General features: G+C 65.7%; 57 protein-coding genes and 1 tRNA gene (2 of these 58 cut by a window edge). 25 read left to right on the forward strand and 33 right to left on the reverse strand.

Translation table 11 applies throughout. The features are described from left to right. The 3 genes in view from C6P61_RS09350 to asd are tightly spaced (each overlapping or abutting the next) and all read right to left on the reverse strand, a layout consistent with a single transcriptional unit that may run on beyond the window. Window positions 1-366: the 5' portion of a GNAT family N-acetyltransferase gene (locus C6P61_RS09350; protein WP_105729662.1), read on the reverse strand. The gene continues 114 nt to the left of window position 1, outside the view; 366 of the gene's 480 nt are visible here — the first part of the coding sequence; its start codon is at window positions 364-366; its stop codon lies beyond the left edge, outside the window. After that, entirely contained in the window at window positions 363-1556 is a 1194-nt protein-coding gene (locus C6P61_RS09355) for a glycosyltransferase (RefSeq protein WP_105729663.1), read from the reverse strand. The genes C6P61_RS09350 and C6P61_RS09355 overlap by 4 nt, the downstream gene beginning before the upstream one ends. Beyond that, window positions 1543-2436: an archaetidylserine decarboxylase gene (gene asd, locus C6P61_RS09360; protein ID WP_105729664.1), complete on the reverse strand. Its 894-nt coding sequence runs from the start codon at window positions 2434-2436 to the stop codon at window positions 1543-1545. Before asd ends, C6P61_RS09355 begins: the two co-directional genes overlap by 14 nt. 57 nt (window positions 2437-2493) lie before the next feature. Here asd and C6P61_RS09365 point away from each other — a divergent pair, with 57 nt between their 5' ends. Continuing rightward, window positions 2494-4143: an aminotransferase class III-fold pyridoxal phosphate-dependent enzyme gene (locus tag C6P61_RS09365; RefSeq protein WP_105729665.1), complete on the forward strand. Its 1650-nt coding sequence runs from the start codon at window positions 2494-2496 to the stop codon at window positions 4141-4143. A 169-nt stretch (window positions 4144-4312) separates the two neighbouring features. On the opposite strand, the gene C6P61_RS09370 is transcribed toward C6P61_RS09365, so the two are convergent. Beyond that, a complete protein-coding gene (locus C6P61_RS09370; protein WP_105729788.1) occupies window positions 4313-4915 on the reverse strand; it encodes a hypothetical protein in 603 nt (200 codons plus the stop codon). Between the two features lie 176 nt (window positions 4916-5091). Here C6P61_RS09370 and C6P61_RS09375 point away from each other — a divergent pair, with 176 nt between their 5' ends. After that, window positions 5092-6333 carry a glycosyltransferase family 4 protein gene (locus C6P61_RS09375; protein WP_342352619.1) on the forward strand — a complete coding sequence of 414 codons (1242 nt, stop codon included), beginning with the start codon at window positions 5092-5094 and terminating at the stop codon, window positions 6331-6333. Here C6P61_RS09375 and lplT read toward each other — a convergent pair. After that, window positions 6314-7537 carry a lysophospholipid transporter LplT gene (gene lplT / locus C6P61_RS09380; protein ID WP_105729666.1) on the reverse strand — a complete coding sequence of 408 codons (1224 nt, stop codon included), beginning with the start codon at window positions 7535-7537 and terminating at the stop codon, window positions 6314-6316. The two genes, C6P61_RS09375 and lplT, sit on opposite strands and share 20 nt — an antisense overlap. 234 nt (window positions 7538-7771) lie before the next feature. Here lplT and C6P61_RS09385 point away from each other — a divergent pair, with 234 nt between their 5' ends. The 4 genes from C6P61_RS09385 to C6P61_RS09400 all read left to right on the forward strand — a co-directional run bounded on the left by C6P61_RS09385 (window position 7772) and on the right by C6P61_RS09400 (window position 12115). Continuing rightward, window positions 7772-8614, forward strand: coding sequence for a GNAT family N-acetyltransferase (locus tag C6P61_RS09385; protein ID WP_105729667.1), 843 nt, complete (start codon window positions 7772-7774; stop codon window positions 8612-8614). Then, on the forward strand, window positions 8614-9477 hold the full coding sequence (locus C6P61_RS09390; RefSeq protein WP_105729668.1) for a UDP-2,3-diacylglucosamine diphosphatase: 864 nt from the start codon (window positions 8614-8616) through the stop codon (window positions 9475-9477). The genes C6P61_RS09385 and C6P61_RS09390 overlap by 1 nt, the downstream gene beginning before the upstream one ends. Window positions 9478-9563: 86 nt before the next feature. Beyond that, window positions 9564-11639 (forward strand): polyphosphate kinase 1, encoded by a 2076-nt coding sequence (gene ppk1 / locus C6P61_RS09395; protein WP_105729669.1) that lies wholly within the window; start codon window positions 9564-9566, stop codon window positions 11637-11639. Then, on the forward strand, window positions 11636-12115 hold the full coding sequence (locus C6P61_RS09400; RefSeq protein WP_105729670.1) for a SixA phosphatase family protein: 480 nt from the start codon (window positions 11636-11638) through the stop codon (window positions 12113-12115). Before ppk1 ends, C6P61_RS09400 begins: the two co-directional genes overlap by 4 nt. A gap of 10 nt (window positions 12116-12125) precedes the next feature. Here the strand turns inward: C6P61_RS09400 and C6P61_RS09405 are convergent, their stop codons facing one another. Beyond that, a complete protein-coding gene (locus tag C6P61_RS09405) occupies window positions 12126-12575 on the reverse strand; it encodes a hypothetical protein (RefSeq protein ID WP_211296956.1) in 450 nt (149 codons plus the stop codon). A 140-nt stretch (window positions 12576-12715) separates the two neighbouring features. On the opposite strand from C6P61_RS09405, the gene C6P61_RS09410 reads away from it, so the two are divergent. The 7 genes from C6P61_RS09410 to C6P61_RS09440 all read left to right on the forward strand — a co-directional run bounded on the left by C6P61_RS09410 (window position 12716) and on the right by C6P61_RS09440 (window position 22135). Beyond that, window positions 12716-14140: a bifunctional enoyl-CoA hydratase/phosphate acetyltransferase gene (locus C6P61_RS09410; protein WP_105729671.1), complete on the forward strand. Its 1425-nt coding sequence runs from the start codon at window positions 12716-12718 to the stop codon at window positions 14138-14140. After that, window positions 14137-15312 carry an acetate/propionate family kinase gene (locus C6P61_RS09415; protein ID WP_105729672.1) on the forward strand — a complete coding sequence of 392 codons (1176 nt, stop codon included), beginning with the start codon at window positions 14137-14139 and terminating at the stop codon, window positions 15310-15312. Before C6P61_RS09410 ends, C6P61_RS09415 begins: the two co-directional genes overlap by 4 nt. A 36-nt stretch (window positions 15313-15348) precedes the next feature. Continuing rightward, window positions 15349-17805: a DUF3141 domain-containing protein gene (locus C6P61_RS09420; protein WP_105729673.1), complete on the forward strand. Its 2457-nt coding sequence runs from the start codon at window positions 15349-15351 to the stop codon at window positions 17803-17805. Window positions 17806-17807: 2 nt separating this feature from the next. Next, window positions 17808-19727, forward strand: coding sequence for an acyl CoA:acetate/3-ketoacid CoA transferase (locus C6P61_RS09425; protein WP_105729674.1), 1920 nt, complete (start codon window positions 17808-17810; stop codon window positions 19725-19727). Between the two features lie 100 nt (window positions 19728-19827). Next, window positions 19828-20586 (forward strand): enoyl-ACP reductase FabI, encoded by a 759-nt coding sequence (gene fabI / locus C6P61_RS09430; protein ID WP_105729790.1) that lies wholly within the window; start codon window positions 19828-19830, stop codon window positions 20584-20586. A 166-nt stretch (window positions 20587-20752) separates the two neighbouring features. Then, the gene (locus C6P61_RS09435) at window positions 20753-21796 is read left to right on the forward strand and encodes a porin (protein WP_105729675.1); all 1044 of its coding nucleotides are present in this window, start codon (window positions 20753-20755) and stop codon (window positions 21794-21796) included. A 159-nt stretch (window positions 21797-21955) separates the two neighbouring features. Further along, the gene (locus C6P61_RS09440; RefSeq protein WP_105729676.1) at window positions 21956-22135 is read left to right on the forward strand and encodes a hypothetical protein; all 180 of its coding nucleotides are present in this window, start codon (window positions 21956-21958) and stop codon (window positions 22133-22135) included. A gap of 140 nt (window positions 22136-22275) precedes the next feature. Here the strand turns inward: C6P61_RS09440 and C6P61_RS09445 are convergent, their stop codons facing one another. After that, window positions 22276-23760 carry a Ppx/GppA phosphatase family protein gene (locus C6P61_RS09445; protein ID WP_105729677.1) on the reverse strand — a complete coding sequence of 495 codons (1485 nt, stop codon included), beginning with the start codon at window positions 23758-23760 and terminating at the stop codon, window positions 22276-22278. Between the two features lie 189 nt (window positions 23761-23949). Here C6P61_RS09445 and pstS point away from each other — a divergent pair, with 189 nt between their 5' ends. The 7 genes from pstS to phoR all read left to right on the forward strand — a co-directional run bounded on the left by pstS (window position 23950) and on the right by phoR (window position 30562). After that, entirely contained in the window at window positions 23950-24981 is a 1032-nt protein-coding gene (pstS, locus tag C6P61_RS09450) for a phosphate ABC transporter substrate-binding protein PstS (protein WP_105729678.1), read from the forward strand. Window positions 24982-25067: 86 nt separating this feature from the next. Then, complete coding sequence (gene pstC, locus C6P61_RS09455) at window positions 25068-26066, forward strand: phosphate ABC transporter permease subunit PstC (RefSeq protein ID WP_105729679.1); 999 nt, start codon at window positions 25068-25070, stop codon at window positions 26064-26066. A 34-nt stretch (window positions 26067-26100) separates the two neighbouring features. Next, a complete protein-coding gene (gene pstA, locus C6P61_RS09460) occupies window positions 26101-26955 on the forward strand; it encodes a phosphate ABC transporter permease PstA (protein ID WP_105729680.1) in 855 nt (284 codons plus the stop codon). A 61-nt stretch (window positions 26956-27016) separates the two neighbouring features. Then, window positions 27017-27793 carry a phosphate ABC transporter ATP-binding protein PstB gene (gene pstB / locus C6P61_RS09465; protein WP_105729681.1) on the forward strand — a complete coding sequence of 259 codons (777 nt, stop codon included), beginning with the start codon at window positions 27017-27019 and terminating at the stop codon, window positions 27791-27793. Window positions 27794-27795: 2 nt separating this feature from the next. Then, window positions 27796-28497 (forward strand): phosphate signaling complex protein PhoU, encoded by a 702-nt coding sequence (phoU, locus tag C6P61_RS09470; protein ID WP_105729682.1) that lies wholly within the window; start codon window positions 27796-27798, stop codon window positions 28495-28497. After that, on the forward strand, window positions 28494-29222 hold the full coding sequence (gene phoB, locus C6P61_RS09475) for a phosphate regulon transcriptional regulator PhoB (RefSeq protein WP_105729683.1): 729 nt from the start codon (window positions 28494-28496) through the stop codon (window positions 29220-29222). The genes phoU and phoB overlap by 4 nt, the downstream gene beginning before the upstream one ends. Beyond that, entirely contained in the window at window positions 29219-30562 is a 1344-nt protein-coding gene (gene phoR, locus C6P61_RS09480; RefSeq protein WP_105729684.1) for a phosphate regulon sensor histidine kinase PhoR, read from the forward strand. The genes phoB and phoR overlap by 4 nt, the downstream gene beginning before the upstream one ends. On the opposite strand, the gene C6P61_RS09485 is transcribed toward phoR, so the two are convergent. The 4 genes from C6P61_RS09485 to trxA all read right to left on the reverse strand — a co-directional run bounded on the left by C6P61_RS09485 (window position 30563) and on the right by trxA (window position 34450). Next, on the reverse strand, window positions 30563-32278 hold the full coding sequence (locus C6P61_RS09485; RefSeq protein ID WP_244908854.1) for a hypothetical protein: 1716 nt from the start codon (window positions 32276-32278) through the stop codon (window positions 30563-30565). A gap of 67 nt (window positions 32279-32345) precedes the next feature. Further along, window positions 32346-32603, reverse strand: coding sequence for a type B 50S ribosomal protein L31 (locus C6P61_RS09490; RefSeq protein WP_105729685.1), 258 nt, complete (start codon window positions 32601-32603; stop codon window positions 32346-32348). Between the two features lie 88 nt (window positions 32604-32691). Continuing rightward, entirely contained in the window at window positions 32692-33954 is a 1263-nt protein-coding gene (gene rho / locus C6P61_RS09495; protein WP_105729686.1) for a transcription termination factor Rho, read from the reverse strand. Between the two features lie 163 nt (window positions 33955-34117). Then, window positions 34118-34450, reverse strand: coding sequence for a thioredoxin TrxA (gene trxA / locus C6P61_RS09500; protein WP_105729687.1), 333 nt, complete (start codon window positions 34448-34450; stop codon window positions 34118-34120). 567 nt (window positions 34451-35017) lie between these two features. Here trxA and C6P61_RS09505 point away from each other — a divergent pair. Then, entirely contained in the window at window positions 35018-35257 is a 240-nt protein-coding gene (locus C6P61_RS09505; RefSeq protein ID WP_105729688.1) for a hypothetical protein, read from the forward strand. A 68-nt stretch (window positions 35258-35325) separates the two neighbouring features. Here the strand turns inward: C6P61_RS09505 and C6P61_RS09510 are convergent, their stop codons facing one another. The 4 genes from C6P61_RS09510 to C6P61_RS09525 all read right to left on the reverse strand — a co-directional run bounded on the left by C6P61_RS09510 (window position 35326) and on the right by C6P61_RS09525 (window position 37156). Further along, entirely contained in the window at window positions 35326-35562 is a 237-nt protein-coding gene (locus C6P61_RS09510; RefSeq protein ID WP_105729689.1) for a 4Fe-4S dicluster domain-containing protein, read from the reverse strand. 21 nt (window positions 35563-35583) lie between these two features. Next, the gene (locus C6P61_RS09515) at window positions 35584-35919 is read right to left on the reverse strand and encodes a branched-chain amino acid transporter permease (protein ID WP_244908855.1); all 336 of its coding nucleotides are present in this window, start codon (window positions 35917-35919) and stop codon (window positions 35584-35586) included. Then, window positions 35906-36616, reverse strand: coding sequence for an AzlC family ABC transporter permease (locus C6P61_RS09520; RefSeq protein WP_105729690.1), 711 nt, complete (start codon window positions 36614-36616; stop codon window positions 35906-35908). Before C6P61_RS09520 ends, C6P61_RS09515 begins: the two co-directional genes overlap by 14 nt. Before the next feature lie 132 nt (window positions 36617-36748). After that, window positions 36749-37156, reverse strand: coding sequence for a RidA family protein (locus tag C6P61_RS09525; protein WP_105729691.1), 408 nt, complete (start codon window positions 37154-37156; stop codon window positions 36749-36751). A 158-nt stretch (window positions 37157-37314) separates the two neighbouring features. Between C6P61_RS09525 and C6P61_RS09530 the strand changes: the two genes are divergently transcribed. Further along, on the forward strand, window positions 37315-38613 hold the full coding sequence (locus C6P61_RS09530) for a magnesium and cobalt transport protein CorA (RefSeq protein ID WP_105729692.1): 1299 nt from the start codon (window positions 37315-37317) through the stop codon (window positions 38611-38613). A 68-nt stretch (window positions 38614-38681) separates the two neighbouring features. On the opposite strand, the gene C6P61_RS09535 is transcribed toward C6P61_RS09530, so the two are convergent. After that, complete coding sequence (locus C6P61_RS09535; protein ID WP_105729693.1) at window positions 38682-40046, reverse strand: esterase-like activity of phytase family protein; 1365 nt, start codon at window positions 40044-40046, stop codon at window positions 38682-38684. Between the two features lie 153 nt (window positions 40047-40199). Between C6P61_RS09535 and C6P61_RS09540 the strand changes: the two genes are divergently transcribed. Beyond that, window positions 40200-42467 (forward strand): FAD-dependent oxidoreductase, encoded by a 2268-nt coding sequence (locus C6P61_RS09540; protein ID WP_244908857.1) that lies wholly within the window; start codon window positions 40200-40202, stop codon window positions 42465-42467. Between the two features lie 31 nt (window positions 42468-42498). Here the strand turns inward: C6P61_RS09540 and C6P61_RS09545 are convergent, their stop codons facing one another. The 4 genes from C6P61_RS09545 to C6P61_RS09560 all read right to left on the reverse strand — a co-directional run bounded on the left by C6P61_RS09545 (window position 42499) and on the right by C6P61_RS09560 (window position 45078). Further along, window positions 42499-42912, reverse strand: a complete 414-nt coding sequence (locus tag C6P61_RS09545; RefSeq protein ID WP_146115014.1) for a hypothetical protein — start codon at window positions 42910-42912, stop codon at window positions 42499-42501. Between the two features lie 89 nt (window positions 42913-43001). Then, a complete protein-coding gene (locus tag C6P61_RS09550) occupies window positions 43002-43901 on the reverse strand; it encodes a dienelactone hydrolase family protein (protein WP_105729696.1) in 900 nt (299 codons plus the stop codon). A gap of 116 nt (window positions 43902-44017) precedes the next feature. Continuing rightward, window positions 44018-44887, reverse strand: a complete 870-nt coding sequence (locus C6P61_RS09555; protein WP_105729697.1) for a DHH family phosphoesterase — start codon at window positions 44885-44887, stop codon at window positions 44018-44020. A gap of 117 nt (window positions 44888-45004) precedes the next feature. Next, window positions 45005-45078 (reverse strand) — tRNA-Gly (locus C6P61_RS09560). 212 nt (window positions 45079-45290) lie between these two features. On the opposite strand from C6P61_RS09560, the gene C6P61_RS09565 reads away from it, so the two are divergent. Then, on the forward strand, window positions 45291-46583 hold the full coding sequence (locus C6P61_RS09565) for a tyrosine-type recombinase/integrase (RefSeq protein ID WP_105729698.1): 1293 nt from the start codon (window positions 45291-45293) through the stop codon (window positions 46581-46583). Here the strand turns inward: C6P61_RS09565 and C6P61_RS09570 are convergent. The 11 genes from C6P61_RS09570 to C6P61_RS17955 all read right to left on the reverse strand — a co-directional run bounded on the left by C6P61_RS09570 (window position 46556) and on the right by C6P61_RS17955 (window position 51105). Next, entirely contained in the window at window positions 46556-46792 is a 237-nt protein-coding gene (locus tag C6P61_RS09570) for a helix-turn-helix transcriptional regulator (protein WP_244908860.1), read from the reverse strand. The genes C6P61_RS09565 and C6P61_RS09570 overlap by 28 nt on opposite strands. Continuing rightward, window positions 46789-47028 carry a hypothetical protein gene (locus C6P61_RS09575; protein WP_105729699.1) on the reverse strand — a complete coding sequence of 80 codons (240 nt, stop codon included), beginning with the start codon at window positions 47026-47028 and terminating at the stop codon, window positions 46789-46791. Before C6P61_RS09575 ends, C6P61_RS09570 begins: the two co-directional genes overlap by 4 nt. Beyond that, entirely contained in the window at window positions 47025-47777 is a 753-nt protein-coding gene (locus C6P61_RS09580; protein WP_105729700.1) for a DUF2786 domain-containing protein, read from the reverse strand. Before C6P61_RS09580 ends, C6P61_RS09575 begins: the two co-directional genes overlap by 4 nt. Continuing rightward, window positions 47774-48364, reverse strand: coding sequence for a hypothetical protein (locus C6P61_RS09585; protein ID WP_105729701.1), 591 nt, complete (start codon window positions 48362-48364; stop codon window positions 47774-47776). Before C6P61_RS09585 ends, C6P61_RS09580 begins: the two co-directional genes overlap by 4 nt. Beyond that, a complete protein-coding gene (locus C6P61_RS09590; protein ID WP_105729702.1) occupies window positions 48361-48618 on the reverse strand; it encodes a hypothetical protein in 258 nt (85 codons plus the stop codon). Before C6P61_RS09590 ends, C6P61_RS09585 begins: the two co-directional genes overlap by 4 nt. Beyond that, a complete protein-coding gene (locus C6P61_RS09595) occupies window positions 48615-48905 on the reverse strand; it encodes a hypothetical protein (protein ID WP_105729703.1) in 291 nt (96 codons plus the stop codon). Before C6P61_RS09595 ends, C6P61_RS09590 begins: the two co-directional genes overlap by 4 nt. After that, window positions 48902-49207, reverse strand: a complete 306-nt coding sequence (locus tag C6P61_RS17670; RefSeq protein ID WP_146115015.1) for a hypothetical protein — start codon at window positions 49205-49207, stop codon at window positions 48902-48904. Before C6P61_RS17670 ends, C6P61_RS09595 begins: the two co-directional genes overlap by 4 nt. After that, window positions 49204-49869 (reverse strand): hypothetical protein, encoded by a 666-nt coding sequence (locus C6P61_RS09600; RefSeq protein WP_146115016.1) that lies wholly within the window; start codon window positions 49867-49869, stop codon window positions 49204-49206. The genes C6P61_RS17670 and C6P61_RS09600 overlap by 4 nt, the downstream gene beginning before the upstream one ends. A 76-nt stretch (window positions 49870-49945) precedes the next feature. After that, window positions 49946-50404 carry a hypothetical protein gene (locus C6P61_RS09605; RefSeq protein ID WP_105729705.1) on the reverse strand — a complete coding sequence of 153 codons (459 nt, stop codon included), beginning with the start codon at window positions 50402-50404 and terminating at the stop codon, window positions 49946-49948. Then, the gene (locus C6P61_RS09610; RefSeq protein ID WP_105729706.1) at window positions 50401-50949 is read right to left on the reverse strand and encodes a DUF4406 domain-containing protein; all 549 of its coding nucleotides are present in this window, start codon (window positions 50947-50949) and stop codon (window positions 50401-50403) included. The genes C6P61_RS09605 and C6P61_RS09610 overlap by 4 nt, the downstream gene beginning before the upstream one ends. A 3-nt stretch (window positions 50950-50952) precedes the next feature. Continuing rightward, complete coding sequence (locus C6P61_RS17955) at window positions 50953-51105, reverse strand: hypothetical protein (RefSeq protein WP_170067358.1); 153 nt, start codon at window positions 51103-51105, stop codon at window positions 50953-50955. A gap of 27 nt (window positions 51106-51132) precedes the next feature. Here C6P61_RS17955 and C6P61_RS09615 point away from each other — a divergent pair, with 27 nt between their 5' ends. Further along, entirely contained in the window at window positions 51133-51480 is a 348-nt protein-coding gene (locus C6P61_RS09615) for a hypothetical protein (RefSeq protein WP_105729707.1), read from the forward strand. A gap of 334 nt (window positions 51481-51814) precedes the next feature. Here C6P61_RS09615 and C6P61_RS09620 read toward each other — a convergent pair whose 3' ends face one another. Together C6P61_RS09620 and C6P61_RS17960 are read right to left on the reverse strand one after the other, a co-directional pair. Continuing rightward, window positions 51815-52681 carry a hypothetical protein gene (locus C6P61_RS09620; RefSeq protein WP_105729708.1) on the reverse strand — a complete coding sequence of 289 codons (867 nt, stop codon included), beginning with the start codon at window positions 52679-52681 and terminating at the stop codon, window positions 51815-51817. Then, window positions 52678-52723, reverse strand: partial view of a hypothetical protein gene (locus C6P61_RS17960; RefSeq protein ID WP_170067359.1) — the 3' portion only. It continues 119 nt past the right edge of the window; 46 of the gene's 165 nt are visible here — the last part of the coding sequence; its start codon lies off the right edge, out of view; its stop codon occupies window positions 52678-52680. The genes C6P61_RS09620 and C6P61_RS17960 overlap by 4 nt, the downstream gene beginning before the upstream one ends.

Below are 52723 nucleotides of genomic sequence, written 5' to 3' on the forward strand. Positions count from 1 at the left end.
GCGGGTCGAGACCAGCAAGGTCCCCGTCGGGTATTGGCTGCGTACCCAGTCGATGCGGGCCTGCACCAGCGCGCGGGCGATGCCGCGACCGCGCGCCTGCTCGGCGACTGCAGACAGATACAACACATGCGTGTTCGAGGCCCAGTCTGCCGCCTTGATGCCGCCTGCTCCCACCACCTCGCCCTCCAGCCGGGCGATGAAGAAACGCTGGTAGAAGGGCGCATCAATGGGCGCGAGCACCGCCTTGATGCGCTCGATGCTGTAGCGTCCCGGCTCGTTGAAGGCATTGACAAGCACGGTCGCTGCAGCGTTCATGGCCTCGCTGTCGGCTGGGTCCAGTGGTGAGATTTGCGGGGTTTCGCTCATGACTGATGTTCCAGGTTGACTGGGTGGTGGCGTTGGCTGGCGCAATGGGCTTTCAGGAGTCCCTCGACCACGCGCGAGCGCTCGAGGATCTGGCTCAGCAGGGGCGGGATCTCGAACAGGGCCTGGTTGTCGATCCGGCTGACATTGGCCCGGTAGTCATCCAGCCTGGCCGTCAGCTGCTGGACGGCGTCAGCCAGGGTGCGCAGGCTGTTGTGCACCACGCCCACACCCTGTTCGCGCACCCAGTCGGCGTTGTAGCGCTCTTGCGGCATGGTCCAGGCGTTGTCGACCACGATCACCGGCAGACCTTGCTGCACCGCCTCGCTGAGGCTGCCCGGGCCGGGCTTGCCGATGAAGTAGTCGGCCAGCTGCATGTAGTAGGGGATGTCGCGGCTGAACTCGACCACCAGCCGCGGTGCCGCGGCCTGCTCGGCGCGCAGCTGCCGGGCCAGCGCGCGGTTGTGGCCGCAGACCAGGATCAGTTGCTGCTCGGCCAGCCGGCGCGCAATGCCCAGCATGGCCTTGGAGCCATGGCCGCCAAACATCACGATGCCGGTCTCGCGCTGCGGGTCCAGGCCGTGGCGGACCCGCTCGCTGGCCCGGTCGGCCATTTTCGGGCGGTAGAAGTCAGGCCGGATGATCATGCCCGAGGTGGCGTGGATGCGGTCTTCGGCATGGCCCTGGGCGCGGGCCTGCTCGACCGCCCGGGGCGTGCCGCAGATGAAATGCTGGGCCTGGCCCGGTTCGATCCAGAAATGCGGCGGCAGGTCGGCTAAGTCGGTCAGCACGGTCACATAGGGCCGGCCCGGCAGCGCCGAGTCCAGGCTCTCATGGAGCGCGCGGTTGAAGTTGGGTATCAGCGAGACCACGATATCGGGTTCGGTGCGCAGCCAGTGCTGCTGCAGCTGGCGCGTCAGCTTCGGGTGGGCCAGCCGGATCAGGCCCTGCAGCAGCTTGAGCTCCTGCGCCATGCCCAGGGTCCAGCCGCGCGCCAGGCGCCGGTTGTACCAGTCCTCGGGCGCGCTGCCGGTCAGCTTGCGAAACCGCTGCTGCGGGTCGAGCACCTCGAACAGATTGACCAGGCGCACCTGCCAGTGCGAACCCTGTGCCTGCAGCACGCCTGAGAGCGCCTGCGCCGAGGCCAGATGCCCACCGCCGGCATTGAAGTAGACCAGGTCAATCGTGCTCATGCGGCGCTCCTGGCTCTGACCGGCGCAGCAAGGCCTGGCCCGCGCGCAGCCGGCTGCCGCTGGCGATGCCGTCGGCCAGTTCCATGCCGGGCGGTGTGATCACGATGATGGTCGAGCCATGCTCGAACCAGCCCATTTCCTGTCCCTTGGCCAGCCTGGCCTGGCAGGGGATCACATTGGGTCCGCGGTAGCGCAGGTTCAGCAGCACATCGATGAAGGTCAAGCGCATGCTGGCGACCAGGATCGCTGCCACCGGCACCAGCAGCAGCGGTGTACCGTCGGACTGCAGCCTGGCCTCGATCACCGCGCGCTCGTTGCGGCAGAACAGCCGCTCGACCCGCTTGAGCGCGATCGGGTTCACGTTCCAGGTGTCGCCCGAGATATAGGTCACGCGGTCGACCTCGATGTCGTGCGGCGCATGGAAGCGGTGGTACATGCTCGAGGTCAGGCGCAGGGTGACATAGCTGCCGCCGGCAAAGCGCGCGGGCAGCTCGCGCGAGCCCAGCAGCTCGTGCAGCGGGTAGTCCATGCCCTTGGCCTGTAGCGCCCGCGTACCATCGAGCTGGCCGCAGGCGCCGACGATGGCGTCGCTCGGGCTGGCGATGATCCCGGGGCGCGGGTCGCTTGGTCGCGCACCGGCCTTGAGCTCGCGCGTGAAGCAGTCGTGCAGGCTGTCGAACTGCTGCTGCTTGGCTTCGCTGAGGTCGAGCTCGGTGAACAGGCGCCAGACCGCGATCGAGAACCGGGTCAGCAGCGGGCTGCGCAGCTGGCTGTACCAGCCCATCAGATGGGTCAGCGCGATGCGGGGTACGCGGTTGGTCAGCAGGAAGTTCAGGTCTTCCTGCAGCAGTAGGCGGTCGCGCAGTCGGTGTTTATTCATGGTCTTGTCAAAAGCGATGCGTACAACTGTCACCGTTCACTTTGAAAGGCTCATGACATGTCCGTTGAGATCGCAATGACCGCCGGCGCCCTGGTGGCTGGTTTCCCCTGGCTGCGCCGGCGACTCCAGCTCTCGCGCGCCAAGCACCCCTCGCTGGCCGGGCATTCGCGCATGGCCAAGCGCATCGCGCGCCTGCTGCCGGGCTATTCCTATGGCGAGGATGAATTCTTCGGCGTCGATGACGCGCCGCTCGAGGTGCAGACCCGACGCCGGGCCGGTTTCGCGCGGCTCTCCAGCAGCCTGCGCCAGGGTGCGCCGCGCTCGCTGGCGCTGACGGCGCAGGCGCGCGAGGGCCTGTCCGACCTGCAGCTGACCGGGCGCTACCGCGTGCCGTTCCAGTTCAGCGCCTATGTGCGCGAGCAGTTGCCGGTGGGCGCTTTCTGGCAGTCTGCCGAGGGGGTGCAGCTGCAGGACCTCGACGGCCAGCGCTATTACGACCTGGCCGGCTCCTACGGCGTCAACATCTTCGGCGTCGATTTCTACAAGCAGTGCATGGAGGAGGGCGCCCGCCTCGGGTCTGCGCTCGGTCCCGTGCTGGGCGGCTATCACCCCTGCGTGGCCGAGAACATCGACTGGCTGCGCGAGATTTCGGGCCTGGACGAGGTGAGTTTTCACATGTCGGGCACCGAGGCCGTGATGCAGGCGGTGCGGCTGGCGCGCTATCACACTGGCAAGAAGCATCTGGTGCGCTTCACCGGCGCCTACCATGGCTGGTGGGAGGATGTGCAGCCCGGCCCCGGCAATCCGCTGCCGCCGCGCGAGACCTATACGCTCAATGACATGGACCCGCGTGCCCTGCAGGTGCTGCGCACGCGCAAGGACATCGCCTGCGTGCTGGTCAATCCGCTGCAGGCGCTGCATCCGAACCGCAACGCGCCGGGCGACTCGACCCTGGTCGACGGCAGCCGCAGCGCCGGCTTCGACCGCGCCGCCTACACCGACTGGCTGCGCCAGCTGCGCCAGGTCTGCAGCGAGCGCGGCATCGTGCTGATCCTGGACGAGGTGTTTGTCGGCTTCCGGCTCGCAGCGGGCGGCGCGCAGGAGTATTTCGGCGTCCAGGCCGATCTGGTGATCTACGGCAAGTCCTTGGGCGGCGGTTTTCCGGTCGGCGTGGTCTGCGGCAAGGCGGCGCTGATGCGCCGCTTCAAGCCCGAGCGCCCGGCCGACCTGTGCTTTGCGCGCGGCACCTTCAATGCCCATCCCTATGTGATGGGGGCCATGCATGCCTTCTTGCGCCGGCTGCGCACGCCCGAGGTGCAGGCGATCTACCAGGGCCTGGACGAGCGCTGGCGCGCGCGCGTCCAGGCCTTCAACCAGGCCTTGCAGCAGGCCGGCATGCCGCTGCAGGTCGAGGCGCTCTCCAGCATCTGGACCGTCAACTACACCCAACCTTCGCGCTACCACTGGCTGCTGCAGTATTACCTGCGCGAGCAGGGCCTGGCGCTGAGCTGGGTCGGCACCGGCCGTTTCATCTTCAGCCTCAACTACAGCGACGCCGACATGGCCGAGGTCACGCGCCGTTTCATCGAGGCAGGCCGGCGCATGCAGGCTGACGGCTGGTGGTGGACTGCGCCCGGACTGACGCACAAGGCGATCCGGCGCCGGCTGCTGCGCGAGATGCTGGCCCACAAGCTGGGTTGGCACTGAGCAGGAGAGTTGACGTGCGAGCTACCATGAGTTGTTCGTACGTCGTTGTTTGCCTGGCTCCGCAGGCAGTCCTGAAGTAGCAAAGCCGCTTCGATCTCAAGTCGAAGCGGCTTTTTTGGTGCTTGCCCGGCAGGGCGCGCGAGCGGGCCACCAGGCCCGCGGCAGAGGATCAGCTGGCCTTGTGGCCCGGGTCGAGCAGCTGGCCGCGCAGCAGGTACAGCGGTGCCTTGTGATAGAGCATGATGTCGTGGAAGGGGTCGGTCAGGATCTTGCTGGCCCAGACCAGGCCGGTGCGCAGATCCTTGAGCGCGAACAGTTGCAGCACGCGAAAGACCAGGCCGCCAACGCCGACCGCCAGCCACATCAGGCCGACGTTGTGGGCAAAGCCGCGCCAGTCGGCATGGGGTTCGATCAGGCCGAACAGGTCTTGCTGCCACAGCAGCAGCAGCGGCGACAACGCCCAGATCGCCATCAGCACCACCTTGCGCTGCAGGTTGTAGCCGACCTTGATGTCTTCCTTGTATTCGTGCGTGGCCTGGTTGATTTCGTCGTAGCCCTTGGGCTCGAAGAAGAAATGGCCGCTCTGTCGGGTCAGCATCGAGACCAGCCAGGCCACCAGTGCCGCCATGGCCGGATCGGTGAATACCAGGGCGTAGGCCAGCAGGAAGCTGATCGCGCTGATCAGGTGCAGCGTCTGGTTGATGCGGCTGTGGTGGTAGTAGCGATGGTCGTCCCAACGCTGCACTCGCAGGTCTTGCAGAAATTCTTTCACGCCGTTGTCCTTCTTTCGGTGAGTGAGGATTGCCCGCCGGTCGGGGCGGTCGCAATCGATCATGGTCAGGCTGCGTGAAATCACGGTGACAGTGCGCCGGGCTTCATGCCGTTGTCGCATCGGAGCGTGACAGCACGGCGGCGCTTGTCGCAGGCCTGTCATCAAGCGGGCTGAGCATGACTGCCATGATGCAATCCCTGAGCGACCCGCTGCTGGTCGAAAACTTCGCCCCCGAGCGCCGTTCCCTGCGCGTGGCCCTGGTCACCGAGACCTATCCGCCCGAAGTCAACGGCGTCGCGCTGACCATCGACCGGCTGGTGCGCGGGCTGCAGGCACGCCACCACGACATCCAGCTGGTGCGCCCGCGCCAGGCCGCTGTCGATGCCGGACCAGGCGAGCAGGACCCGACCGAGCAGGTGCTGATGCGCGGTCTGCCGATACCGCGCTACCCGCACCTGCGCATGGGCCTGCCGGCCAAGCGCGCGCTGCTCGGGCTCTGGACCCTGCGCCGGCCCGACCTGGTGCATATCGCGACCGAGGGGCCGCTGGGCTGGTCGGCGCTGCAGGCCGCGCGCAAGCTCAAGCTGCCGGTCAGCACGGATTTCCGCACCAATTTCCATGCCTACAGCCGCCATTACGGCATTGGCTGGCTGCAAAAGCCGATCGCCGCCTACCTCAGGCGCTTTCACAACCAGGCCCATTGCACCATGGTGCCGACTGCCTCGCTGCAGTCCGAGCTGCAGGCGATGGGCTTCGAGCGCCTGCTGGTGGTCGCGCGCGGTGTCGACACGCAGCGCTTCGACTCGGCCCGCCGCAGCGCGGCCTTGCGCGAGTCCTGGGGCGTGCGTGAGGGTGAGCAGGTGGTGCTGTCGGTCGGCCGCATCGCGCCCGAGAAGAATCTGGAGCTGCTGTTGCGCAGCTACGAGGCCATGCGTCAGGTCAACCCCGCGCTGCGCCTGGTCGTGGTCGGTGACGGCCCGGATCGGGCAGCGCTGCAGCAGCGCTGCCCCGAGGTGGTGCTGGCCGGCTCGCGCAGCGGCACCGACCTGGCCGAGCATTACGCCAGCGCCGACTGCTTCCTGTTCCCGAGCCTGACCGAGACCTATGGCAACGTGACGCCCGAGGCGCTGGCCAGCGGCCTGGCGGTGCTGGCCTACGACTATGCCGCTGCGGCCGAACTGATCCACCATGGCGAGAACGGCTTGCTGGCGCCGGTTGGCGACCCCGATGCCTTCGTGCGCCGTGCCATCGATCTGGCGGGCAACCGCCAGTTGGTCGCGCGGCTGCGCCAGGGCGCGCGCGCCTCGACGCTGGCGCTGGACTGGAGCCATATCTGCCTGCAGGTCGAGGCGATCTGGGAGCGCCTGATCGAGCAGCAGGCGCTCGGGGCTTCGGGCTTCAGGCTCGTTTCAGTCTGAGCTGCAGCATCAGGGCGGCCATGCCAGCGGCCAGCAGCAGGCCGAAGCCCACCATCAGCGGCACGATCGGCAGGCCGAGCCAGAGCAGCAGGGTGTAGAGGCCCAGCATCACCAGCACGCTGAGGTTCTCGTTGAAGCCCTGGACCGCTATCGAGCGGCCCGGGCTCAGCAGACGGTGGCCGCGGTATTGCAGCAGCGCGTTCATCGGCACCACCAGCAGGCCACCGACGGCACCGGTCACGACCAGCAGGGGCAGCGCCCATTCGAGCGCCGTCAGCAGCGAGCTGGCCGCCACCAGCAGGCCCAGCGCCACGCCCCAGGGCAACATGGTGGCGGCGCGATTCAGCGCGATGCGATGCGCCGCCAGGCCGGCCCCGACCACGACGCCGATCGCCACGCAGGCCTGCAGATAGGCGGCGCGGTCGAGCGCGAGTCCGATCACGTCCTGGGCCCAGCGCAGCACGGCGAACTGCAGTACCGCCCCCGCGCCCCAGAACAGGGTAGTGACCGCCAGCGAGAGTCCGCCCAGTGGATCGAGCCAGAGCTGGCGGTTGGATTGGCGAAAGTCCTGCAGCAGCGGGCGCAGTTGCAGCCGCGCGACTGGCAGCCGGGCCGCCCGCCTGGGCACGCCGATATTGAGCAGCGCCGCCAGCAGGTAGAGCGCCAGCACCAGCGCGAACGCTGTGGCCAGGCGGGTATCGACCCACCAGCTCGGTGGATTCGGCCAGAGCTGGCTCAGCCCTGCGACCGCGAAGTCGGACACCAGCAGGCCGCCCAGGCCGGTACCGAGCAGTACCGACAGCACCACGGTCACTTCGAGCCAGCCATTGGCCGCGACCAGGCGCGAGGGCGGCACGGTCTCGGTGATCAGGCCGTACTTGGCCGGGGCATAGGCCGAGGCGCCCATGCCGATCAGCGCGAACGCCAGTATCGGGTGCAGTCCGGCCAGCAGGGTGAGGGCGCCAGCGAGCTTGACGGCATTCATCCAGCCCATCAGCAAGCCCTTGGGCGCCATGTCGGCCAGATGCCCGACGCCGGGGGCCAGCAGCACATAGGCCCAGGTGAAGGAGAACTTGAGCAGCGGCGCCCACCAGGCCGGGTAGCCCTGCTCGTGCAGGAAAGCCATCGCGACGATCAGCAGGGAATTGTCTGCCAGGGCCGAAAAGAACTGCGCCAGGATGAGCCAGTAAAACCCCTGTGGCATGTTTGAAGTCTTGCCCGTGGCTCTTGTTGTCATAGCGCTCCATCTGATCGGTCGATGGAAGATCATCGGGCGCTGACAAGTCGGGGCCGTGGCGGATTCGTGACGCTGGTATGAAGGAAGCTGGGGGCAGTGGCATTTGGCGTGTGTTGTCACGAATCGTTCATCGATCGGCCATTTGGGCGTCATGCGCGAGGCCAAGAATGGGATGCAACTGAATGACATTAGGAGATCGAGATGAAGGAACTGCCCACCCCCACGTTGGAACTTTCGCCGCTTGCGCTGCCCAGGGGGTCACTTCATCCGGGCTTGGACGCAACCCCATCGGTTTCTGAGTCCAAGGGTGGCATCGAAGTGGCTTGGGCATGCCATCAAGACGAAGTTCGCGAAGCGCAGCGTCTGAGGTATGAGGTCTTTGCCGGCGAGATGGGCGCGCGCCTGCCCAAGACCGTGCCGGGCCACGACATCGACCTGTTCGACGATTACTGCGAACACCTGCTGGTGCGCGACAGCGCAACGCGCCAGGTCATCGGCACCTACCGCCTGCTGACTCCGGCCCAGGCCAAGCGCGTCGGCAGCTTCTACAGCGATACCGAATTCGACCTGACCCGGCTGCGCATGCTGCGCGACAAGATGGTCGAGCTCGGTCGCAGCTGCGTCCATCCCGAGCACCGCCATGGCGGCGTGATCATGGCGCTGTGGGGCGCGCTGGCCGGCTTCATGGTGCGCAACGACCTCGACACCATGATCGGCTGCGCCAGCATCCCGATGCAATACGAGGGCCCGCACGGCATCATCGGCGGCGGCCACGCAGCGGCCAGCATCTGGCGCCAGGTGCGCGAAAAGCATCTGGCCGCGATCGAATACCATGTGCGCCCGCGCCTGCCGCTGCCGGTCGACAAGCTCGACGACAGCCTGGACGTCGAACCGCCGGCGCTGATCAAGGGCTACCTGCGCCTGGGCGCCAAGGTGCTGGGCGCGCCGGCCTGGGACCCGGACTTCAACGCCGCCGATCTGCCGATGATGATGCGCCTGGCCGAGCTGCCGCAGCGCTATCGCAAGCATTTCCTGGGGGTCTGATGCGTACCGCCGATCTGTTCGAGGGTCGTGGTGAAAGCGCCGCCACCGAGCCGCACGGCGAGTCGGCTGCGCGGCTGCGCAGCATCTTCATTTCCGATGTCCACCTGGGGACCCAGGGCTGCCAGGCCAAGGCGCTGCTGTCCTTCCTGAAGTCCAATCCGAGCGATCATCTCTATCTGGTCGGCGACATCATCGATGGCTGGCAGCTGCGCCGGCGCTGGTACTGGCCGCAGGAGCACAACGACGTGGTGCAGAAGATCCTGCGCCGGGTACGCAAGGGCTGCCGCGTCATCTTCGTGCCGGGCAATCACGACGAGTTCGTGCGCCATTTCGTCGATCATCATTTTGGCGGCGTCGAGGTCGTGACCGAGGCCATCCACACCACCGCCGACGGCAAGCGCCTGTGGGTGGTGCATGGCGATCTCTATGACGGCGTGATCCAGTACGCCAAGTGGCTGGCCTATCTGGGCGACACGCTGTACGAGTTCACGCTGCGGCTGAATCGCCATCTCAACAGCCTGCGCGCGCGTCTGGGCTTGCCCTACTGGTCGCTGTCGCAATACCTCAAGCACCGGGTCAAGGGCGCGGTCAATTTCATCAGCAGCTTCGAGTCGGCCGTGGCCGCCGAGGCGCGCAAGCGCGGCCTCGATGGCGTGGTCTGCGGCCATATCCACCGCGCCGAGATGCGCGTCATCAATGGCACGCTGTATTGCAACGATGGCGACTGGGTCGAGAGCCTGACGGCGCTGGTCGAGCACCAGGACGGCCGGCTCGAGATCGTGCACTGGCCCGACGAGCGGGTCCTGGCCCAGGATGCCAAGTCCGCGGTCTTGCCGGGAAAAACAGCCACTGCCGAGCCTTGATTAGGCCTTTGTCATCATTTTTTCATCATGCTAGGCATGATATCTGGGGATAATGCGAGGTTTTTCCGGAATTCCGCCAGATTTTCATGACAGTCGCTACCCATTTGTCCCGCGTGTCCTTCCTTGATCGTGACCAGAGCATCCTGGCCTTCAACGAGCGCGTGCTGGACTGGGCGCGCCGGACCGAGGTGCCACTGCTCGAACGGCTGCGCTACCTGACCATCGTCTCCTCCAACCTCGACGAGTTCTTCGAGGTCCGCTTCGAGCCGCACCTGAGCGCGCGCCTGAGCAACGAGCAGCGCGGCCCGGTCACGGTGCAGAGCTATGCCGCGATCTCGGAACATGTGCATCGCCTGGTCGATCAGCAATATCAGATCTACAACAGCGAGCTGCTGCCACTGCTGGAAAAACGCGGCATCAAGGTCGTGCCGCATGGCGAGCGCAACCTGCGCCAGCGCCGCTGGGTGCGCGAGTTCTTCACCCAGGAAGTGCAGCCGCTGCTGCTGCCGGTCGGGCTCGATCCGGCGCACCCCTTCCCGCAGGTGGCCAACAAGTCGCTCAACTTCATCGTGCGGCTGTCGGGGCGGGATGCCTTTGGCCGCGAGAACGAGATCGCGATCGTCAAGGTGCCCCGGTCGTTGCCGCGCTTCTTGCGCATGCCGGGCGTCAAGGGTTCGCGCCAGGTGCATTTCGTCTCGATCTCGAGCGTGATCCGCGCCCATCTGGGTGACCTGTTCCCGGGCCGCCAGGTGACCGAGTTCTCGCAGTTCCGCGTCACCCGCCATTCCGACCTCGCGGTCGACGAGGAGGAGGTCAAGAACCTGCGCACCGCGCTGCGCGTGGGCTTGCAGCACCGCCATTACGGCCGCGCGCTGCGGCTCGAGGTCTCTGCCGGCTGCTCGGACTTCCTGTCGGACTTCCTGCTGCAGCAGTTCGACCTGCCGCCCGAGGCGCTCTACAAGGTGGCCGGCTCGGTCAACCTGGTCCGCATGACCCAGCTGATCGACCTGGTCGATGCGCCCGAGCTGCGCTTTGCGCGCTACCAGCCGAGCTGGCCGATCCAGCTGACACCGGGCCAGTCCTTCTTCGACCGGCTGCAGCAGGGCGATGTGCTGATCCACCAGCCCTATGAGAGCTTCGATGCGGTGCTGGACTTCTTGCGCGAGGCGGTCGAGGACCCGAACGTGCTGGCGATCAAGCAGACCCTGTACCGCTCCGGCAGCAAGGGCGAGATGACCGAGCTGCTGCGCGAGGCGGTGCGCCGCGGCAAGGAAGTCACGGCCGTGGTCGAGCTCAAGGCGCGCTTCGACGAGGAGGCCAACATCAACAACGCCGAGCTGCTCGAATCGGTCGGCGCGCAGGTGGTCTACGGCATCGTCGGGCTCAAGACCCATGCCAAGATGCTGCTGGTAACAAGGCGCGAGCAGGGCCGCCTGCGCCGCTATGCCCAGGTCTCGACCGGCAACTACAACCCCGGCACGGCCAAGCTCTACACCGACCTGAGCTACCTGACGGCCGACGAGGCGCTGACCAGCGACCTCGAGCAGATCTTCCTGCACCTGGCGAGCCAGAACCGGCTGTCGCGGCTGCAAAAAGCCCTGATCGCGCCGTTCCATCTGCACAAGGCCATGCTCGACCGGATCGAGGCCGCGACACAGGCCGCGCGCGAGGGGCAGCCCGCCCGCATCGTGCTCAAGATGAATGCCCTGACCGACGAGCCGCTGGCGCGCGCGCTGGCGCTGGCCTCGCAGGCCGGGGTCAAGGTCGACGTGATCGTGCGCGGTGCCTGCATCCTGCCCGCCGGCGTGCCGGGTCATACCGACAATGTGCGGGTGCGCTCGATCATCGGCCGGCTGCTCGAGCATTCGCGCGTGTTCTTCTTCCAGACCGGATCGCAGGAGGACCTGTGGCTCTCGAGCGCCGACTGGATGAACCGCAACATGCTGCGCCGCATCGAGCTGGCCTGGCCTGTCACGGATCCGTCGCTGCGCCGACGCATCATCGACGAATGCCTGGAAATGAGCCTGGCCGACAACACCGACGCCTGGCTGCTGCAGCCCGACGGCGTCTACCTCCGGGCCCAGGGGGTCAACAGCAAATCGCGCGCGCACGCGCATTCGGCGCAAGCCCAACTGATGGCGCGCTATGGAGGAAAGGCATGAATGCAGACCTGATCTTGTGGCGCCACGCCGAGGCCGAGGACCTGGCCGACAACGAGGAGACCGGCGGCAGCGACCTGTCGCGCCGGCTGACGGCCAAGGGCGAGAAGCAGGCCGCCCGCATGTCGAACTGGCTGGCGCGCAACCTGCCCGAGGACGCGCGGATCTGGTCGAGCCCGGCCGTGCGCACCGAGCAGACCGTGCTGGCGCTGGGGCGCAAGTACCGGCTCAGCGACGCGCTGCGCCCCGATGCCAGCCCGGATGACCTGCTGCAACTGGTGCAGTGGCCGCAGCTGCAGCATCCGACCCTGATCGTCGGCCATCAGCCGACGCTGGGCCGGGTCGTGGCGCGGCTGCTGGGATTGTCCGAGCAGGAATGCTCGATCAAGAAGGGCGCTCTCTGGTGGCTGCACCAGCGCGAGCGCAACGGGGTCAGCCAGACCGTCATCCTGACGGTCCAGAGCCCGGAATTTCTCTGAGGAACCCGCCTCAGGCCTGCTTCGACTCGGGCAGTGCCGCGGCGGCGCTGCTGGCGAGCACGGCCTTGGGCTTGCGGCTCTTGCGCGCGGCCGGCACCTTGGCGGCGGCTGGCGTTGCATCAGGCAGGGTCGATACCGCGGCGGCCTGGGGTGCCGGTTCGGCCTGAGCGGGCGCGGCCACCGCAGCGCTGTCCGGCGCGCAAGGGCGGCCGGTCTTGAGCGTCGGCACCGCCACCAGCATCGTCTTGAGCTTGGCATCGCTCAGGCCCGTCAGCGCCATCAGCCCGGCGCGCAGCAACTCGCTCTTCTTGATTGCCAGGCCCATGGTCATGGCACGGATCTTGAGACTCTCGATGGCCGCGTATTCTTCCTTCGGGATCGTGAAGCTGTCGCGCACCAGTTTGGGCTTCTTGTCCTTGTCGTTGGCGACTTCGGGCTTGGTTTTCTTGCTTGAATTCATGGGCTTGCACCTGCTATTAACTATGCTAACAGTATAAACAATATATCCGGTGTTTGTTTTTCTTATTTGTAGCTTATTAATCGTTCTGACTTATGTGGTAAATAAGCTGTTATGGGTTAACCCTGATTGATGGATTACACATGAGCCTACCCCGAAAAAATACCACCTGGCAGGAGCTTGAGCTCGGTGCCAGCGCCACGCTCGAGCGTGTCTGCAGCGAACAGGACCTGTTGCTGTTCGCGCATGCCTCGGGCAACCGAAATCCGCTCAACCTGCCTGAAGCCGAACAGTCGCAGTCGCAGCTGCCGGCGCTGGCGCCATCGATGTGGGTCGGCTCGCTGCTGTCGGCCGTGCTGGGCAATCTGCTGCCGGGTCCCGGCACGCTCTACCGCAGCCAGGACCTGCGCTTCCAGCGTCGGGTCCAGGTCGGCGACCGCTTGCAAGTCAGCGTGACCTGCATCGAGAAGGGCCCCGAGCCGCTGGCACGCTTCGCGACCCGCATCAGCACCGAGGCCGGCGAGCTGGTCTGCGAGGGTGAGGCCGAGGTCGAGGCGCCACGCGTCTCGCAGCTCGTGGTGGCGCGTGACCTGCCGCCGCTGATCCTGGGCAACAAGGACCATTTCGCCCGCCTGATCGACGCCGCACGCCAGCTGCCCGCGCTCAAGACCGCAGTCGTCTGCCCCGAGGATGCCAACTCGATGGGCGGACTGGCGCTGTCGGCGCGCGAAGGGCTGATCGAGCCGGTGCTGGTCGGCAATGCCGAGCGCATGGCGCATATTGCCGCTGAGCTCGGCATCGACCTCTCGGGCTGGCGCCAGGTGCACGAGTCCGACCCGCGCGCGGCGGCGGCAGTCGCCGTCGCGATGGCGCGCAATGGCGAGGTGGGCGCGGTCATGAAGGGCGCGATCCACTCCGACGAGCTGCTGGCCGCGGTCGTCAACAAGGAGCATGGCCTGCGCGGTCACCGCCGGCTCAGCCATGTGTTCGTGATGGACGCACCGATGCTCGACCACCTGCTGTTCATCTCGGATGCCGCGATCAACATCGCGCCCGACCTGACGACCAAGGTCGACATCACGCAGAACGCGATCGACCTGGCGCGCGCCTGCGGACTGGATTGCCCGCGCGTGGGCATCCTGTCGGCGGTCGAGACCATCAACACCAGCATTCCCTCGACGCTGGACGCTGCCGTGCTGTCCAAGATGGCCGAGCGCGGCCAGATCCGCGGCGGCACGGTCGACGGTCCGCTGGCGATGGACAACGCGATTGACCTCGACGCGGCGCGCACCAAGGGCATCCAGTCGCTGGTGGCGGGTCGCGCCGAGGTGCTGATCGTGCCCAACCTGGAGGCCGGCAACATGCTGGCCAAGGAGCTGACCTTTGTCGCGCGCGCCGAGGCTGCCGGTCTGGTGGTCGGTGCCCGCGTGCCGGTGATCCTGACCAGCCGCGCCGACAACGACCGCTCGCGCCTGGCTTCCTGTGCGCTGGCGCTGCTGCATGATCACTGGCGCCAGACCGGTGCCTGCGCCGTCCCGATCGAGCCGGACCTTGAGGTGCAGGCATGAGCTTGCTGCTGACCCTCAACGCCGGTTCGTCGTCGATCAAGTTCGCGCTGTTCGAGCAGCGCCCGCATGGCCTGGATCGCCTGGCCGTCGGCCAGGTCGAGGGGCTGGGCGAGCGCGCGCATTTCTGCGCCGTCACGACCGCGGGCGAACGCCACGAGCAGTGGCTCGACGGCTCGGTGGCCGACCACGGCCATGCCCTGCAAGGCGTGCTGGACTGGCTGCGCCTGAGCTTCCCTAACCGCGAGGTCGCGGCCGTCAGCCATCGCGTGGTGCATGGCGGGGCCGAGCATGTCGAGCCGATCGTGATCGACGACCACAGCCGGGCCCAGCTCGAAACCCTGGTGCCGCTGGCGCCGCTGCACCAGCCGCACAATCTGGCCGGCATCGACGCGGCGCGTGTCGCCTTCTCGCGGGCGCCGCAGGTGGCCTGCTTCGACACCTCGTTTCACCGCAGTCATCCCTTCGTGTCCGATACCTTCGCGCTGCCGCGCCAGTACTACGAGCAGGGCATCCGGCGCTACGGCTTTCACGGCCTGTCCTACGAGTTCATCTCGCGCCAGCTCAAGAGCCGTCACCCCGGCCTGCTGGCAGGCCGGGTCATCGTGGCGCACCTGGGCAATGGCGCGTCGATGTGCGCCATGCGCGGCGGCCGCTCGGTCGCCTCGACCATGGGCTTCACCGCGCTCGACGGCCTGCCGATGGGCACGCGCTGCGGCCAGATCGATCCGGGCGTGCTGCTCTATCTGGTCAGCGAGCACGGCATGAATGCGCAGAGCCTGACCGATCTGCTCTATCGCAATTCCGGCCTCAAGGGCATGTCGGGCCTGTCCAACGACATGCGGGTGCTGCTGGCCAGCGACCTGCCGTCGGCGCGCGAGGCGGTCGACTATTTCGTCGAGCAATGCCGGCGCGAGCTCGGCGGCCTGGCCGCCAGCCTGGGCGGCCTCGACGCGCTGGTCCTGACCGGCGGCATCGGCGAGCATGCGGCCGAGGTGCGCAGCCGTCTGCTGCGCAACATGAGCTGGCTCGGCATCGATTTCGACGAATCGGCCAACCAGGCCGGTGCCGAGGAAATCAGCCTGCCGCGCAGTTCGGTGCGGGTGCTGGTGCTGGCCACCGACGAAGAGCGCATGTTGGCCGAGCACGCTGCGGAACTGACGGCCCTGTCCTGAATCTCTATTGTTTCCCTTACAAGAGCCCCGATCGCCATGCAATCCCATTACAGCCCAGCCAACCTGCCGTCCCGTCTGGCACAGGAGCGAGCCGAACATGCCGCTCAGATCCAGCGCCTGTTGAGCTGCAGCGCGACCCACGCGCAAAAGATCTTCCAGAACCACGCCGAGCGCACGCTCGGACTCTGGCGTTCCGGTCTTGCGACCCAGCAGGGTCTGGTCCAGAGCCTGCAGGACGGCAAGCTGCTCGCCGACAGCGCGCAATACCTGATCGACGCGGCCCAGCGCAGCGCGCTGACCGTCGACGTGCTGCGCGAGCGCGCCAACAACGACAAGCTGCACGAGGAAGCTGGCACGCCGCCGGTGCTCGACTATGACTACGAGCTGGTGCTCGATGCACGCCATTTCGCGCGTCCGGCCAACTACCAGCTGCTCAAGATCCTGCATCCCGAAGGCGGCGAGATCAGCGACCGCAAGCGCCCCTTCATGATCATCGACCCGCGTGCCGGCCACGGCGCCGGCATCGGCGGCTTCAAGCCCGACAGCCAGGTCGGCGTTGCGCTGCGCGGTGGCCATCCGGTCTATTTCGTGGTGTTCCGCCAGCATCCCGAGCCGGGCCAGACCCTGGCCGACGTGATGCGCGCCGAAGCCGAGTTCCTGCGCGAGATCTCGCGCCGCCACCCCGACGCGCCGAACCCGATCGTGGTCGGCAACTGCCAGGGCGGCTGGGCCACCCTGGTGCTGGCCGCAGCCAACCCCGACATCACCGGCCCGCTGGTCATCAACGGCTCGCCGGTTTCGACCTGGTCGGGTCAGGTCGGCGCCAACCCGATGCGCTACAACGGCGGCCTGATGGGCGGCATCGCGCCGGCCCTGCTGTCGATGGATCTGGCCAACGGCGAGTTTGACGGGGCCCACCTGGTCAGCAACTTCGAGCAGCTCAACCCGAGCCGCAACTTCTTCGGCAAGTACTACGACCTCTACGCCAACGTCGACAAGGGGCGCGAGAGCTTCCTCGAGTTCGAACGCTGGTGGGGCGGTTTCCACTTCCTCAACGAATCCGAGATGCGCTGGATCGTCGAGCAGATCTTCATCGGCAACAAGCTCTCGCGCGGCGAGGCCGAACTCGAGCCCGGCCGCCACCTCGACCTCAAGTTCATCCGCTCGCCGATCGTCGTCTTCGCCAGCAAGGGCGACAACATCACGCCGCCGCAGCAGGCGCTGAACTGGATCGTCGACACCTATTCCGACGAGAACGAGATCCGCATCCGCGGCCAGCGCATCGTCTACATGGTGCACGAGAAGGTCGGCCACCTTGGCATCTTCGTCTCGTCCTCGATCGCCCGCAAGGAACACACCGAAGTCACCTCGACGCTGCAGACCCTCGAGGCGCTCGCGCCCGGCCTGTACGAGATGAAGATCGACCACAGCGAAGGCGAGGGCGCCGACGAGCGCTTCGTCGTCAGCTTCCATGACCGCAAGATGAGCGACATCCTCGAAGTGGTGCCCAACGACCGCGAGCTCGAGCGCGGCTTTGGTGCCGTCGCGCGCCTGTCGCGCCTGGGCGCCGACCTCTACGAGATGACCGCCCGTCCCCTGGTCCAGTCCATGGTCACCGAGCAATCGGCCGAGCTGCTGCGCGACATGAACTCCAGCCGCGTCAGCCGCCGCATCTTCTCGGACCAGAACCCGGTCATGGCCGCCGTCGGCGTGCTGGCCGGTCAGGCCCGCGAGCAACGCCAGCCGGTGGCTGCCGGCAACCCCTGGCTGGTCTGGCAAGAGACCCTGGCGGACGGGATCTCGCAAGGCATGGACCTGTACCGCGACCTGCGCGACAGCGCCTACGAAATGAGTTTCCTGTCGATCTATGGCGCGCCCTGGATGAACTGGTTCGGCCAGTCGCTGGCGCAGCAGCGCACGCACAAGAAGCCCGAGGAACTGCGCTGGTTGCCGACGGTGCAAGCCACCCTGGAAGCCATCGACGAGGGCGGCTATGAAGCCGCCGTGGTCCGCATGCTGGTGTTGCTGGCTGACAGCCGCGGCTCGGTGCGGCGCGATCGACTCGAGCGTTCGGCCCAGGTGCTGACCACGGAGCCGCCGTTCGCCCAGCTCAGCGCCCAGCGCCGTGCCGCGCTGATCCACGAGCAATCCGTGATCGTCGAGTTCGAGCCCGAACAGGCCCTGCGCAGCCTGGTCCGCCTGCTGCCCTTGCCCGAGCAGCGCCACCAGGCATTCGAGAGCGTGCGCTTCGTCGTCGGCGATCGCAGCGACATGGAGCCGCATTCGCTGCACATGTTCGAGGCCATGGAGCAACTGCTGGGCCAGGTGCAGACCCCTGCGCTTGCAAGCCTGTCGCCGCAGGACGAGCCCGCGCCCCAGCTGGCCAGCGACGAGGCCGACGCTGCCAGCGCGGCTGAAGTCAGCGCCGCCGACAGCCAGCCTGGCGCCAAGCCCGCGCGCAAGACCGCAGCCCGCAACAAGCCGCAGGAGTGAGCATGAAGTCCAAGATTGTCACGGCCGAGCAGGCGATCGGCCTGATCCACGACGGCGATACCCTGGTTTGCTCGGGCTTTGGCGTCGTCGGCGTGCCCGACGAACTGCTGCTGGCCTTGCAGCAGCGCTTCGAGGCTACCCAGTCGCCGCGCGACCTCACGCTGATCTTCGGCGGCGGACCGGGCGACGGCAAGGAGCAGGGCATCAACCGCATCGCCATCGACGGCCTGATCCAGCGCGCCATCGGCGGCCACTGGGGCCTGGTGCCCAAGCTCGGCGCCATGGCGATGGAGAATCGGATCGAGGCCTGGAACCTGCCGCTGGGCGTGATCTCGCACCTGTACCGCGACATCGCCGCCGGCCTGCCCGGCAATGTCTCGCGCGTCGGCCTCGGCACCTTCGTCGACCCGCGCCTCCAAGGCGGCAAGGTCAATGCCCGCACCACCGAGGATCTGGTCAGCGTGATCGAGCTGGCCGGTCAGGAGCTGCTGTTCTACCGCGTGCCCAAGCCCCAGGTCGCCTTCATCCGGGCCTCTATTTCCGATCCGGACGGCAACCTGTCGATCGAGCGCGAGGCGCTGGCGCAGGACACGCTGGCGATCGCGACCGCGGTCAAGAACTCCGGTGGCATCGTGATCGCCCAGGTCGAATACCTGTGCGAGCGCGCCAGCCTGCCGGCGCGCCAGGTCAAGGTGCCGGGCATCCTGGTCGACTGCGTGGTGCAGGCCCGCCCCGAATACCACATGCAGACCTACGGTACCGGCTACCACCCGGCCTTGTCGGGCCAGATGCGGGTGCCGCTCGATGCGCTGCCGCCGATGCCGTTCGACGAGCGCAAGATCATCGCGCGCCGCGCCGCCTTCGAGCTGATGCCCAATGCGGTGGTCAACCTCGGCATCGGCATGCCCGAGGGCGTGGCCGACATCGCCAACGAGGAGCGTCTGCTGTCCTACATGACGCTGACCGCCGAGCCCGGCGTGGTCGGCGGTGTGCCCGGCAGCGGCCTGAACTTCGGCAGCTCGACCAACGCGACCGCCCAGCTGGACATGAACCAGCAGTTCGACTTCTACGACGGCGGCGGCCTCGACCTGGCCGTGCTGGGCCTGGCCGAGTGCGATGCGCGCGGCAACATCAACGTCAGCCGCTTCGGCCCCAAGCTCGCGGGTGCCGGTGGCTTCATCAACATCACCCAGAACAGCCGCACCGTGGTCTTCATCGGCACCTTCAGCGCCGGCGGCCTCAAGGTGGCGGTGCAACAGGGCCAGCTGACCATCCTGCAAGAAGGCAAGCACCGCAAGTTCGTCGAGGCGATCGAGCAGGTCACCTTCAGCGGCGAATACGCGGCGCGCCTGGGCAAGCGGGTGCTCTACGTGACCGAGCGCTGTGTCTTTGCGCTCACGCCCGAAGGCCTGGAGCTGATCGAGATCGCGCCCGGTATCGACCTCGAGCGCGACATCCTGTCGCAGATGGCGTTCCGCCCGATCGTCAGGCAGCCGGTGCTGATGGACGCGCGCATCTTCCGCCCGGAACCGATGGGCCTGAAGGACAGCCTGCTGGCGATCTCGCTGCTCGAACGCATCAGCTGGCAGCCCGAGCGCAACCGCCTGTTCCTGAACTTCCAGGGCCTCAAGCTGGTCAGCCCGAAGGACGCGCAGGACGTGCGCGACGCGGTCGAGCGCCAATGCCAGGCCATCGGCCACCGGGTCGATGTCGTTGTCAACTACGACGGCTTCGAGATCCTGGAGCCGGCCATGGATGCCTATGCCCAGGTCGTTGCCGATCTGGTCGAGCGCTACTACGGACAGGTCACGCGCTACACCACCAGCGCCTTCCTGCGCGACAAGCTCGGCGCCGCAATCCGCGAGCGCGGGCTGGCACCGCATATCTACGAAACCCGGGTCGAGGCCGAGGCGGCGCTCTGAGCCCCGCCTTCATCTTTCAAGGAAACCGCATATGTTCAAGGACCCGAACTCCAACGATCCCCTGCCCAAGGTCTGGGATGAAAGCACCCGCATCGGCGACATGCTGCGCGGCAAGCGCGGCCTGGTGGTCGGCGTGGCCAACGGCGACAGCATCGCTTTTGGCTGTGCGGCCAAGCTGCGCGCCTTTGGCGCCGAGATCGCGCTGACCTACCTCAACGACAAGGCCAAGACCTATGTCGAGCCGCTGGCGCGCCAGATCGACGCCGACTTGCTGCTGCCGCTCGACGTCATGCAGCCCGGCCAGATGCAGGCAGTGTTCGAACGCATCGAGCGCGAGTGGGGCAAGCTCGACTTCGTGATCCACTCGATCGCCTTCGCACCGCGCGCCGACCTGCATGGCCGCATCACCGACTGCTCGCAGGCCGGTTTCCTGCAGGCGATGCAGGTCTCCTGCCACAGCTTCATCGAGATGGCGCATTACGCCGAAAAGCTGCTGAACCCGGGCGGCGCGCTGATCACGATGAGCTACCACGGCGCCGACAAGGTGGTCGACCACTACAACCTGATGGGCCCGGTCAAGGCCGCGCTCGAGTCCTCGGTGCGCTATCTGGCCAACGAGCTCGGCGAGCGCGACATCCGCGTCTTTGCGGTTTCGCCCGGCCCGCTGCGCACGCGCGCGGCTTCGGGCATCGACCATTTCGACGAGCTGATCGACAAGGCCGTGACCCGTTCGCCGGGCCGTCGCCTGGTCGACATCGCCGAAGTCGGCCGCGTGGTCGCCTTCCTGGTCAGCGGCGCGACCTCGGGCATGACGGGCGACGTGATCTACGTCGACGCCGGCCTGCACATCATGGCCTGATGGTGGGGCGGGGGTCTGGTTGTTGTTTATTGGCAACAATCAGGCCCCTTGTCTCAGAAATGTCATACGAATCTGGGGTAATTACTCTATCCACTCAAGCAGTGGATCTGATAGTGAAGGGGTTGCAACAGCAGCCCCCGGTCTTAATCAACAGGAAACCCGTTCCATGAAAAAGAGTCTGATCGCCCTGGCCGTGCTGGCCGCTTCCGGTGCCGCCATGGCCCAATCCTCCGTTCAGCTGTACGGCATCGTCGATGCCTACGTCGGCTCCACCAAGGACACCATCAAGTCGGCAACCGCTGAATCGCAGACCGTGGTCGGCTCGGGTGGCCTGAAGTCCAACCGTTGGGGCATGAAGGGTTCCGAGGACCTGGGCGGTGGCCTGAAGGCTGGCTTCAAGCTCGAGCAGCGTTTCAAGTCCGACACCGGTGAGCAGGACGGCGTTGCCTTCAAGGGCGAGTCCAGCATCAACCTGTCGGGCAACTTCGGTGCCGTGGCTCTGGGCCGCATGGGCACTCCGTACGACGATCTGCGCGGCAAGACCAACCCGATCGCTGACACCAACATCAGCCCGGTCGGCGACACCATCAAGAACGCCAAGGCCGACTACACCGACAAGACCGACAACACCGTCGCTTACGTCAGCCCGACCTTCAACGGTTTCAGCGGTGCTGTCGCTGTCTCGTTCGGCGAGAACAAGACCAACGTGGCTGACGCCACCAGCCACAGCTCGCTGAAGCTGCAGTACGCCAACGGCCCGCTGCTGGTCGGATACGGCTTCCAGAAGGAAGAGTCCCAGCTGACCGCCGGCACTCCCGCTGCTGCGACCGGCCAGACCGAAGACAAGACCTTCAACCTGCTGGCTGCTTCCTACGACTTCGGCGTTGCCAAGCTGGTCGGCGGTTACCAGACCCTGGAAATCGAGTCCAAGGGCGTCAAGCAAGGCGACAACGACAGCCTGTACTTCGGTGTCCAGGCTCCGGTTGCCAAGAACATCAACGTCTTCTTCGGCTACGCCGGCAGCGAGTACGATGCCGTCACCGGCACCGACTACAAGGCCACTGGCTTCACCCTGGCTGCCAACTATGTGCTGAGCAAGCGTACCGACGCCTACGTTGGCTACAAGCAGATCAAGAAGGAAAACGACACCACCGGTGCCGACATGGGCAAGGTCAAGACCCTGGCCGTTGGCGTCCGCCACACCTTCTGATCCTGCTCGGGCAGTCGTTCTGCCCGACTGGTTCACGCGAGAGCGCCCTTCGGGGCGCTTTTTCATGCCTGCTGGTCTGAGCTAGGGTTTCCACGGGTGTACATGATTTCTCTACGCGGTATAAACGGTATATACCGTTGTTAATATTAAAATAAAATCATGTTTCACACCATCGCCAGCTCGCCGCTGTTGCAGGCCTTGTCGCAGTGGTTTTCCAGTCTGGTCTGGCCCGAGGCGGCCACCGCCTCGCATGATGTCGGTCGCTGCCAGCTCGGTGCGGTGGCTTCATCCTACGTCGACTACGGTCGCTGGCCCGAATCCGCACGCCACCAGCCCTGAGCGCCTGGCCCTGACTCCTCCCGCAGGCACAGGCATGAAAAAACCGGCCAGCGGCCGGTCTCGGGAAGCAGTAAAGCCGGTGAACGGGCAGGGCGACAGCGCAAGATACTGCGACCCAGCCCGCGACCGGGCTCTGGCCGTCAGCCCAGGTCGGCCGAGAATCGCCAGCCCGACTTCTGCCAGGCCGCCACTTCCTCCTCGACCAGCCAGGCCGACTGCGGAAAACCGCGCGCCCAGCCGGTCGTGGCGCTCAGCTTGAACTGGCGCGACTTGTAGCTCAGCTGCAGCGGCGTGATGTCGGGGTCCTTGCGCGCATGACACAGCAGCACCGCCAGCCGCAGGCAGAGCAGCTGCTTGGCGAACAGCTCGTCGTCCAGGATGTCCTCGATCTTGCGCAGCTTGCCGCGCTGGCCCAGCACCAGCTGGCTCATGCGGTGCAGCTCCTGCAGCGTGAAGCCCGGTGCATCGACATGGTCGAGGATATAGGCGCCATGGCGGTGCATGTCGCTGTGCGAGATATGAGTGCCGATCTCGTGCAGTCGCGCCGCCCAGACCAGCTTTTGCGAATAGCGCTCATTGTTCGGATCGGGAACGGCGATCTGCGCAAACAGTTCGGTCGCGATCCGCCCGACGCGGCCAGCATGGAGCTGGTCCACGCCGTAGCGTTCGCACAACCAGTTCACGGTGCGCTCGCGCACGTCGGTCGAATCGTTCTCGCGGTCGATCAGGTCGTAGAGCGCGCCCTGGCGCAATGCACCTTCCGCTTTCACCAGACTTTCGAGCTTGAACAGATCGAACAGCGCACGCAGCACGCCGATGCCGCCGCCGATCACCGGGCGCCGGTCGTCCTTCAGGCCCTCGAGCCGCAGATGATCGGGGTGGCCGGCGCGCAGCAGCTTGTCGGTCAGCCAGTCGAGGCCGGCGCGCGTGATCTGGCCTGCCGGCCAGCCGTTGAGCGTGAGGATCTCGGCCACGGCGCCGACGGTGCCCGAGCTGCCGTAGGCGGTGTCCCAGCTGCCGACCGGATAGGCGTCGAGCGCCTCATCGAGCACGGCCTTGGCCGCGATTTCCGAGGTCTGCAGTGACTGCTGCGTGATCTGGCCGCGCGGAAAGTAGCGCGACGACCAGGCCACGCTGCCGAGGCGGTAGGACTCCATCTTGCTCGCGCTGTAACCCTGGCCCAGTATGACCTCGGTCGAGCGTCCGCCGATGTCGATCACCAGCCGCTTCTCGTCCGACTGCGGCAGCAGGTGCGACACGCCCTGGTAGATCAGCCGCGCTTCCTCGTGACCCGAGACGACCTCGATCGGAAAGCCCAGTATCTCCTGGGCGCGGCGCGTGAAGTCGTCGCGGTTTCTGGCCTCGCGCAGGGTCTGCGTGGCGACCGCGCGCACCTGGTGCTTCTGGAAGCCCTGCAGCCGCTCGGCAAAGCGAGCCAGGCATTCCCAGCCGCGCTCCATCGCCACCAGGCTCAGGTTCTTGTTCTCGTCAAGGCCGCTGCCCTGGCGCACCGTTTCCTTGAGATATTCGACTCGTTCGATGTGGCCCGAGTCGTAGCGGCCGATTTCAAGGCGAAAGCTGTTGGACCCGAGGTCCACTGCAGCCAGCAAGGTTCCGTTTTGCATATCTATTTGGAAATTTCCGCGTCAGCATACCACCTCGAACCTCCCGGCTGCCTGATGCTTGCCGCATTGCAAGCCGACTGTTGCGGCCCCGCCGATACAGAAGTTATGTGAAGATAATGTCATTGATATGTCACATATCAGGCATAAAGTGGGGGCTACCGAACCCACTCATCCGAAAGGACGTCGATCATGAAACGCCATTTCCTCAAGTCCATCGCAGCCGCTGCCGTCGCTGTCACCAGCTTCGCACTGCCGACCTTTGCTGCCGCTGCCGACATCACCGGCGCCGGTGCTACTTTCCCGTACCCGATGTACGCCAAGTGGGCCGAGGTCTACAAGAAGGAAACCGGTGTCGGCCTGAACTACCAGTCGATCGGTTCTTCCGGCGGCATCAAGCAGATCCGCGCCAAGACCGTGACCTTCGGCGCCACCGACGCTCCGGTCAAGGGTGAAGAGCTCGACCGCGACGGCATGGTCCAGTTCCCGGCCATCATCGGCGGCACCGTGCCCGTGATCAACCTCGAAGGCTTCCAGCCGGGCGAGCTGCGCGTGTCCGGCACTGTGCTGGCCGACATGTTCCTGGGCAAGATCACCAAGTGGAACGACGCCAAGCTGGTTGCCCTGAACCCGGGCAAGAACCTGCCTGACCAGTCCATCACCATCGTGCACCGCGCCGACGGTTCGGGCACCACCTTCAACTGGACCGACTACCTGAGCGCCGTCAGCAAGGAATGGGCCGACAAGGTGGGCAAGGGCGCTGCCGTCAAGTGGCCGGCTGACTCCTCCGTCGGTGGCAAGGGCAACGAAGGCGTCGCCGCCAACGTCAACCGTGTCAAGGGCGCACTGGGCTACGTCGAGTACGCCTACGTGAAGAAGAACAACATGAACTACATGCAGCTGCAGAACAAGGATGGCAAGTACGTCAAGCCTGACGACACCACCTTCTCGGCTGCCGCTGCTGGCGTGGACTGGAACAGCGCACCGGGCATGGGCGTGTCGATGGTCGATGCCAAGGGTGCCAACAGCTGGCCCGTCACGACCGCTTCCTTCATCCTGATGTACAAGAGCCCGGAAGACAAGACCGCTTCGCAAGAAGCCCTGAAGTTCTTCTCCTGGGCCTTCAAGAACGGCAAGAAGCTGGCCATCGATCTCGACTACGTGCCGATGCCTGACGCCGTGACCGCCCAGATCCAGAGCAAGGTCTGGTCGCAGATCAAGTAAGAGGCTTCTAGCTTCCCCAGACATTGCGCCCGTGATCCGTCACGCTGGCGCAATGTCTGTTTCTTCAACTCAACACATCACACACCATGAGCGTGGGAGCTACCATGAGCCTACCCGAGGCAGCCGCCGGACGTGACGAGCAGCGCATGCTCTCCATCGTCAAGCGCCAGCAAATCCAGGATTTTCTCTTTCACAAGATCACGCTGACCTTTTCGCTGATCGTGCTGGTCGCATTGCTGGGCATCATCGTCTCGCTGTTCGTCAACGCCTGGCCAGCTTTCCAGAAATTCGGTTTCGAGTTCATCTGGCGTGTCGAATGGGACATCGTCAACGAGGAATTCGGTGCCGCCATCGCCGTCGTCGGCACCCTGGTCAGCGCGACCATTGCGCTGCTGATCGCCGTGCCGCTGTCCTTCGGTGTCGCCCTGTTCCTGACCGAAACCTGCCCGGTCTGGCTGCGTCGCCCGCTGGGCACTGCAGTCGAGCTGCTGGCCGCGGTGCCGTCCATCATCTACGGCATGTTCGGCCTCTTCATCTTCGCCCCGCTGTTTGCCGAGCACGGCCAGCCCGCGCTGCAATCCACCCTGGGCCAGATGCCGCTGATCGGCACCTTCTTCGGTGGCGCGATGAACGGCATCGGCATCCTGGCCGCCGGCCTGGTGCTGGCCTTCATGGTGCTGCCCTTCGTCGCTGCGGTGATGCGCGACGTGTTCGAGATCGTGCCCCCTATCCTGCGCGAGTCGGCTTACGGCCTGGGTTGCACGACCTGGGAAGTGGTGCGCAACGTGGTGCTGCCCTACACGCAAAAGGGCGTCGTCGGTGGCGTCATGCTGGGCCTGGGCCGCGCCCTGGGCGAGACCATGGCCGTGACCTTCGTGATCGGCAACTCGAACAAGCTCAGCGCCTCGCTGTTTGCGCCCGGTACCTCGATCGCCTCGACCCTGGCCAACGAGTTCGGTGAAGCCGCCGACATGCACATGTCGGCCTTGTTCGGTCTCGGTTTCCTGCTGTTCGTGATCACCTTCTTCGTGCTGGCCATCGCCAAGGTCATGCTGATCCGCGCCGAAAAGGCCAAGGGCAACTGATCAAGGGCCACTCACCCGCGAGATAAACATGGATATGCAAAATACTTCCCTCCTGTATCGCCGTCGCAAGATGGTCAACGCGATCGGCCTGACCCTGTCCATGGCTGCCATGGTGCTGGGCCTGGTCGTGCTGCTCTGGATTCTCAGCGTGCTGTTCGCCAACGGCCTGGCCGCGCTGGACTGGAACATGTTCAGCCAGTCGACCCCGGCTCCCGGCACCGAGGGCGGCGGTCTGGCCAACGCCATCTACGGCAGCCTGCTGATCGTGGGCTTCACGATCCTGATCGCAACCCCGATCGGCGTCTTCGCCGGTGTCTATCTGGCCGAATACGGCGACCAGAGCAAGACCGCCGAGCTGACCCGCTTCGTGACCGACATCATGCTGTCGGCGCCCTCGATCGTGCTGGGCCTGTTCGTCTATGCCATCTTCGTGGCCCAGGTCGGCCACTTCTCGGGCTGGGCCGGCACCATCGCGCTGTCGCTGATCGCGATTCCCGTCATGGTCCGCACCACCGAGAACATGCTGCGCCTGGTCCCGCCCACGTTGCGTGAAGCGGCCTTCGGCCTCGGCGCACCGCGCTGGAAGGTCGCCACCTTCATCACCCTGCGCGCAGCCAAGAGCGGCGTCATCACCGGCTTGCTGCTGGCCATCGCCCGCATCAGCGGCGAGACCGCACCGCTGCTGTTCACCGCGCTGAACAACCAGTTCTTCAGCTCGGACATGTCCAAGCCGATCGCCAACCTGCCGGTCGTGATCTACCAGTTCGCCATGAGTCCCTACGACAACTGGGTCCGTCTGGCCTGGGGCGGCGCGCTGCTGATCACCATGACCGTGTTGGTGCTCAACATCCTGGCCCGCGTCTTCTTCCGCGAAAAGGTGGCCGGCTGAGCTGTCTCGCCCGCCCGAACCCGATCCTCCACCTGAACCCCTTCAGCGAGAACCCCCTCTCATGACCGCCACCACCCCCGAGCTCAAGAACGCCATCGAGGTGCGCAACCTGAACTTCTACTACGGCAAGTTCCAGGGCCTCAAGAACATCAACCTCGACATCGCCGAGCACAAGGTCACCGCCTTCATCGGTCCGTCGGGCTGCGGCAAGTCCACCTTGCTGCGCACACTCAACCGCATGTACAGCCTGTATCCGGGCCAGCGGGCCGAGGGCGAGATCAACTTCTACGGCAACAACGTGCTCGACCCCAAGCAGGACTTGAACCTGCTGCGCGCGCGCATCGGCATGGTGTTCCAGAAGCCCACGCCGTTCCCGATGTCGATCTACGACAACATCGCCTTCGGCGTCAAGCTGTACGAGAACCTCAGCAAGTCCGACATGGACGACCGCGTCGAATGGGCGCTGACCAAGTCCGCGCTCTGGAACGAAGCCAAGGACAAGCTGCAGCAAAGCGGCCTGTCGCTGTCCGGCGGCCAGCAGCAGCGCCTGTGCATCGCGCGCAGCGTGGCAGTCAAGCCCAAGGTGCTGCTGCTCGACGAGCCGACCTCGGCGCTCGACCCGATCTCGACCGGCAAGGTCGAGGAGCTGGTGCACGAGCTCAAGAAGGACTACACGATCGCGATCGTGACCCACAACATGCAGCAGGCTGCCCGTTGCTCCGACTTCACCGCCTACATGTACCTGGGCAACCTGGTCGAGTACGGCACCACTGAGCAGATCTTCTTCAAGCCCCAGCGCAGCGAAACCGAAGACTACATCACAGGAAGGTTTGGTTGATCATGGTTGAAAAGCATATCTCCAGTCAGTTCGACGCCGAGCTCAACCGCATCTCGACCCAGGTGCTCGAGATGGGCGGCGTGGTCGAGTCGCAGCTGCAGCAGGTGCTCTACGCGCTGTCGCACCTGAGCGCCGAGACCTGCACCCAGGTGCTCGAGATCGAGGACAAGGTCAACCGCATGGAAGTGCAGATCGACCATGACGTGACCTCGACCATGAGCCGGCGCCAGCCGACCGCGCGCGACCTGCGCCTGCTGGTCGGCACGGCCCGCATCATCATCAACCTCGAGCGCGCCGGCGACGAGATCTGCACCATCGCCAAGATGCTCAAGTCCACGCTGGACAACGGCATGCCGCGCGCGTTGCCGACCACCGAGCTGCGCGTGGCCGGCAGCCTGGCTTCCGACCTGCTGCACCGCTCGCTCGACGCCTTCGCCCGCATGGATGTCAAGGCGGCTCTGGCCGTGATCAAGGGCGACGAGGCGATCGACGTCGAGCACGAAGGCCTGACGCGCAAGCTGCTGACCTACATGATGGAAGATCCGCGCACCATCAGCTCGGGGCTCAACCTGCTGTTCCTGGCGCGCGCGATCGAGCGCATCGGCGACCATGCTGCCAACATCGCCGAGGCGGTGATCTACATCGCCAAGGGCGCCGACGTCCGTCACACCACGGAAGCGGAGCGGGAGGCTGCCATCAAATGAGGAAGATGCCGCGCGTGCTGGTGGTGGAGGACGAGCCGGCGATCGCTGAACTGATCGCCGTCAACCTGCGCCACAACGGCTTTGCCCCCACGGTGGTGTTCGACGGTGCCGCTGCGCAACGCGAGATCGATGCCGTCCTGCCCGATGTCGTCCTGCTTGACTGGATGCTGCCGGGCGAGAGCGGCGTTGCGCTGGCCAAGCGCTGGCGCTCGCAGGAGCGCACCAAGCCAGTTCCCATCATCATGCTGACGGCTCGGATCGAGGAGTCGGACAAGGTGCAGGGACTCGATGCCGGGGCCGACGACTATGTCACCAAGCCGTTCTCGACCCATGAGCTGCTCGCGCGCATCCGCGCCGTCCTGCGTCGCCGCGCGCCTGAAATCGTCAACGATTCGGTCCAGGTCGGCGAGCTGCACCTCGATGCCGCGACCTACCGCGTCAGCCACCAGGGGCGCGAGCTCAAGGTCGGCCCGACCGAGTTCAAGTTGCTGCATTTCCTCATGAAGCATCCCGAGCGCGTGCACACGCGCGGTTCGCTGCTGGACCGGGTCTGGGGTGATCATGTGTTCATCGAAGAGCGCACGGTCGACGTGCATGTCAAGCGCCTGCGCGAGTCGCTTGGCGAGGCTGGCAAGATGATCGAGACCGTGCGCGGTGCCGGTTATCGCCTGAGCGCCCAGGCCGTGCTCAGGCTGGCCAAGGCCGGCATCGCTGCCTCGGCATGATCAGGCGTCTGATCGAGCTGTTGGCGTTGACGGCAGCCGGCGGTTCCGCCGCGCTGGCCCTCGATGCCGAGCCGCTGCAGCTGATCGGTGGCGCCGGTACCGGGGCCATGGTCTGGTTGATGATCGACCAGCACCGGCTCGGGCGTTTTCGTGACTGGCTGCGCCAGGGTCACCCTGCCGCGGCGCCCAATTTGCCGGATGACTGGACCGAGCTGGTCGAGCGCAGCCAGAAAGGCTTCAAGCTGCTCCAGCGCGAGACACGCAAGGTTGAGGACCGGCTGCAGCAGCTGATCGCGGCCTTCGAGGCCTCGCCCAACGGCTTGCTGGTGCTCGACAGCGCCGAGCGCATCATCCTGTGCAACCAGGCGGGGGCTGATCATCTGGGCTTCGATGTCAAGCGCGACCTCGGTCAACACCTGCGCAATCTGGTGCGTGATCCGGCCTTCATCGCCTACCTCAACGGCGCTGATTACTCGCAACCGGTCGAGATCCAGATGCGTGCCCTGGCCGGTGCCCAGCCGAGCCGGATTTCGCTCCAGCTCCATGCCTACGGCTTTGGCAACAAGCTGCTGCTGACGCGCGACATCACCAGTTTCGAGCTGGCCGACACGATGCGGCGCGATTTTGTCGCCAATGTCTCGCACGAGATTCGCACGCCGCTGACCGTGCTGAGCGGTTTCATCGAGACCCTGCTGAGCTACGACCTGTCAGCCGAGGAGCGCGAACGCTATCTGCTGCTGATGAACCAGCAGTCGCAGCGCATGATGACGCTGGTCAATGACCTGCTGCTGCTGTCGCGCCTCGAAGGCACGCCGGCACCCGGCACGGCCGAGTGGATCTCGGCGCATGAACTGCTCGACCATGTGATCGAGGACGGCCGGGTGCTGTCCGATCTGATCGCTGACGGTTCGCACGACATCTGCGCTGATGCCGGCCCGGATTTCGAGCTGGCCGGTTCCCGCACCGAGCTGCTCAGCGCGATGTCGAACCTGCTCAGCAATGCCGTGCGCTACACCCCTGCTGGCGGCCGCATCCGAGCCGGCTGGCGTCGACTGGCACCGGGCGGGGCCGAATACTGGGTCAGCGACACCGGTCCCGGTATCGAGTCCGAGCATATCCCGCGCCTGACCGAGCGCTTCTACCGCGTCGATCGCAGCCGTTCGCGCGATACCGGCGGCACCGGCCTGGGTCTGGCCATCGTCAAGCATGTGGTGCAACGCCATGGCGGCCAGCTGCGCATCGACAGCGTGGTCGGACAAGGCTCGACCTTCCGCATCCTGCTGCCCGCGAGCCGGATTCGCTCGCTCGACGCGCCGGTCGCAGCCGCCCTCAGCGCCTGATCAGCGCCTGAGGTAGACCAGCAACCCGTCGCGGTTCTCGCGCAAGCGCGGTACCTTGCGCAAGGCGCGCCACTGCGACAGGTCGACCGTCTGCGCCAGCGTATTGAGGGCCTTGGGCTCGACCACCAGCAGTTGGCAGCTGCTGCGTCGCTGCCGGCGGGCGCGCTCGAGCTCGAGGCCGCCGTGGTACTGCAGACCCGTGATCTGCGAGGCACTGAGCCCGTGCACCAGCACGCAGCTGGACCCGGGCGTCAAGGCCGCGATGCGCCGCGAGATCGGCTCCTGTCCCATGCCGTAGTTCAATGCCGGCAGCCAGAGCGTCATCAGCAGCAGCCAGCACAGCGTGCTGCCGCCAGCCGACAGCACCAGTCCCTTCCAGAGTGCCGGCCGGTAGCGGCCGAGCCGCCAGGCCAGTGCGCCAATCCAGGCCAGTGTGCCGAGCAGGGCCGCCAGCAGCAGCGTCCAGTCCAGTTCCGGCTTGAAGCCGGGCAGCAGTCGCAGCACGTTGGCCGCCGGCTTGGCCGGCAGGCCGGTCTGCAGTGCCAGCCAGTAGAACCAGATCAGCAGCGCGCAGCCGCTGAAGAACAGCAGCGCGAACCAGTCGACCAGCGCGGTCACGCTGCGCGACAAGGTCGGCAGCGCGAAGGCGGCCAGACAGGCCAGCGCCGGCAACGCCAGCAGCAGCGCGCGATCGCTGGCATCGAGCAGCCAGCAGGAAACCATGCCGACGGTGGCGAACCAGAGCGGCAGCAGCAGGTGGGTGTTGCCCAGGCGTCGGCGCCAGCGCCAGACGGTCAGCAGTGCCAGCAGGCCGGCCGGCCAGCTGAACCAGAGCAGCAGGCGGCCAAAGCGGCGCCAGTGCGCCAGGTCGGTCCAGGCCGCCCAGTCGCTGAGCTGCTCGAAGCGGCGCGGCAATTCAAGTTGCCATGCCAGCAGTGCCGCCAGCAAGGTACCGGACGCACAGAAAACCAGCAGCCAGACATCGCCCCTTACCCTGGGCCCCGATCGGACCATGGCCAGTGACCACAGCAGCCAGCCCATGCCCAGCACCAGGCCGATCCAGGGTGCGCCGCTGAGCGCCAGGCCGACCGCGCCCAGCCACCAGGCCGCCGCGCTGAGTCCGCGCCATTGGGCGTTCGGACTCGCCAGGCGGGCGCAGGCGTAGAGCAGCAGCGAAGCAAAGGCCAGTTGCGCGGCGTCGGGCGTGGATTCATGCGCCAGCTGAGCCAGCCCCAGGCTGGCGATCAGCGCCAGCAGCGCCGCATCGGCCAGCGCGCGCGCATAGTCCTGCGGGCTGGCTTCGCCGCCAAAGGCGAACGCCACCGGTTGTGCATTGGGCCGGCGGGCCAGGTGATAGGTCGCCTTCCAGGTCCAATGCAGTGCCAGCGCCAGCAGCAACCCGTAGGGCAGGCGGGCGGCCAGGTCGGCCGGCAGAAAGGGCAGCAGCTGGATGCTGGCGGCACCGAGCCAGTAGGGCAGCCAGGCCTGGACCGCCGCGCGCTCGCCGAGCACCTGCGGCTGCAGCCAGTCGCCCGAACCCTGCGCCATGTCGAGCATGACGCCGAAGGAGGCCAGATCCGGCCCGCTCCAGGGCTGGCGGCCCAGCAAGCCGGGCAGCACGTAGATCAGTCCGAGCAGCAGCAGGATCCAGCGCGGGAACCGGCGCGCCGCCAGCTGGGAGACGATCGCGGGGGTAGGGGAATGCAGGTCAGGCACCGTGGCTCCAGTATAAAAAAAAGCAGCCCTGAGGCTGCTTTTTTCCGTGCTCGCAAGCGACCAAGAATTACTTGGCGGTGGTGCGGCCGAAGCGGTTGCGGAACTTCTCCACGCGACCACCCATGCTGTCGACCGACTTCTGGGTACCGGTGTAGAAGGGGTGCGATTCGCTCGAGGTATCCAGCTTGAACAGCGGCAGCTTGCGGCCGTCTTCCATGTCGATCATCTCCTTCGTGTTGGCGCAGGAGCGGGTCACGAACTTGAAGCCGTTGGACAGGTCCACGAAGCAGACGTCGCGGTAGTTGGGGTGAATGCCTTCTTTCATCGCATTTCCTAGTAAATATGTTCAGCGGCGGCAGCCGCATCCGGCCTATTCCAGATGAACTTTCCGCCAAAAGCCTTGGATTATAGCCTTAACCGCCGCGGCGCATGAGGTCGAAGAACTCATGGTTGTTCTTGGTCTGCTTCATGCTCTTGAGCACCATCTCCATCGACTCGATCTCGTCCATGTTGTACATGAACTGGCGCAGGATGCGGGTCTTTTGCAGGATCTCGGGCTGCAGCAGCAGTTCCTCGCGGCGGGTGCCGCTGCGGTTGAGCTGGATCGAGGGGAAGACGCGCTTCTCGTACAGGCGACGGTCGAGGTGGATCTCGCAGTTGCCGGTGCCCTTGAATTCCTCGAAGATCACTTCGTCCATGCGGCTGCCGGTATCGACCAGCGCGGTGGCGATGATGGTCAGCGAGCCGCCTTCCTCGACATTGCGCGCGGCGCCGAAGAAGCGCTTGGGGCGCTGCAGCGCGTTGGCGTCGACACCGCCGGTCAGCACCTTGCCCGAGGACGGCAGCACGTTGTTGTAGGCGCGGGCCAGGCGCGTGATCGAGTCGAGCAGGATCACCACGTCTTTTTTCAGTTCGACCAGGCGCTTGGCGCGCTCGATCACCATCTCGGCCACGTGCACATGGCGCGCGGCCGGCTCGTCGAAGGTCGAGGCGATCACGTCACCCTTGACGGTGCGCTGCATCTCGGTGACTTCCTCCGGGCGTTCGTCGACCAGCAGCACCATCAGCTCGACTTCCGGGTGGTTGGCGGCAATCGCGTGGCAGATATGCTGCATCATCACGGTCTTGCCGCTCTTGGGCGGCGCGACGATCAGCGCGCGCTGGCCCTTGCCGATCGGCGCGATGATGTCGATCACGCGGCCGGTCACGTTCTCCTCGCCCTTCATCTCGCGCTCGAGCTTCATCTGTTCCTTCGGGAACAGCGGCGTGAGGTTCTCGAACATGATCTTGTGCTTGTTCTGCTCGGGCGGCAGGCCGTTGATCTTGTCGAGCTTGTTGAGCGCGAAATAGCGCTCGCCGTCCTTCGGAATCCGGACCTCACCCTCGATCATGTCGCCGGTGTGCAGGTTGAAGCGGCGGATCTGGCTCGGCGAGATGTAGATGTCGTCGGTTGACGCAGTGAAGCTGGTGTCCATCGCGCGCAGGAAACCAAAGCCGTCCGGCAGCACTTCGAGCACGCCGTCAGCGAAGACGAGTTCGCCGGTCTTGGCGCGCTTCTTGATGATCGCAAACATCAGCTCCTGCTTGCGCATGCGCCCGGTGTTCTCGATTTCCAGGGCTTCGGCTTGCTTGAGCACTTCAGACACGTGCAGTGCCTTGAGTTCGTTCAGATGCATGGACGTTACTCCGCAGCGGGAGTCGTGTAAGTGATGGGGGGTGGATGTCGACGCGGCTGAGCTGGCGCGTCACATCGAAAGGAGGAGGGCCTGTCCGGCGCTGTGATGGGCCATTATGACAGGAAACCGCCCCGGCCTTGCACCGGAGCGGCTGGATCTTGTGTCAGACCAGTTGCTGGTCGATGAAGGCCGTCAGCTGGGCCTTGCTCAGCGCGCCGACCTTGGTGGCAGCGAGCTGGCCGTCCTTGAACAGCATCAGCGTCGGGATGCCGCGGATGCCGAACTTGGCCGGGACTTCGCGGTTGTCGTCGACGTTCATCTTCGCGACTTGCAGCTTGCCGTTGTAGTTGGTGGCGACCTCGTCGAGGATCGGAGCAATCATCTTGCAGGGACCGCACCACTCGGCCCAGAAATCGACCAGCACCGGCGAGCCGGCATTGAGGACTTCGGTTTCGAAGGTTGCGTCGGTAACTTGTTTGATCAGCTCGTTGGCCATGGCTAGTCTGGATCGGTTCGCGGTTGCTTGATGAGCACCTGTGGATCAGGCGCCAGATTCAAAACATTATAGACCCCGATGTTGGGGTCATCAGTGTAGCTGGGCTTTGCTGCGGTGGCTGATCGATCCGGCTTTTCGACTCTGCCGGATTTGCTGCTGCGCGCAGCGTTCGGCCAGGGTTGGCGTGCCGACTTGGAAGACTTTGCCAAGTCATTGATTTTTCACGAATTTCGGGAGTTGCCCAGAATTTCTGTGGATAACATTGTGGGCAAGTCGTGGACCATTTGCTTCACCCCTCTGGGAAAAGGCGCTGGAAGTGGTTTGCCCATAAAATAGGCACTATAAAAAACCCAACTAAATCAACGTCTTGAAAGTTGTGCATTCGATTGTGACGGATCGGTGTCGCAAGGGACCGGAATGCTGTTTTTGCTTGCAGGCATGTGCATAAGATGCCCCTCTACATTTGATTGAAATGATCAGCTCCAGCGCAGGAGACGCCCTTGACGCCGGTTCCTGCTTGTCCGACCATCAGCACAGCTACGCAAAATCAACCGCGGGGAGGGCTCCATGGACGACATCGTGATCACCAAGAGTGGCATCAATTTCACGCTCCAGCACCAGGGCTACGCTGGCGACGAGAGCGTGATCGGCGAGCTCTACAAGCTCGTGGCCGAATACGACGGCCCACCCGAGGATCTCGACTGGCCGGATGACGATGAAGTCTCGGCCGCTGCCGGCCTGACCTTGACCACGCTCGATCCCGCAGGCGGTGATGTGCTCGAAACCACGCTGGTGGTCGAGGGCTGAGCCTGGCGGGCCTGACCGGTCGACCGGCTGCCGGGCCCGCAACTCCAGCCGGCCAGTTGGCCAGTTGACTAGTCGGTGCCAGCTTCCTGCATCGTGATGACGCCAAACGGGCAGCGGATCGCGCAGTAGGCGCAACCGGTGCAGCGCTCGGCCTCGTTCAGCGTCGAATGCTTCTTCCAGCCGGTGCGTTCAAGCGACAGCAGGTCGAGCGGGCAGGCGGCCACGCACCAGCCGCAACCAGTGCAGCGCTTCAGATCAATGACCGGCAGCCGTTGGCCGCGTGTCCTGGGGGGCTCGCCGGGCATCGTGAGGGTCGTGGCCGCTGCTCAGCCCGCGCCGAGGTTGCGCAGCAGCACGTAGAGGCCAGTGCCGGCCAGGATGCTCAGCAGCGGGTTGCGGCTGCGCCATTGCAGCGCCGCCGCCAGGCCCGCGCAGAGCAGTTCGGGCCAGGGTCCGGCTGCATGTTCGCGTGCCGAGCCCACCAGCGTGTGCAGCAGCAGCAGGGTCATGATGGCCAGCGGCAGGAAGCGACCGAGCCGGCGCACTGCCGGGTGGCTTTGCAGCCAGCGCGAGGCGACGAAGGGCAGCGCGCGCAGCGCAAAGGTGATCAGCGCCATCAGGGCGATGACGGCGATGGCGTAATAGGTGTCAATCATCGGCATGGGACTTTTCTGCCAGCCAGAAACCGGCGGCCAGGCTCAGGGCGATCGCCAGCACCAGCGCATGCTGGGGCGCGACCGGATAGGCCAGCGCATAGGCCGCCAGCGCGACCCAGACCGGCGTGGCCTGGCGCCGGCTGCGCCATTGCTCGACCGTCAGCACCGCGAACAGTGCGGCGAGCACGAAGTCCAGCCCGGCCAGCGTGAGGCGGGCCTGGCTGCCGATCAGCGCCCCGAGCGCCGTGCCGAGCATCCACCAGCCATGGTTGAGCAGCGCCAGCAGCGCCATCTGGCGCGTCGGGGTGCTGGCCGGCAGCGTGGTCAGGATCGAATAGGTTTCGTCGGTCAGCGTGAAGGCCAGGTAGGCGCGCAGCAGCCGCCCGCGCGGCAGTCGCTCGAGCAGCGACAGGCCGTAGAAGACGTGGCGCAGGTTGACCACCAGCGTGGCCAGCGCGATCGCGGCCAGCGGCATGCCGGCGGCCAGCATGGGGATCATCATGTATTGTGCCGCCCCGGCATAGATCAGCAGGCTCGAGAGCCAGGCCAGCGCCCAGTGCCCGCCAGCCTGCACGAACAGGAAGCCGAACACGGCGCCCAGCGGGATATAGCCCATGGCGACCGGAGCGGTCAATGCCAGCACCGAGCTGGGCGGGGCCGGGTGGGACGGATTGTTGGCAGTGTGGCTGGAACGGTCTGGCATGCGCAAGGGGGGCTGGTTGGGCCCCGCTATTGTCAACGATGGCGCACAGGCGCTTGGCGCTTGGCGCTTGGCGCCTGGGGCCGATCGGCAAGTCCGGCTCAGCCTGGCGGGCCTGGCCTGGCCTGGCCTCGTTCAGCTCGCGTGCCGATCCGGCAGCACCGCAATCGCCTTGACTTCTAGGAAGTAGCCCGGCTGGCCGCAGAGCTGGGCCGCGCCGATGGCGGTCCAGGCCGGGAAGTTGGCCGTGAAATAGCGGTCGCGCACCTTCATGTAGAGCGGCAGGTCGCGCATGTCGGTGTGAAAGCTCGTCACGTCGACAATGTCGTCGAAGCTCGCGCCGGCCGTCTGCAGCACCTTCTTCAAGTTCTCGAAGGTTTGCACGAACTGCGCTTCCTTGTCCTCGACCAGCTGCATCTGCTCGTCGCGACCGATCTGGCCCGAGATGTAGAGCGTGTTGCCGGCGCGCACCGCTGGCGCGTAGCGGATGTTCTGGTAGACGGCTTCCATGCCGGGGGGAATGATGGCTTCGCGTTCACTCATGGGGGGTCTCCTGGTTTGTTGGTTGTCACAAGCGCCTGCTACTCTAGCGCGGGCGCGAAGTCCCCGGCTGGGCACCGATAATCCGGGCATGGACTAACGAGTGGTCCTGCTTCATTCCGCGCCGCTGCTTCCATGCGCCCTCCCATGAGTCACCAGCCATGTCGATAGAAAAATTCAAGGAAATGCTGGAAAGGCAAAGACTGGTCGACCAGGTCGTCCGCAGCCAGAAGATGTCGCGGCACGAGGTGGCCGAGGTGCTGGTGCACAAGCAGCATGAGGCCGAGCTGGCCAACGCGATCAAGAGCCAGACGGCAGCCGAGCTTGGGGAAACGCTCGACGGGTTGTCGCTCGAGCAGGCTTGCGAGCTCTGGCAGCGCATCCCCGAGGCGCGCATCAACGACATCCTGTGGGAGATGTCGGATGAGCGCCGGCTCGAGCTGGCCGGTGGCCGCGAGCCCGACATCGAGGGCAGCAAGATCAGCATCTTCGAGCTGGTCGACGGCAAGCTGCGCCAGATGCCCTACACCGGCAAGCGCGACCTCGAGGGCGTGCGCCCGGTCTGGGTCGACCTGATCCATGCCAGCAAGGCGCAGCGCGCCTACATCGGGGCCCATTTCGGCGTCGAGCTGCCCGATCCGCTCGATGTGACCGATCTCGAGGTCAGCGCGCGCTTTCACATCGAGGACAACGACGCGATCCACCTGCACTCGAACTTCCTGCTCGACCGCGCCGGCGACTCGCGCAGCGTGCCGGTGGCCTTCGTGCTGCACCGGGGCATCTTGTTCTCGCTGCGCGAGGAGGACCTGCCGGTGTTCCGGCTGCAGCGCCGGCTGGCCAGAACCCAGCCGGGCTATGTGACCGATGCGGTCGACGTGTTGCTCGACCTCTACGGCGCCGATGTCGAATGCTCGTCCGATTCGCTCGAGAACAGCTACGCCATCCTGGCCAAGGTCGGCAAGCTGGTGCTCAACGAGTCGGTCAGCGACGAGCAGGCGGCCTCGATCCTGTCCGACATCGCCGAGGAGGAGGACCAGAACGGCCGCATCCGCTCCAACATCCTCGACACGCAGCGCGCGCTCAATTTCCTGATGCGCGGCCGGCTGCTGACGGCACCGCAGATGGAGGATGCCAAGCAGATCCTGCGCAACATCGACTCGCTCAACAGCCACACCGCCTTCCTGTTCGACAAGATCAACTTCCTGATGGATGCGACGATCGGCTTCATCAACATCAACCAGAACAAGCGAGTCAACCAGCTGACCATCTTCAGCGTGGTCTTCATGCCGATCAACGTGCTGGCCGGCATGGGCGGCATGTCGGAGTTCTCGATGATGACCTCGGGCCTGCCCTGGCCGCTGGCCTATGGCCTGTTCGCGCTCGGGTCGGTGCTGATCGGGCTGGCCACCTATGTCGGGCTCAAGCATTTCGAGCGCCGGCGGCTGCGCAATCCCAGGTAATCAGCCCCTGCGGCTGGCGGCTGCCTGGGCGACCTGGATCGGCCGCGCCAGGCGCCGGGCAGCCGGGTTTACTGAGCCTCGATCAGTGCCTTGACGTTGAGCAGCGTGATCTCGTTGTGGTCGGGCTGGCCCAGGGTACGGCCCGAGGAGTAGGGGAAGTTGTTGTCGTTGACGACCGCAATATGTTCGCCATCGACCAGGGTCAGGCCCTCGGGGCCGAGGTGGGGCAGGGCGAAGCTGGTGCCGTTGTCACCCAGGCGCGCCAGACCCTTGGGGTTGGCGATGCGGGTCAGGTCGATGTAGGCGATCTTCTTGACGAAGCCGTCGGCGTCGGTCTGCGCCAGGTCGATCTTGTAGATGCGCTTGAACTGGGCCGGGTGGGTGAAGCAGTCGGTGCGCGGCTGGCCGGGGCAGGCCGGGCTCACGCCTTCGGAGGCATCGTCGCGCTCGATCACCAGGCCGGTGCTCGCACCGATCAGCTGGAAGTCGGCCGCCACGTTGCCGGCCTGCTCGAAGCGGTATTTCCACTGCTTGTCGCTGTAGCGCTGGCTGGCCACGTCGAGCTCGAGGATGCGGGTATAGGGCTTGCCCTGGTGGCTTTCGTAGCCATTGGTCTGGGTGTCCCACAGCGGCCACTCGAACATCGGGTAGACCTTGCTGCCGTCCTGCGAGCGTGCCATCGGCTCGAAGCCGCCCGAGCGGCGCACGTTGAAGGGCAGCGGTGCCGGCGTGGCCGGGCGCGCATGCAGGTAATGGTCGGGGCCCTGGAAGGTCTTGCCGCCGACGGCGGTCTCGATCACGCCCAGCACCTTGCCCTGCTCGTCGGTGCGCAGCACATAGGGACCGAACTCCTCGCCGATCCACCATTCCTTGCCGACGCGCTGGATCGACTCGATGTCGAAGTCGGAGCCGGTCAGGTAGCGCTGGCGGCTGTTCTCGTTCTGGATGAAGAACGGCACCTTGTGCTCGGGGTCGTGCAGGAAGGTGGTCTTGAGTCGCTTGACCTTGCCGCTGGCCCAGTCGGCCTTGACATGGTGCACCATCAGCAGCGCATCCATCGAGTTGATCTTGTTGCCGAAGCCGTTGTCGGTCAGGGTCAGGAATTCGTCCTGACCGAGCGAGACGATGCCCGAGAAGCCCTGCACCGACTGGCCCTTGACCGGCAGCAAGCCACCCGAGGCGCGCGGTTGCTTGGGGTCGCCGACGAAGGTGTTGGCCGGCACGCTGCCGAGCTCGGTCACGCGCTGGCGCTTGCCGTTGGCGAACTTGCCGCTGGTGGCGAACAGCGGGCCGGCATCGCGCGGCGCGGCCACCGTGGTGTCGGCCGCCAGATAGGCATGGCCGGCCAGGGTGGCGCCGACTTCGGTCTGGGCCAGGGCGGCACTGGTGGCCAGGCTCAGGGTGATCGCAAGGGTCAGGGGGCGGAGATTCATGGTCTGCAGCTGATGAGAAAAGTACCTGTCCAGCTTAGCGAGCGTTCATGTAGCCCGGATGACGCTGCGGGCGGGTAGGTCTGTCATGCTCCGAGCGCCCAGATGCAGCGGGTCGGCTATCCTGGCCCGGTATCCCAGATGAGGCATTCGAAGATGAAGCGCTATGACTATGTGATCGTCGGCGGCGGGGTCGCTGCCGCCAGTGCGGCCCAGACCTTGCGCGCCGAAGGGGGCCAGGGCAGCGTGCTGCTGCTGGCCGCCGAGCCGCAGCTGCCCTATCACCGGGCTTCGCTCTCCAAGACCTTCCTGTCGAGCGAGTCGGCCGAGTCGGCGCACTGGGTATTGGACGCGGCCGGCTACGACAAGCTCGGCATCGAAGTCAGGACCGGCGCTGCGGTGACCTCGGTCCAGCCGTCGCGCCAGCGGCTGTGCGTCAATGGGAAGGATGAGATCGCCTATGGCCAGTTGCTGCTCGCCACCGGTGCGTCGGCGCAGCGGCTCGAGATCCCTGGCGCCGGGCTGGCCGGCATCCACCTGCTGCACAACCTGGCCGAGGCCCAGGCCTTGCGTGCCAGCGCGCTGCAGGCCAGGCGTGCGGTCGTGATCGGTGGCAGCTTCGTCGGGCTCGAAGTGGCTGCGGCCTTGCGCCAGCGCGGGCTGGCCGTCACCCTGATCGAGCACGGCCAGCTGCTCGAGAGCCTGGCGCTGCCGGAGTTCTCGTCCCATCTGCTGGCCACGCTGCAAAGGCAAGGTGTCGAGGTGCTGCTGGGCGATGCGCCGCTCCAGTTTCACGGCCAGGCGGCGGTCGAGGGCGTGACGACCCGCGGCGGTCTGCGCCTGGACTGCGACCTGGTGGTGCTGGGGGTGGGGGTCAGGCCCAATACCGAGTTCCTGCACGGCAGCGGCATCGAGCTCGATGCGGGCGGCATCCGGGTCGACCGCTTCCTGCAGACCAGTCAGCTTGGCATTTATGCGGTGGGCGATGTCTGCAGCTTCTTCGACACCGTGTTCAACTGCCAGCGCCATATCGAGCATTGGGACAATGCCTTCAAGCAAGGCCGCCATGCTGCACGCAACATGCTGGGGCGGCGTGCGCCTTACTGCGAGGTCAGCTATTTCTACAGCCATGTGTTCGACCTGAGCTTCAACCTGCTCGGGCGCATCGAGTCCGGGCATGAGCGCATCGACCGCGGCTCGCTCGAGTCCGGCTCCTACGCGGCGATCTTTCTGCAGGATGATGTGCCGCGCGGGCTGTTTTCGCTCGGGCGTCCGGCTGACGAGACCCGGATGATGGAGGGCCTGATCAAGCACCGCGTCAATCTGCGCGCGAGCAAGCCGCGGCTGTCCGAGCCCGAATTCGCGCTCGACCAGATCCCGAACCAGACCGTCTACATCCTGCAGGGCGGCGGGGCCTTCGGCGCCTTCGAATGCGGCGCGATCCAGGCCTTGCAGCAGCGCGGCATCCGGCCCGACATCGTGGCCGGCGTGTCGATCGGCGCCATCAACAGCGCGATCATCGCGGGCAATCCGGACGACGCGGCGCAGCAGCTGCAAGCCTTCTGGCGCGAGCTCGGCACCGAGTCACCGGAGCTGGCCGACGAGGGCCTGCGGCGCCTGCTTGCCGGCGGGCAGGTGGCCTTGCTCGGGGTGCCGCAGTTCTTCCAGCCCGGCTGGCTCAAGCCGTTCTGGAGTGACGATCCATCGTCTTCGCGCTGGACCAGTCTTTACGACATGTCGCCGGCGCGGCGGCTGCTGGAGCAATATGTCGATTTCGAGCGCCTGAAGTCCAGCCCGGTCCGGCTGATCGTCAGCGCGGTGGATGTCGAGACCAGCGAGCTGGTGGTGTTCGACAGCTATGTCGATGACCTCAGCGCCGACCATATCCTGGCCAGCGGCAGCCTGCCGCCGGCGTTTCCGTGGACCACGATCGGGGGCCGGCATTTCTGGGACGGCGGCATCGTCAGCAACTCGCCGCTTGAGCAGGTGATCGAACGCTGCGGCGCGGCCGGCAAGCGGGTCTACATCGTCGACCTCTATCCGGGCAAGGCCCGGGCCCTGCCGAGCAACCTGACCGAAGTCATGGCCAGGCGCGAGGAAATCCTGTTTGCCGAGCGCATCCGCAACGACCTCAGGACGGAGACCCTGGTCCATGATTTCCAGCAGCTGGTGCAGGAGATGCTGGCCGAGCTGCCGCCGGCGCAAGCCCACCGCCTCCGGCATCAGCCGAACTTCATCCAGCTGATGGGCCAGCAGGCGCCGCTGCAGATCACCCGCATCGTGCGCGAAAGCGTGCCGGGCGAGCCCGCTTCGACGGGCTACGACTTCTCGGACAAGACCCTGACCCGGCTGATCGAGGCCGGCTACCGGATGGCGATCCGGGCGCTCGACGGTCCGCCGGCAGTGGCCGGGTCGGAGCGCTGAATCCTCCCCCGGCCGGCAGGACTTGGCCGGCCTAGGGTTCGGTACGCGGTAGCAGGCGAAAGCCATCCGCACCCGGCTTGAAGCCCAGCCGGTCCAGATGGTCCTCGGCCTGGTTGGCGATCTGCCCGGTCAGCTCCAGTCCCAGGTTGGAGAGCAGGTTGGCCATCACCTTGCAGCGCAGCACCAGCAGGCCGCGCAATTCCTCCAGCGCCTGCCGCTGCCGTTGCTGGCCCCCTGCCGCGGCGCCCGCTGGCTGCCCGTCATGCAGCCGAAACAGCGGATGCGTCCGCTCGACGATCTGTTGCAGCTGGGCTTCGGTGTCGAGCGGCAGCTGCAGAAAAATCGACAGCCGGGCGATGCGGGCGTTCAGGTCGGCCAGCGAGTTCTTGATGCGGCGGGCCCGTTGGGCCAGCGCATCGTCAGCCGGGCGCGGCGGGTTTGACATGGCCATCTTCTTTCGAGCGGAAACGACAAGGATTCGATCCGCCCAGCTTAGCAGGCCGCGCCGACTACGCGAGCCCGGGGCTTCAGCCTTCAGCTCTTGAGCTGCCGCGCCAGGAAGTCGAGCGTGCGCGACCAGGCCAGGCGTGCTGCCCCAGCGTCGTAGCGCGGCGTCGTGTCGTTGTGAAAGCCGTGCTGGGTGCCGGGGTAGCGCTGCGCCTCGAAGCGCGCGCCAGCGGCTTTCAGCGCCGCCTCGTAGGCTGGCCAGGCCGCGTTGATGCGCTCGTCCTGGTCGGCGAAGTGGATCAGCAGCGGCGCCTTGACCTTGATGGCCTCGCTGGCCGGCGGGTGGTTGCCATAGAAGGGTACGGCGGCCGCCAGTTCGGGCAGGCGCGTGGCCAGCGTGTGCGCGATGCCACCGCCCCAGCAAAAGCCCACCACGCCGAGCCGGCCGTTCGAGTCGGGGTGGCGCAGCAGCGCCTGCGCCGCTGCCAGCATGTCCTGCTGGGTCTTGTTCTGGTCGAGCTGACCGAACAGGGCGCGCGCCTTGTCCTCGTCGCCGGGATAGCCGCCCAGCGGCCCCAGCGCGTCGGGCGCCAGCGCCAGATAGCCTTCGAGCGCCAGCCGGCGCGTCACATCCTTGATATGCGGATTGAGCCCGCGGTTCTCGTGCACCACCAGCACGGCCGGCAGCGGCCCGCTGGCTTTTGCCGGTCGGCACAGATAGCCCGGCAGGCTGCCGTAGCCTTGCGGCGAATCGATGGCAATCCGCTCGATGCGCAGGCCGGGCGCGTCGGGCGCGACCTGGGCGCGGGCGAAGTCCGGACTCAGCGCCGCGAGCAGGCCGGCCGCCGTCAGGCCGCCGACCGCGAAACGGCGCGCGCGCTCGAGGAAGCCACGGCGGTCGATGTCGCCATGCACATAGGCATCGAACAGGATCAGCAGTTCCTGATCGAAATCGGCGGCGGTCGGACGAGGGACGGTATGCGGCATGCGGGCTCCTGGCTGAAGGGTCAAGGTTCCGCCAGCATGCCTGCTGGCGCGTGCCCTGTCACGACTGGGGATTTGTTGTCGCGTGGCTTGGAGCTGATGCCGCTGCCGGCGTGCGCTTACGCGAGCGTTCCGGCCAGGAAGTCGGCAAACCGGCTCATCGGCAGCCGGAAGGCGCTGGCCTGGGGATGACCGCCACCGCCAAAGCGCAGCGCGATCGGCGACACATCGAAGCTGCGCAGCGAGCGCAGGCTGACCTTGACGAACTCGGGGCTGTCGATCTTGAACACCACGGCAAAGCTGCCGGTGCGCAGGGCCAGGATGTTGCCGAGTTCGCTGGTGAATTCGCTGACCGCGTTGACCGCCAGCGTCTGGTGCCCGAGCAGCGTGAGCTCGAACGCCCCCTTGGCCACGCTGGCAACCAGGCCTTCGTACTGGCGGCGCAGCGCGCTGCCCTGTTCGATCAGGGCCTGGCGCGCCGCCGGATCATCGGCCTGCAGCCGCAGCGCATGCCAGGCCTGGAAGTCGAAGCCGCGCGTGTCGAGCACCGCCAGCAGCTCGCGGCTGTCGTCGAACTTCCAGTTCCAGAGGTCGCGGTCCTCGATGCGCGCGATCAGATACGGCACGGCCTGGCCTGGGTGGAAATGCTCCCAGGCCAGCCGCGCGCCCGACTTCTGCAGGTCGAACAGCAGCGAGAACTTCGGCCCGCAGCTCAGGCAGCTCAGCTGGTCCTGCGCCGTCTTGTGGTGGTCCAGCAGCGTGATCGAGTCGGCCTGCGTGCGCATCTGTTCGAGCACCGCGGGGGCAAACGAGAAGTCGAGGATGTAGACCTGGCGTCCGCTGACATCGGGTGCCGGGTCGCCATGCTTGCAGGACAGGTAGTCGGCCTGGTCGCCGAGCGCGAGCCAGGCGGCATAGGCGGCGCCGAAGCCGTCCGGGCAGTCGCCGTGGTAAATGACCAGGATGGGGCGCGAGGGGGTGGTGCTCATGGGGGGTATTCAGTGGGTCGGGTGCCGCGATGCGGTGACGCAAGATAACAAAAAACCCGCTTTCCGAGTGGAATCAGCGGGTTATGCGATGTCTTGCGACAGTGTGAGAGGCTAGATTGGAGCGGGTGAAGGGAATCGAACCCTCGTATGAAGCTTGGGAAGCTGCCGTTCTGCCATTGAACTACACCCGCATTCTGTAACCTGCTGATTTTTCAGTAGATTAGGCTGTAAGCCCTTGAAATCCTGACGATTTCTCAAGTGCTTGATTGAAATTGTACCCCAAGGAAGCCCAACCAAAACCAAATACACTTGCTGTCCCGGTGTAGCTTTGGTGTAGCTTTTCTACACCGCCTTCCACCGGCCCTGCGCTTGCGCCGCGCAGGGATTGATGGGAGTGTAGATCATGTTCTTCGACGCACGAAAAGCCAAGCTGCTCAAGCCCGGCGAGCACATGCTCGTTGAAGGCTGTAGCGGCCTGCGACTGGTCGTGTCCGCGTCTCGAAAAAGCTGGACCTACCGCTACAAGACGATCGACGGCAAGATTAAGCAAGTGGCCATCGGCCAGTGGCCGGCGATGTCGGTGCAAAGCGCAGCGGCTGCCTGGCAGGAGCTGCGCACCTTGCGCGACGGCGGGGCAGATCCTGCCGCGCAACGGCGGGCGGCCAAGAAACCTACACCGGCGCCGAAAACCTACACCGTGCGCGAGCTGCTGCAGGACTATGTCGACGGGCATCTGATGACCTCCCGCAAGCCGGAGGGTGCCGAGGCCGCGCGCCGGGCGCTGCAGCGGCTGCTGGACGAGTCGCCAGACTTCGCGGGCATGAGCGCCGCTCTGGTGACTCGGTCCGAGGCTTTCGACATCCTAGATGCCCGCAAGGATCGGCCCACGGCGGCCCAGAAGCTGCGCGCGCTGCTCGGTGCGGCCTGGGACTACGCGCTCGATGCCGGGCGCTTGAACGGCGACGTGCCAAACTGGTGGCGTGCCGTGATGAAGGGCCGGCTCAAGTCGAAAGGGAAGATCGTCGGCGGCCAGCATGTGGGCCAGCAGCGGCGCGTGCTGCGCCAGGACGAAGTGGGTGAGCTGCTAGCGTGGCTGCCGCACATGCACGACATTGGCCGGGATGCGGTGGTCATGTACCTGTGGACATGCACGCGGGGAGTTGAGATTTTTGGAATGAGACCAGAGCACATCAGGCAGGAAGCTGACGGCTGGTGGTGGACGGTCCCGAAAGCGCAGACGAAGAACGCCCGGTTCGAGAAGTCCGAGGACCTACGAGTGCCCCTGATCGGCAGGTCATTGGAAGTGGTGCAGCGCCGCCTGGGCGCCGTGGGAGAGTCGGGCTGGTTGTTCGAGACGGTGCAGAAGGGCGAGGTGAAGCAGTACACCCAGCACTTCTTCAGCACCTACATCTACTCGCTGCAGCCCTACAGCGAGAAGGTCGCGCGTCGCGATGGCGAGGGGCTGGTGATCCCGGTGACGAACTGGACGCCGCACAGCCTGCGCCGGACAGGCCGGACCCTGCTGGCGTCCCTGGGCTGCCCGGATGAAATCGCCGAGGCGATCATGGGGCATATGCCCCAGCACATCGTCGGGGTCTACAACCTGCACTCCTACGATGCCGAACGCAGGCTCTGGCTGGGCAAGCTGGATGAGCTGCTGTCGAGCCTTCATTTCGACTTGCCGGCGCGGCCATAGCCGCAGTCTGGCGCTGGCAGCAGATCTGACACAGGTCTGGATTCGGCCCACTCCTCCAGCTCGCGCACCAGATAGCCAACGCTGCCGTTGGAAATCTTGCGACGCCTCGGGAATTCACCGGCCTTTTCCAGGTTGTCGATCGTGGACTCGGACAGCGCAACGATCATGGCGGCCACGTCTTTCTTGACGACGATGGGTCTGATGTTCACGGCTCCTCCTGTGTGCCATGGCGGCTGAGCTGGCCAACCTGGTCGGAAAAACGTGGCAGGCCCGCCCAGTGCGTCCACTGGTGCTTGGCCTGGTAGACGTTGAGGCAGGCCACGCCGTTGGCCCGGTTGATCAACAGCAGCTTGACGCCGGTTGGCGGCGGCTGGTCGTCGATGTCGATCCAGCAGTGCCCCTGGTCGACCGCGGCAGTGCGGGTCGAGTCGAGCGTGATGGTCATGCCGCGGCTCCTTCCATACCTATTGCCATTTGCGGCGCGCTGGTGTGCATGGGCCGGTACAGCGATTCACCCTTAGCGGCTTGCGCGCCCATGCGGGCCGCCATCACTTCGCTGCGCCCAATGTCGTCAGTCTTGATCTTCCGGGTAGGAGCATCAGCGCCCACGTTCTTCTCGGCGATGTGCCGCTCGATGGCCTGCTCGATTTCAGGTGTGTTGGCGAAGTCGGCCACCAGCTTGCCGATGGAGTGGACCCAGCCCTCGGCGAAAGCATCGCCCATGCGCGTGACTGTCGACTTGCCACCGCGTTCACCGGACACGCCGGCCAGGTGCTCGGCGATCCACTTCTGGCGCGCAGTCTTGCACTTCCGGGCCAGCACGGAAACCGTGTACGCCGCTACCTCTGCCTGACCCTTCTGGCCGATGAAGATGAACTGGCCTTCATTGACGTGCTTGCGAAACACCTTTGGGTAAATCATCCGGCTGATCAGCATCTGGCAGCCAAACGCCTTTCCGACCATTGCCGCCAACGCAGCTTCCCAGTGGGCAGGCTTGTCGCGTGACATCGTGCGGATGCCTGCCGACGACTCGCCGATTTCGACCATGGCCACCTGATGAGCGTCCACGCCGTGCATGCGCATGAGGGCATGGGCTTGGCGCATGGCTGCAGCCGCCTCGTGCGGATTTGGCGAACCGCTGAGTGCCAGGCACTTCTTGATCTTGGCGAGGATCTTTGGGTCGATTTTGCTCATGATGCAACTCCTTCCACGCGCTTGAACTCGAGAACCCAGACCCAGGGATTTGCATTCCAAGAATCGGAACCGTTGATTGACTCCCACAGGTCGTGATACCAGAGCTTGGCCAGCAGGTCGATGCTTGCTTGCTCTGCTCCTTCGATCGGTTTGTCTGGGCAGCCTTCGGACCGCACATCGTCGGCACTGATGTCCTGCAGCCGCTCCACGCGTACGCCGGTGATCTCGAGCGTGATGCGGCTGGCCCAGCGGGGCATGTGGATGCTCGGTCGCCACATCAGGCCGCCGCGCTCTTCCGTCGCCGCATAGTGGATTTGCGTCCAGTCGCAATGGATGGAGCGCGGCGGGCGCGCATCATCGCTGTGCGGTGCAGCCCAAGTCTCGCGCACCCACAGCCGGTCGCCGGGCTGGCCGTAGGGGCAGGCCAAGCGAGCGTCAGGATCTCCGGGATGCCAGCGGCGATGGCCACCGGGCTCTTTCACATGCGCGTTAGCCGTGAGCGTTGCCGCCCGCCGCGTCTGAGTCTTCGTGCCGGCCAGCAGAGCGCGCACCATCTGCGCATCAAACAAGATTGGACGCTCTTTCATCCTGCACCGCCCTTCAGTATTACGACGGTGCGCCCGGATGCGCTGCCGTCCTTGTTCCACTTCGTCCCGCCGTCGTCGTCGGCCATTTCTATCCAGCGCGGGCCGTCGACTATCTCGAGGTCAAACACGCTGACGCCATCGTTTTCCAGCGGGCTCGAGAACGATTCTTTGTCGACACACACGGGCTTCCTGCCGTGTCCCTGTTCTGCCAGTTGGCCCAGCAGCTTGTGCAGCCGTTGAACTGTGATACTCATGCTGTACCTCTTTCAGCGTCATGCTTCCAATGCAGCCACCCCATGTATTCAGTCATGTTGCCGATCAGAACTCGCCTCCCATCGCCAGCACCCATCTTGCTGTCGTCGCTGCCATCCTGGCATTCACGGCAGGCCCGCAGGTAGTCGTTGAGAGCTTCGGCCGCTTTTTCCAAGGCCTTTGCTGCCTTCAGGCCGGCGTCTCGGCGTGCCGCAATCGCCTTCTTCTGCCTGGTTCGATCGCGGTCGCTGATCCAGTCGTCTCCGGTCATCGTGAGCTGTGTGGTCATGCGAACAGATCTCCTTGGCCAGTAGGGCCGATGATGGAGCGGTAGTAAATCGGGCAGCACGTCCATCTCTGGTGGCCTCCAAAATCAAATGGATCACGCCAGACGCTTGGTATCGATGTTTGCACCAGATCGCCTACACAGCCCTGCGTGATTCGGCCATCGTCAATCACGCGGCCATCCTTCAGTCCCCAGCGTTCGTAGCCGATCCGGTCATCGTCCCAGTGATGGGTGACGCGTATCGACCAGTGGAACTTCGACGCGCCCACCGGCTTCAGAAATGAACCGATTGGCGGCAGCATCATGATTTCCCCTTCCGCTTGCTCTCCGTGATCCAGATCGCGCCAAAGTGACAGCCCGTCAGCCGGCCGCAGCTCCTGACCTGGTGCTTGGGTGCGTGTCGCCTGGCCCAGCTGCGCGCGGCATTGGCCACGGTCTTGACGTAGACCGGCGGCATGGTGATGGCGCGCCCGCTCTCAAGCGCCTCGCGGAAATGCCCGTCGTAGCGGCTGACCGCGCCGGCCCGGCCAGTCGGCACCGGGATGTCGCTCAGCTGCAGGTCGTCGAGGTCGATCCGGCTGCCTTGCAGACCGTAGTTGATGATCGCCGCCAGCTCGGTGTCGACTTGGTCGGCATCAGCAGCTGCCCGGCTTGGGGGCGGAGCTTCTGCAGTTTGTTGGGCGGTGGCTTCTTGGGTGCCTTGGACCTGCTCTTGCGCGGTCGGCTGCAGGTGCGCCATCTCGCCCAGGCTTCGCCCGGCGGCATAGTCCTGCTCGCCCGTCAGGTCGTCGAGCTCCTTGCGCAGGATGTGGCGGCCCACTGCCGGCGCAAGCGTCTGTCGGACCTGGGTCGGGCTGGTGTTGAACATGTTGGCCAGCCGATCCGCACCGATGATTAGGTCCCGGTTGACCAGGAACAGGCGCAGGATCTTGATGGCGAGGCTGTTGGGTTTGTAGTCAGATGCCATGGTCATGCTGGGATGAAAATGCCCGCGCTGGCGGGCCTGGTATTGAAGGGGCGATCGATTCGGTTGGGCCTACCGTCTAGATCCGGATCTGGTTCCATCGCGGCGAACTGGGCCCGCCTTGCAGCAGCCGGTTGTTCACGGTCAGGACGGTGGCCTTAATGGCTCCCAGGCTGGCTGTGCGGAAAATCTCGCGGGCCCGGCTGGCCGCCGAAGCGAATGCTTGCGCGGCCTCGCGAGTGATGACGCTGCCGCCGTGACCACATTGCTCGCCTGCGCTGATCGCGCTGCGGATCACCCGCATGGCGGGCGCGTCTTGGTCGTGGCCATCGTGCAGGTGACAGAAGCCAGCCAAGGCCAGCAGGCCCAGCACGCCGCGCAGGGCCCCACGGTCGACCTGGCCCAGGTTCATCCAGGCACGGGTTTCGTCGGCCAGCAGGGCGCTCATCCAGTCCCTTCGCAGCCGTTCGGCCACGCGGTCAGATTCGGATTGCTTGATGCGGTCGATGCCGCTGTCGAGGAAGCGCATCAGGTTCATGCGACCGCCTGCTCGAGTGGGGTCGCGGGTCGCTTGAAATGGAATCCGCTCTTGACCAGGTCAACCCACAGGACGATGCTGCCCACCGTCATCCCGAGCTTGGTGGCCAGCTCGATCTCGATCCGAGCGCCGGCGCTGTGCTCGTGGCCGGGCAGCACCGCCAGCCCGTCGCAGTCGAGCAAGCCTTTGATGTCGGCGCGCATGTGCTGTGCCCAGGGCGCGCTGCGGGGCAAGCCGTTCTCTGCCGGATTCGTCACCCGGTAGCCCAGCTCGCGCAGCTTGGCCGCTGCCATGTGGAACGCCGGGTAATTGCAGTCGGGCAGGCCTGACATCGGACCGGCCAGGTAGAGGTGAGGAAACCCAGTCTGAGGCTGTGGCCCGTAGGGCAGTTCAGGCAGGCCCAAGTCCTGACGCGTTCGTGCCAGGATCTCGAGCGCATAGGACTGCGCCGGGCTGCACGGATGGCTGATGGCCGGGCGAAAGCTGGTCGCAACCGACACGCCGCCGGCGGGGGTATCGGTGAGGGTCAGGGTGATCGATGGCATGGCTCAGGCCTCGAGATCCAAGATGTTGGTCAAGTGCAGTGCTCCCGGCGTCAGCAGCATGCGGTGGTCCCAGTCGTCGACCACGGAGGTGCATCCCAGCCGGTCGGCCAATGCGTCGGCCAGGATGGTCTTGCCAGCCCCCTGCGGTAGACTCAAAATTGATGTCTTTTTGGAAAGTCCATCATGAGCAACCCGCGCGAATCCAACTTCTCCCAGGTCTTCCTGATCTACTGCCTCGACCGGATGCCCGACGGCAGCTATGTCGCCCTCAACCGGTTCTACAAACCCGTAGGCCTGACGAGCACCGACTGGGTCGAATACGAACAGTTTCCCGTTCGCTTCAAGTTCAAACGAGCCCTCTCTGCAAAGCAGATTGCTGCCCTGTCGTGCCATGGAGACACCGCTGCCGAGCGCATATACCTGTACGCTGATGGTTCCGTGCCCACGGCTTCCGCCGCCAACTGGGCGGTTTACGCAAGTCGCCTCGAGCGGCTGGCCGGCTACAAGATCCTGCACGGCGGCGACAACTGATTCATTCTTGTGGTGGGTCATTTGCTGCTGCTCGTGGATTGAAGGGTGGTCGCATGGCCGCGATGGAACAAGCGCGCGTTGCCACGGCGGCTGGGGTGCAGCAGGTGGTCCTGGCAACCTGGCCGCGACATGCTGCTAGCCCAGTCTGGACCGGTGTAGAGCCCGGTCGGACTCGCTGCTACCACTGGCGCGGCGCGCATTATGGGTTGGATCTTCATGGTTTCGGTCCCTGTGAGATGGCGCAAAAAAACCTGCACTGGGGCAAGCAAGTGAGACGTTGTAGGGAGCTAGATGCAGGCCGCAGCCCAGTCGCTGAGCGTGTTGATATGGGGTGTCATGGCGTTTCGTGCTCCGGCCTGTCACGCGCCTTGGCGCGCAGTGCCGGGGGCCGCTTCGGCGGAATCTGGCTGCTTGCCTGGTCGACGCCAGGGCGCTTTGCGGGCCGTTCCGCCGTCTGCGGCGTGGGTGTTGACGGGCTGCTGCCTGGGTGCTGGCTGATCGCCTCTGCCGGTGTCGGGCCAGTGCGACCTGCTGCCCACAGCTGCCCCGCCGCGCTCATCAGCACCAGGCCCATGACGCCGATCAGCAGCGCGCGCGCAGCGGCTAGCGCCGTTGCGCCAGACGCGCCCAGCACGCCGGTGAGCGTCGGGCGGATGCCGCCCTGCAGCGTGGCCAGCTCGGCCTCGAGGGCCTGCAGCCGCTGCTGGCCCGCCAGCGAATCGCGCAGCGCGGCGGCGCCCAGGTGCTGACGCCAGGCGTTGGCCGACTCAGACTGGCGCGCGCCGTTGCTGCGCAGCTGCTCGAGCGTGGTGCGCTGGCTGTCGATCGCGGCGCGCAGGCCGGCAGCTTGCGTGGCCTGCGCAGTCGTAGCCGTGACGTTGACATGCTCGAGCGCACGCTGGGCGGCGAACATTGACAGCACCTCGAATGCCAGCAGGGCCAGGCCCAGCCACAGCAGGCGCCGGCGCAGGCCGGCAAATGCCGCCGGCAGCAAGGCGGCCAGGCCGACCGCGACATGCTCGCTGGTCACCATCAACCAGCCGGCCAGCAGCAGCGGCGCGCGGGCGGTGGAGTCGGGCTCCAGCTGCTCCAGGCCAAGGGCGAAAAACCAGCCGTTGACCACCGCGCAAGCCAGCCCCAGCAGCAGGGCCAGGGCGGCCAAGGCGCGCAGGGTCGCCGGCGGCACGGGTTGGCTGTTCATGGCTGGGCTACTTGGGGGATGTGCGGTGCCAGGACAAGCGCA

The organism is Malikia spinosa (assembly GCF_002980625.1).
GTDB lineage: Bacteria > Pseudomonadota > Gammaproteobacteria > Burkholderiales > Burkholderiaceae_C > Malikia > Malikia spinosa.

Coding starts and splice junctions, on each gene's coding strand:
- C6P61_RS09390 (WP_105729668.1), top strand. CDS start 8,614: ATGCGTACCGCCGATCTGTTCGAGGGTCGTGGTGAAAGCGCCGCCACC.
- C6P61_RS09535 (WP_105729693.1), bottom strand. CDS start 40,046: ATGAATCTCCGCCCCCTGACCCTTGCGATCACCCTGAGCCTGGCCACC.
- C6P61_RS09490 (WP_105729685.1), bottom strand. CDS start 32,603: ATGAAAGAAGGCATTCACCCCAACTACCGCGACGTCTGCTTCGTGGAC.
- C6P61_RS09355 (WP_105729663.1), bottom strand. CDS start 1,556: ATGAGCACGATTGACCTGGTCTACTTCAATGCCGGCGGTGGGCATCTG.
- C6P61_RS09585 (WP_105729701.1), bottom strand. CDS start 48,364: ATGAAAGAGCGTCCAATCTTGTTTGATGCGCAGATGGTGCGCGCTCTG.
- C6P61_RS09595 (WP_105729703.1), bottom strand. CDS start 48,905: ATGACCACACAGCTCACGATGACCGGAGACGACTGGATCAGCGACCGC.
- C6P61_RS09420 (WP_105729673.1), top strand. CDS start 15,349: ATGCAATCCCATTACAGCCCAGCCAACCTGCCGTCCCGTCTGGCACAG.
- C6P61_RS09365 (WP_105729665.1), top strand. CDS start 2,494: ATGTCCGTTGAGATCGCAATGACCGCCGGCGCCCTGGTGGCTGGTTTC.
- pstS (WP_105729678.1), top strand. CDS start 23,950: ATGAAACGCCATTTCCTCAAGTCCATCGCAGCCGCTGCCGTCGCTGTC.
- C6P61_RS09400 (WP_105729670.1), top strand. CDS start 11,636: ATGAATGCAGACCTGATCTTGTGGCGCCACGCCGAGGCCGAGGACCTG.
- C6P61_RS17670 (WP_146115015.1), bottom strand. CDS start 49,207: ATGATGCTGCCGCCAATCGGTTCATTTCTGAAGCCGGTGGGCGCGTCG.
- C6P61_RS09580 (WP_105729700.1), bottom strand. CDS start 47,777: ATGAGCAAAATCGACCCAAAGATCCTCGCCAAGATCAAGAAGTGCCTG.
- trxA (WP_105729687.1), bottom strand. CDS start 34,450: ATGGCCAACGAGCTGATCAAACAAGTTACCGACGCAACCTTCGAAACC.
- C6P61_RS09515 (WP_244908855.1), bottom strand. CDS start 35,919: ATGCCGATGATTGACACCTATTACGCCATCGCCGTCATCGCCCTGATG.
- phoU (WP_105729682.1), top strand. CDS start 27,796: ATGGTTGAAAAGCATATCTCCAGTCAGTTCGACGCCGAGCTCAACCGC.
- C6P61_RS09530 (WP_105729692.1), top strand. CDS start 37,315: ATGTCGATAGAAAAATTCAAGGAAATGCTGGAAAGGCAAAGACTGGTC.
- C6P61_RS09375 (WP_342352619.1), top strand. CDS start 5,092: ATGACTGCCATGATGCAATCCCTGAGCGACCCGCTGCTGGTCGAAAAC.
- C6P61_RS09590 (WP_105729702.1), bottom strand. CDS start 48,618: ATGAGTATCACAGTTCAACGGCTGCACAAGCTGCTGGGCCAACTGGCA.
- phoB (WP_105729683.1), top strand. CDS start 28,494: ATGAGGAAGATGCCGCGCGTGCTGGTGGTGGAGGACGAGCCGGCGATC.
- C6P61_RS09605 (WP_105729705.1), bottom strand. CDS start 50,404: ATGAACCTGATGCGCTTCCTCGACAGCGGCATCGACCGCATCAAGCAA.
- C6P61_RS09410 (WP_105729671.1), top strand. CDS start 12,716: ATGAGCCTACCCCGAAAAAATACCACCTGGCAGGAGCTTGAGCTCGGT.
- C6P61_RS09510 (WP_105729689.1), bottom strand. CDS start 35,562: ATGCCCGGCGAGCCCCCCAGGACACGCGGCCAACGGCTGCCGGTCATT.
- C6P61_RS09525 (WP_105729691.1), bottom strand. CDS start 37,156: ATGAGTGAACGCGAAGCCATCATTCCCCCCGGCATGGAAGCCGTCTAC.
- C6P61_RS09445 (WP_105729677.1), bottom strand. CDS start 23,760: ATGCAAAACGGAACCTTGCTGGCTGCAGTGGACCTCGGGTCCAACAGC.
- C6P61_RS09435 (WP_105729675.1), top strand. CDS start 20,753: ATGAAAAAGAGTCTGATCGCCCTGGCCGTGCTGGCCGCTTCCGGTGCC.
- C6P61_RS09555 (WP_105729697.1), bottom strand. CDS start 44,887: ATGAGCACCACCCCCTCGCGCCCCATCCTGGTCATTTACCACGGCGAC.
- pstB (WP_105729681.1), top strand. CDS start 27,017: ATGACCGCCACCACCCCCGAGCTCAAGAACGCCATCGAGGTGCGCAAC.
- pstA (WP_105729680.1), top strand. CDS start 26,101: ATGCAAAATACTTCCCTCCTGTATCGCCGTCGCAAGATGGTCAACGCG.
- C6P61_RS09600 (WP_146115016.1), bottom strand. CDS start 49,869: ATGGCATCTGACTACAAACCCAACAGCCTCGCCATCAAGATCCTGCGC.
- ppk1 (WP_105729669.1), top strand. CDS start 9,564: ATGACAGTCGCTACCCATTTGTCCCGCGTGTCCTTCCTTGATCGTGAC.
- C6P61_RS09620 (WP_105729708.1), bottom strand. CDS start 52,681: ATGAACAGCCAACCCGTGCCGCCGGCGACCCTGCGCGCCTTGGCCGCC.
- pstC (WP_105729679.1), top strand. CDS start 25,068: ATGAGCGTGGGAGCTACCATGAGCCTACCCGAGGCAGCCGCCGGACGT.
- asd (WP_105729664.1), bottom strand. CDS start 2,436: ATGAATAAACACCGACTGCGCGACCGCCTACTGCTGCAGGAAGACCTG.
- lplT (WP_105729666.1), bottom strand. CDS start 7,537: ATGCCACAGGGGTTTTACTGGCTCATCCTGGCGCAGTTCTTTTCGGCC.
- C6P61_RS09520 (WP_105729690.1), bottom strand. CDS start 36,616: ATGCCAGACCGTTCCAGCCACACTGCCAACAATCCGTCCCACCCGGCC.
- C6P61_RS09540 (WP_244908857.1), top strand. CDS start 40,200: ATGAAGCGCTATGACTATGTGATCGTCGGCGGCGGGGTCGCTGCCGCC.
- C6P61_RS09505 (WP_105729688.1), top strand. CDS start 35,018: ATGGACGACATCGTGATCACCAAGAGTGGCATCAATTTCACGCTCCAG.
- fabI (WP_105729790.1), top strand. CDS start 19,828: ATGCTGCGCGGCAAGCGCGGCCTGGTGGTCGGCGTGGCCAACGGCGAC.
- phoR (WP_105729684.1), top strand. CDS start 29,219: ATGATCAGGCGTCTGATCGAGCTGTTGGCGTTGACGGCAGCCGGCGGT.
- C6P61_RS09405 (WP_211296956.1), bottom strand. CDS start 12,575: ATGAATTCAAGCAAGAAAACCAAGCCCGAAGTCGCCAACGACAAGGAC.
- C6P61_RS09565 (WP_105729698.1), top strand. CDS start 45,291: ATGTTCTTCGACGCACGAAAAGCCAAGCTGCTCAAGCCCGGCGAGCAC.
- C6P61_RS09615 (WP_105729707.1), top strand. CDS start 51,133: ATGAGCAACCCGCGCGAATCCAACTTCTCCCAGGTCTTCCTGATCTAC.
- rho (WP_105729686.1), bottom strand. CDS start 33,954: ATGCATCTGAACGAACTCAAGGCACTGCACGTGTCTGAAGTGCTCAAG.
- C6P61_RS09415 (WP_105729672.1), top strand. CDS start 14,137: ATGAGCTTGCTGCTGACCCTCAACGCCGGTTCGTCGTCGATCAAGTTC.
- C6P61_RS09550 (WP_105729696.1), bottom strand. CDS start 43,901: ATGCCGCATACCGTCCCTCGTCCGACCGCCGCCGATTTCGATCAGGAA.
- C6P61_RS09385 (WP_105729667.1), top strand. CDS start 7,772: ATGAAGGAACTGCCCACCCCCACGTTGGAACTTTCGCCGCTTGCGCTG.
- C6P61_RS09425 (WP_105729674.1), top strand. CDS start 17,808: ATGAAGTCCAAGATTGTCACGGCCGAGCAGGCGATCGGCCTGATCCAC.
- C6P61_RS09545 (WP_146115014.1), bottom strand. CDS start 42,912: ATGTCAAACCCGCCGCGCCCGGCTGACGATGCGCTGGCCCAACGGGCC.
- C6P61_RS09610 (WP_105729706.1), bottom strand. CDS start 50,949: ATGCCATCGATCACCCTGACCCTCACCGATACCCCCGCCGGCGGCGTG.
- C6P61_RS09575 (WP_105729699.1), bottom strand. CDS start 47,028: ATGACCATCACGCTCGACTCGACCCGCACTGCCGCGGTCGACCAGGGG.
- C6P61_RS09440 (WP_105729676.1), top strand. CDS start 21,956: ATGTTTCACACCATCGCCAGCTCGCCGCTGTTGCAGGCCTTGTCGCAG.